Origin of the sequence: Spirosoma sp. 48-14, assembly GCF_001898575.1 — a bacterium.
Classification (GTDB): Bacteria; Bacteroidota; Bacteroidia; order Cytophagales; family Spirosomataceae; genus Spirosoma.
The window spans coordinates 57,672-115,342 of sequence record NZ_MKUD01000020.1 but is presented as its reverse complement, the minus strand read 5'-3'; the positions used below and the strand labels follow the sequence as shown (position 1 = coordinate 115,342).

The window sequence follows — 57,671 nt, the reverse complement described above, 5'->3', positions numbered from 1 at the left end:
ACACTTACGAGTTACCCCTAATTACGACATTATACACACTGCTGCTGGTTTATCTGGAAATCAACTTATTGTTGGCTATAAATGGCTGGGGGACCAAGATTATCATGGAAGTCTGTCAGTTTCCCCGTGCGCATGATGCCCAGTACGAACGTCATTTACAGGCTCTGGCAACAGCGGCTTTCGAGAAATCGCAACCGGGCTTTCTTCGCTTCGGCATTGACCCTTACTTAACCATGCCTCGCTGGGGATTAACCCTTTTTTTCTTGCTCAATATAATTAAGGCGTCTTTAACTGCTCTGATCGTACGGTTTATAGCCCAACCATTTATTGGACAACCGGCTTCAGACCTTATTGGGCTACCAATTTACGCGCTATGGAATGTCTGGTCGTCCAGACAGGTATTACACGAAGCACAGGTACGCGTTATGGCCCCTATCACCATCCGCGAATTTGTACACGAGCTATATGAAGAATGGGGAAAAAATGATCAGTTTCGCCCACTGATTTTGGAAGCGCTACAGTACATGTCCATTCTGGACCGACCTTACAATTATGCCCATTTCCTGCTTACCGAAACACTGAAAGACCGATTCGAACTTCGATCAGAGACAGCCATTGCTGGTATGTTTACCGAACAAGCTCCTAAAGCCCCCGTTGCAGTGCGTCGTAGCCTGGAGCGACTTGTTGTGTTCAGTGCATTGATTGATGGTCGGTTATCACGGCTTGAAAAAAGTCGCCTTCATCGGCTTCGACAGATTGGCTTTATGACCTATTCCGTAAAAGAAGTCCGACAAATGAGTACGGATTACAATCAGGGCCGTGGTTTGTGGGTCTAGCTGTCGTAGACAAAGCCTATGCGCCATACTCTATAAAATTAGGCTATTGTTCCTGAGCAACCACATCGATTTTTCGAACTCGAACTTCGTTGATCCGTTTATCATCGGCCGAAAGCACCTGAAAAACGAATCCATCGTATGTAGTTTCATCACCTGCTTTTGGCAATCGATGAAACAGTTCGAGTAGTAACCCTCCCAGCGACTCACTATCTCCTTGTACGTCTTCAAACGTAGTGGCATCCACATTCAGGATTCGGCATACATCGGTCAAAGGCATCTTACCTTCGAAAACAACCGTCTGCGGATCTTCACGTCGGTAGCCTACGGGCGTTTCCTCATCGAATTCATCGTTGATATCACCAAAGATTTCTTCAATAATATCTTCCAGTGTCACCAGGCCACGGGTACCACCATACTCATCGACAACAATAGCTATGTGAACCCGACGCTTCTGGAAGTCCTGAAGCAGATCATCGACTTTTTTATTTTCGGGAATGAAAAAGGCTGGACGCAACAACGATTGCCATCTAAAGTCGTCCGATTCATGAATATGCGGTAGCAAATCTTTGATATAAAGAATCCCTTCTATTTCATCCAGCGACTCACCATAAACAGGCACTCTGGAGTAACCTGATGCGTTGATTTGCGCCAACAGTTCACCGAATGGCAACTGATCTTTTACAGCCGAAATATCGAGCCGAGTACGCATCACCTGCCGGGCCGTTAGATTGCTGAAATTAACGATTCCCTTAAGTATTTCTTTTTCTTCGACGGTTGCATTCGCCCCGGTCAATTCTACTGCCTGGCTCAGTTCTTCGACGGATAGCTTATACCCACGTCGCTGAATCCGTTTGTCTACCTGGTTACTTAGATTAACCAGCATCATAGCCAACGGACGGAAAACCATCAGGCCAATCTGCGCTAAAGCAGATGTCTGACGAGCCACGCTTAAGTTGTTTTGACTGGCATATACTTTTGGAACGATCTCCCCGAATAAAACAATAGCAATAGTTGTTGTCAGGGTCACCCCAATCAATATCCAATCGGCATTAGCTACCCCCTGCAAAAACTCCCATGTCAGGTAGGTAACAATAACTACAATGGCAATATTGAGGAGATTATTAAAAATAACCAACGAAGCTAACAGACGCTTAGGGCGTTCCAACAGCTGAGCAATTCGTTGATCAGGCGCTTTAGCGCTCTCCCGACACTGAGCACGGTCGTCGGGCGATAGCGAGAAGAAGGCGGCTTCGGACGCTGATACCAGACCGGCCAGCGTGAGCAGCAGTAAAATTAAAGCCGTGTAAGGGGCGTATAAATCAAAATAGGTGCTCCAGCCATCTACGGCTGGGAGCACCTGTCGAGGAAGTGGGTCACCAGGATCCATGTATATCAGTTCTCGTTCAACAATAGAGCGTCTGTGCGATGATTAGAAAGGAAGGTCATCATCACCACTGTTGCTCTCAAAAGGCACAGGCTCCGGCTCTCGTCGGCGGTCTGGTGTTCCGGTGGGCTGCTGACGGGGCGCTGGCGCAGCCTGCGGGCGAGGGGCATTCGTGGACTGAGCTGGTGCGGCCTGTTGACGGGGCGCTTCATAAGGCACTTCATCCGGCCGATCACTATTAGGGCTACCCAGCAACTGCATGGTATTGGCCCGAACACGCAGCGATGTCCGTTCTTTTCCTTCTTTGTCCGTCCAGGCTTCTGTTCGCAGCCGCCCTTCTACATAAACTGAATTTCCTTTCTTTAAATATTTTTCAGCCACTTTGGCCTGTTCATTCCATAATTCAATCCGAAACCACTCTGTCTGCTCTACTTTTTCCCCATTTCGGTTGGTGAATTTCTCGGTAGTGGCGACGTTGAAGGTAGCTACCACGGCTCCGCCATCCAGGTACCGCACTTCAGGATCGGCACCCAGGTTACCGATTATTATCATCTTATTAAGACTGGCCATGCTGTTTGTATTGTTGGTGTTACGAATTAACTTATGTGGCGTTAAAGAAGATTAAAGATACCCAATTATACCGACTTATCCAAACAGATCTTTCAAATAGTTTGTAATCAATACAGGCTTAGGCAGTATACTTACCTGTTCCTCATTAAACCAGTGTAAATCATTGGTTAAAAGGGAAATAGCATCTTCTGGCAAATCAATCAGGTAAAACTGGGCACGTATTCGCTGATGCGACAATAATTGTGTGACCTCACTGGGTGAACCAATCAAAGTTCCTTTCCTTACAGCGGCAAGGATTGGTTCAGGTAACGACAATTGTAACCAGAAAGATTCCAGATCATCCGCTAAAATACTTAGAGAAAGCGATTCGCTGGTTTCGCATAGGTAAAAGTCATAGAGATTCTGCCAAACGTCGCGAGCCGTTCGCTCCCGCATGGCAAGTTGCCCATTGTGCCGAAAAACCAGGTACGAAAAGAATCGTTCCCGCACAGGTGCTTTCTTCGCTTTTACCGGCAACAGATGTTGACGACCTGTCTGATAGGCTATACAGCTCTGCTGGAGCGGACAAAGCAAGCAATCCGGCGCTATGGGGGTACAATGAATAGCACCAAACTCCATAATAGCCTGATTATAAGTAGCCGGATCAGTAGCCGACTGAATCAGTCGGTTAGCCAACGTGGCAAATGTTTTTTTAGCTACCGTTGTTGTAATATCATCGGCAATGCCAAATACACGAGCCAACACCCGATATACATTCCCATCTACCACTGGCACCCGCTCGCCAAACGCAAAGGAGGCTACAGCGGCTGCCGTATAAACGCCTATACCCTTCATTTTCAGAAGCTCGTGATAAGTAGACGGAAACTTTCCATTCAATTGAAGAGTTACATAACGAGCAGTCTGATGCAAGTTGCGGGCACGGGAATAATAACCTAGGCCCTGCCAGAGCCGAAGCAGTTCACGCTCGTCGGCCCGAGCCATATCAGCTATCGTTGGATAAGCTTCTACAAAGCGTTCGTAGTAGGGTTTTCCCTGTGCAACGCGGGTTTGCTGAAGGATTATTTCCGATAACCAGATACGATACGGATCACGGGTGTGCCGCCACGGCAGGTCACGTTTATGAACCTCATACCACCTCTCCAATACGGGCGCGAAGGTGACTTCGGTTTTGTTAATGTCTGATTGCCAATCCAAAATAAAACAGAAAAATAGAACGTTAGGAGGAAAAATGGAAGACCGGACTTTTTAAATTTAGAGGAAAGCCCTACCTTTGTGCTCCCATTTTTGAGACCCGAATTTTCAACAACACAGAAAACGTTAAAGTTTAAGAAGTCGTGACGAAAGCAGATGTAATTGCCGAGATCGCCGATAAGACTGGCATTGATAAGGCAGAAGTAACAAACACATTGGAAACCTTCTTTTCAGTAGTTAAGGACTCATTGGCCGAGGGAGAGAACATTTATGTAAGAGGGTTCGGCAGCTTCATCAATAAGAAGCGCGCTAAGAAGGTAGCCCGGAATATCTCGAAAAATACCGCTATGGTAATTGATGAGCACTTTATTCCTAGCTTCAAACCTGCCAAGGTTTTTGTTGAACAAGTAAAAACCAGCGAGAAAGCTAAAGTAACCGCTGAGTAATCGACGTAGCTCCGACGGCAGAAGGGCTGGCTAAGCCAGTACAGACATTTGCCCGTGACGACCATCCATGATGAATAAATCCGTGCTGCTTGTTATCGTATTGGCTTCGGCCCTCACGGTAGGATTGTACTCCTTACCGAAGGTTGTCGTACGAAATGATAACAAGCAGCTTGGTGGTCGTGCCATGCAGGCTCCTGCTACCAATCCGTCGAAGACCGAATCACGTACGGCATCGGGTAATGGTGCATCTGTACATGAAAAACCATTATCGACCGAGCAGCAAAAACGGCTAACTACGCTGGAGACAGAATTTACCAAAGCTAATTCTACCCAGAAAGAAGCTATTGCCGAAAAACTGATTACCCTTTTGCATGAAGTTACCCGCTACGATAGTGCGGCCTATTATGCTGAAGAACTGGTCAAATCAGTGCCTAATGAGCGTAATCTGCTACGAGCTGGCGATGCGTTTTTCGAAGCCTACAGTTTTGCCGTTGATGAAAAGAAAACAGCGCTTCTGGGGCAGAAAACCCGTGAGTATTACGGGCAGGCACTCGCCAAAAACCCAAATTTACTGTCGGCAAAAGCGAATATGGCTATGACTTATGTCAATACCGACACCCCCATGCAGGGGATTATGCTACTGCGGGAGGTTATCAAACAGGACCCAACGAATGAACTGGCTCTGTTTAATTTAGGTTTACTGGCCATGCGGTCGAATCAGTATGAGCGGGCCATTGAACGGTTCCGACAAATTCTGGCTACAAATCCAGCCAGTCGGAAAGCGCAGTTTTATTTAGGTGTAAGTTTAGCCGAAGCGGGTCAGAAGGCTGAAGCCAGACAAGTTCTGGCGCAAGTGAAGAAGCAGGAGAAAGACCCGCAGATTCTGGCGGCTGTTCAGGAATATGAGGAACGGCTAAAATAAAGAATGTACAATGAACAGTGTAAATGGATCAGGATACATACTCCCGATCAACACATTCTACATTATTCATTTTTCATTATACATTGATTTTAAGGGCTAAACCGAGTGGTTTGGCCGACACGAATTTTCAACCATTAAAAACATTTATCGATTATGCCTTGCGGTAAGAAACGGAAACGGCACAAGATTGCTACTCACAAACGGAAGAAGCGGCTTAGAAAGAATCGGCATAAGAAAAAATAGGTTATAGTTTACGGTTTACGGTTTACAGTCTACGGTTGGCTGACGCTATAATCTATAGTCGCATTGGCCAACCGTAACCGGTAAACCGTAAACATAAAACTTATTTTATAGAAGCCTCGGCCGGTCTGTAAAGCCCGAACGTGGCTTCTATTTTTTTACTCAGCCATTTTCTAACCGTGTATTCATCTTGTGAGTAATGAATTAGTTATCAGTTCTACTCAGAAAGGTGATCGGATTGCGCTCTTGCAAAACAAGAGACTGCTGGAGTATCACGAAGAAGAGTTAGACAGCAGCTTCACCGTTGGCGATCTTTACTTAGGAACAGTCAAGAAATTATCTTCCGGTCTCAACGCGGCCTTTGTCGACGTTGGTCACGAAAAAGATGGTTTCCTGCACTATCAGGATCTGGGGCCGAATGTTAATTCGCTCAACAAACTGGTCAAAGATGTAATCGCCAAGCGCGTCACAACCGGGCGGCTCAGTGGTATGAAGCTTGAGCCACCTATCGAGAAAATTGGGAAAATCGATAAGGTACTGACGAAAAACGCTCCCATCCTGGTTCAGGTAGTTAAAGAACCTATCTCAACCAAAGGTCCACGCCTTTCCTGCGATATCTCAATTGCTGGCCGCTATTTAGTGCTGGTGCCATTCTCAGATGGCGTAAACCTTTCCAAAAAGATTACCGACCGTGCCGAACGGTCGCGGCTGATGCGGCTCATGTCGTCATTAAAACCGCAAAATTTCGGCGTTATTGTTCGAACGGTAGCTCAGGACAAAGACGTAGAGGAACTTGACCGCGACCTACAGAACTCATTAGCCAAGTGGGATCAGGCCATTAAGTCACTGAGCGAAGCTAAACCGCGCGATCGGGTTCTGGGCGAAATGAACCGGGCTTCGTCGATTCTGCGGGATATGCTCAACGAATCGTTCGAAAGTATTACTGTCGATACGCGTGAATCGTACGACGAAATCAGAGACTATATTCACACCATAGCTCCCGAGAAAGAAAAAATCGTTAAGCTCTATACAGGCAAAACGAAAATTTTTGAGGCATTAGGATTGGAAAAACAGCTTAAATCGCTGTTTGGCCGATCGGTGAGCTTGCCAGGTGGTGGCTACCTGATTATTGAGCATACCGAAGCGCTCCACGTGATTGATGTTAACAGCGGCAACAAGTCGAACTCCGAAGAAGACCAGGAGGCCACCGCTATTAGTGTGAATCGGGAGGCAGCCAAGGAAATTGCCCGGCAGCTTCGGCTGCGCGACATGGGTGGCATTATTGTCATTGACTTCATCGACATGAAGAAGGCAGAAAACAAAAAACTTCTGCAGGATATCATGCGCGACGAAATGAAACCCGAGCGCTCGAAGTTTACGATTCTGCCACTTACCAAATTCGGGCTGATGCAGATTACCCGTCAGCGTGTTCGGCCTGAAATGAATATTGTGACGCGGGAAGTGTGCCCAACCTGTGGTGGTACAGGGACCATTCAGGCTAGCGTGTTAGTGACGGATGTAATCGAAAACAATCTCGATTATATTCTGACCAAGCAAAATGAACGGGGCATTTCGATTTCTTTGAACCCACTTTTATATGCTTATTACACTAAGGGTATTTACTCCAAACAAGTGCAATGGTATATGAAATATAAAACATGGGTTAAAGTAATTAAGGACAGTTCGTTAGGAATTGTTAACTTTAAGTTCTTTAACAAGCAGGGAGAAGAAATCGAACTCAGTAATAATGCTTAAAAATGTAGTAAAATTTTACTACGTTTTATCAGAATACCGCCGAGGGATTACCAGACTATCTGGTAATCCCTCGGCGTTTATAGTTGATGGTAGAAGCGACTTAATACAGTACTTCCATTTCCATTAATTCACTAAACATCTCCCGACCTAAGAGTTCCTCAACTGACTCTACCTCAGAAAGATTCAGGAGCAAGTCCCGTAAATCTTCCGTAATCTCATAGGTCTGATACAATCGGCGGTCGAACAGAATAGGGGCCTCTTCCAGATCGCATAGCGTATAGCGGTTTTCATTGAAAGCGACCTGCTTCCGGTAACCCATATACGTCTTCTTCGCTTTTTCTGGTTCTAAAAATAGATGCACATAGTTCCAGCCTTCCCATTGGCCTGGATACTGCTTCAAAAATGGCCAGAACGCATCGTACAATTGTTGCATGGCCTCCTGGCAGTATAGCTCTCGATCACTTTGTGGAATCGGCTTGATCGACTTCAGGCAATGCAGCACATTGGCCATATCGGACCGACGATAGCTGACGACGGGTACGATTGGTACGCCCGCAGCGTGCGACAGGTAACCAACTCCTTTCCGGGTGAGCATCCGACGATGCCCAAAGCGAACAGAAAGAAATTGGGATTCTTCACCGGGTTTAGGACCCGTTTCGGGGCTCCCATCGACGTACACAATCAGCGACCGCCCTGCTTTTAATTCCCGTAGTACCGTAAGCCCAGCCGTAGGACTTCCGGCCTCAACCACCCGAAATACATTGGTAAGGCCATGTTTTTGCCGCAACCCTTCAATGTGCTCGGTCATTCCGTCCCCCTGATTGCGATTCATATTACTGCCAACCAGCAGTACACAATCGACTCCCTTACGAAACAGCACGCTGGTCAGCATCCGGTACGAACCGAGGTGATAGGTGCAGTAAATCCGGGGACTATACTCTTTTTCGAGCAGATGATCTGCTCCACGCAACTTTACCAAATCACCAGCCGTAAGGCACTGCTGATCGAATGAGGTGAACATCTGCTGCAACAGTAGCTCGCGGAACAACGTATCATGTTCCTGACGGGGAATGGCAGGCAGCAGGTTCTCGACATTGGCCGAAAAGGTGGTGTATTTCATCAAATACCCCCGTTCTTTCTCCAGGTCGATCTGCTCGAAGTGGGCGCGACAACGCTCCAACTCCTGCTTGTAAAGTTGACGTGTAGTACGCATTATGGTAAGAAATTAAAGCGAGAAAACGGGCTTGGAAAGGCGGTGGAAATCAAATGTTACGTTTTCGCAGCATCCACCAGCAGCAAGTATTCTATTCGATAATGTGTTAGACTCAGGCTGATTAACAGATTTAACAACAGTTTTGAGGATCTGGACAGGCTTGATTGCGAATTGTTTTTTCATGGCGATTTGTATCTTGTATAATTGATAAGCAGTTGCTTGTTTTTGATGATACAAAGCTACCAGCTCAATCAAAGGGCATCCATCGCTAAAAAGTCACAATTACGAGTTGCAATTAGTTAAATATTACCACTATATTAGTACGAGTTTTGATTAAGGCGACAGCATGAAGGAAATTCGACTGACCCGGAACTTCCTAAGTAAACCGGTAAATAGCCTATTTATAATGCTTAGCATTGTAATAGTTTATGAGGCTGTTTCTTGGTCGATTGGCTATAGAATAAAAATTCAGCATGTCGCTAATGAAGGTGGCGTATTACCTTATATCAGCAAGTTTTTTCGAAGCATCATTATTCCAGAATCAATAACTGTATATATTACGTTCTCTTTAATAAACTTCTATCATCGAGTTAGAAATATCTCTACAATCGAAAATTCATGGCGTTCGATTGGCCGTTACGAATTAAAATTTCTTCCGGTTTTCTTGATAGCTTTTTTATTTTTTAATCCTATTACACAGACTGTTCGATTCTTTTTAGAACAATATCAAGGTTATACCCTCAATGAATATATAAATGGCTACATTTTATATACTTTCACATGGTTGATGTATTTCAAATACCTCTTCCCTGTACTACTTATAGGATACTTAGCGCTAAACATTTCGTTACTTAAAGACTACCTAAATCAACGGAAAGAAGCTCAGGAGAAAGCAGAAGCCGATGCAGCAGAAGCCGCTCAGAAGTACTTGGAGCTATCCGAAACGTTCTTACCAAAACCTACTATACCTTCAAAATACCTAAGCTATCTCAAAGGCAAGAGTAATTTGGGAGAATTCGATTTCCCTGTCAACGAAGCATATTACTTCACGGTGGAAGAACGCGCTTACTATGCCGAAACGATCAAAGAACGGTATATGGTCAATAAGACCATTAATGAATTGGAAGCGGAATTGGATCCTTCCCAGTTTTTCCGTATCAAACGCGATTATATTGTGAACCGACAAGCCGTTTTGCACTACTCCTATTGGGAAAACGGCAAATACATTGTTACACTGAATAACCCAGGCCATCACGAAATCATCGTGCCGCGTGTACGCATGCAGGAGTTCCGTGAGTGGCTGCAAGGCCGGGATTCAGCCGGTAAACCTGAACCTGCAAACGCTTTATAAGGCAGTTTCTCTTCACAATCACCTCTACAACCCAGCCTTTAATTTTGGTATATCGCTTTTGTCATGCCGACGAAGGAAGCATCTTAAATGCGTCTTAACTGATAAGACGAAACTACGTAAGCTTCACTCCTCAAGCCTGACACCAGCCACATCCACCTATCACTGCATATACTACTTCGGCTCCCCTGAACAAAGATTAGTAGTCCGTTTAATAAACAAAATACCTATCGCCTGAAATCACTCATTTCGTGCGCGAAATCAACTATATAGTAAGTATATGTAAGCTTTCCTGGTCAGACACCTGTTTAAGCATCAAAATCTGATTATTTATCCAGACACGAAGCAACTTTAGGGACTCGTCCCCTCTTACTCACCGGTTTTGTATCCTATTCAGCATTAGTTCAGCCTTTCGCGTCTTTTTTTAGTGATTTCGTCCAGTGAAATGGTGATTTTACACATCTCAGGTTTGTTTCTGGGTCAATACATACTACTTTCAACATTCAACACCAATCTCCCTTATTGTATATACGCCTTACTGTAAATTCTGAAGGGACCAACTAGGACTAGCAATACTAATTTTACCTCTCTCATTTCAATACGGTACGATGATTGAGTAAATAAAAGCTCCAAGCCTATTATCGTGCATTAGCCAACAATAAAAAGTATCACCATAGTAGCTAAGGGACAAACACTTAAGTCGCTGAACAATCGCCTTTGTCTTGTTTAAGCGAGATAAAAGCAGAAGCTAAAAAGCCTATTAACTTTAGAAATTGGCATTGGATATTTATAATTGCTATAAGATATAGATCAGTGACAGACATTAAATAGAAACAAAATCCATCATGATCTGGATAATTATCACACAAAACTCAACAGATTCAGATAGGAATTGGGGGTATTGTAGTGGGGACTGATAGCACTTGTAAAACTTAGGCTATTTTCAATCATTGGTTCTCATGTGCAAGTATATAGAAGCAAATAGGTACATTGTAAAAACAATCTATTCAGAGTAATACATCATATTTAGTTATTATGAAGCTGGGATTAGTAATAATTGGTGTAATTGGAATCCTTTACTTTACATATAAGGCAGGTTTTATTGGAAGTACCAATACAACTGACAGGAGAACGTTAATACTAATTAGTATGATAGGGTTATACTTTATGATAAATACGTATTGAGTCATAGAAATGATGATCAGTAAATAAAACCTCCTTACTTCACAATACCCAAAAAATCAAGACATAGTAATTCCACGCACGAGGATGCAGGAGCTTCGTGAGTGGGTGCAGAAAGAAAATAAAGAATTACTTGAAGTAAGCTAACCTATCTAACTCATAGATAGTTCTTTACAGAGATACCATAGCGGGGTAATTCCCGGCAGCTTTTCAGGTTTAGCTTCCGGGCAATATGCGCTTTGTGGTTTACTGCTGTCCGATAGCTAATATTTAATCGTTCAGCAATATCAGCGCAGGTATCCCCACTCGCAATCATACGTAATACTTCCCGTTCTCTATCAGTCAGCCGATTGAGTTCTTCGCGTGTGTCGTCGGAAATGACATTAACGCCGAAATTCCGCAACAAGTCCATAAAACCGTTGCTGTAGTAGCAACCACCATTACTTACCGTCTGGAAGCAGCGATAGAGTTCATCAAGCCCGTCGGAAGCGTAAAGGAAGCCAAAAAAGCCCTTTTGCATAGCATATGCGATGGTACGCAGATCAGGCTTACGGGTGTATAGAATAAATCGGGTCTGCTGATTGGCACTTCGAGTTTGCTCTACGATATCCAGACTGCCCTGTCCTGAAATTTCTGATTCGACAATAACGCATTTAGGGCGTTTGACCCGAATCTGCTGTAGGGTATCTTCCATCTCGACCGCCCGGCCGACGACATTATACCCCTGCTCCCGTAAAAGCTGACTCAATACCTCGCAGTTGAATAACTCCGATTGAGCGACGAGAATCGAAAAGTCTCGCCTGCGAATAGCAAAGTTTTTAGTGCCCTCCTGGACACCAGTTGATTGGTTCATGATCGATTACATATATGGGTGCATGAAGGTAACACCAATTCTTCAATAATGGTAACACCATATAAACTAAATACTCCATTTTCAGACAAAAGTGTCCACTAAAGCTTAATTGTTAACAGTGATTTCACGCATAGCCTACCGTGACTTCAGACGGCTTTAGGCGTTATTTCACGCGAAATCCAGGGTGATTTCGCACTTTATGGGTGATTTCATACTCAAAATGGGTGATTTCACGCATGACCATTTGCTTACAGCAAGGGAACAGACATACTTTTGATTCAGTCAATCGCACAAACAGAAATTCTCAAGCAAGGGTGATGAATCAGGAGGAAGCAACAAAATTTTTCGGCTACGAAGCGTCGGCTGAGGAAATTCAGAAACTGGTTATGGAATGGGCAAGCGCAACGGATGCTTTCCATCGTCGTTATGCTAAGTTGAACCAGGTCATTCATTCATTACAGGCTTCGTCCTCTCGTCAATCGACAGTGAGCCGAACCCGCTTGCGGAAGTTAATCGAACTGCGTGAACAAATGAGCGACGTACTCATGACCCTGTTGTTCGATATGGCTCCCATGTCAAAGTCAGGCCGCTCGGCGCTTCCTTCCAAGCCCGGCCAACTGCATACTCATGCAAATCTTTTGCGTGAATTAAACCGTAAAATCGACGCCGAGCTAGTCGGCGTAATTGGCGCCATGACGGTCGCCCAGGCATAGCGTTCACCCTCTCCTAATGATAAAGGTAAGCCCTGGTTATAACTTTATAGCCAGGGCTTTTTACGTGGTAGTACCGCTTAACCGGAAATTACGGTCCCCAATAGCCCTGAAATTTGCATATCAATGCGCTTGTAGTGCATGAACTCCAGTAGAATCTGATCCGCTTCTTCGGGTGATTTATTACGAGATTCTCGCATTAACTGTTGTAGTTCGCCCATTCGCTTCTCAGCCATCATTTTCTTGATTCGAAGAATATTCCGATAGGCAGCGTCGGCTAGAATGCTTATTTCCTCCTCCGAAGGCACGAAAATCTCATGTTTTAACCACCCCTCACTAATCTCATACCGAGGGGTCGTTAGGTGAATAGCTCGGTTTTGCAAGTCCGTTTCATCCGTTATCTTACGATTAAGGAAATCATTGGCTGTTAAGATCTCGCCCCTGCTATAGGCTTCCCGAAACAGTGCCAGCATGACGTTGTAAGGGGCTGTCTGAAACTCTATTTCGTGCAGTTCATCAAGCACATACTGGCACAGTGAAATGCCAGGCTCCAATTCGCGAGCTCCATAGTTCATCAACAATCGAATACATTCCTCCTCCTGATAGGATATAGGCGTCCTGACAGCTTTTGAAAGATTAGCCGATGATTGCACTGGCGGGGCTGTATCCCCAAAGCCAGCCATTTCTGGAGCTTCTTCACTAAAGCCATCCAGGAGCGCATTGATGTCGTCCAGTGAAGGCTCACCAGCTGTTAAAGTATTACTTGAATTAGCAGAGGTCTTATTAGGAGAACTACGTTGCTGTTGTCGTTCGTAGTCCTTCTTATGCTGATCCTGCTGCTTTCTCAGTAATCGGTTTATTTCGGAAATAACCGATTGTTCACTCACATGAAAGACTTGGGCTACTCGCTGCGAAAGTGTCTGCCGTTTGAGTGGATCCGGAATTTTTGTAATACTTGCACATACATCTGAAATACCTTCGGCTCGTTTCAGCGGATTGTCACCTGCTTCCGTTAGCCAACGACTCGCTTTAAAATCAATAAAATCCTGCGAGTGGGTTTGAATGTATGACTTGAACGCTTCGGCTCCGACTTTATGCACATAGCTATCCGGGTCTTCGCCATCGGGCAATAGCAGGAGTCTGAGATTTAGCCCTTCTTCCAGCACCATATCAAGACCACGCAGAGCCGCTTTGATACCGGCCGCATCTCCATCATACAGAATGGTAACGTTTGGTGTAAAGCGGGAAATCAGCCGGATTTGCTCCGTGGTTAGCGACGTTCCTGAGGAAGCAACTACGTTTTTGATTCCAGCCTGATGCAGCGAAATCACGTCCGTGTACCCTTCGGTCAGGTAACAGACATCCTCCTGCCGGATGGTTTGTTTAGCCTGATAGATCCCATACAAGACCTGACTTTTATGATAAACAGTCGTTTCGGGCGAGTTGAGGTATTTGGGTTGATTCTTATCCGTTTTCAGGATTCGGGCTCCAAACGCAATGACACGCCCTGATACATTATGGATCGGAAACATGACCCTTCCCCGAAAACGGTCAAATATTTTACGGTCTTTACCCTCGGCTCCTTCTTTACTTAAAACAAGACCAGCCTTTTCCAGTAACTCCACACTATATCCTCGTCGCTGGCCTTCCTTCAACAGCACATCCCACTGATCGAGTGTGTAGCCCAACTCAAACGCTTCGATAGTGGGGTTTGAAAAACCGCGCTCACGAAAATAACTGAGCCCTATACTCTTCCCTTCATCGGAGTTGAGCAGTGTTTCCTGAAAAAACGTTTTGGCAAAATTGAGGACGATCAGTAGGCTTTCACGCTCATTCTGGCGCAGTAAGTCCTCGGGCGTTTGCTCCTGCTCTTCGATTTCAACGCCATACTTTTTAGCCAGATAACGAAGGGCCTCACCATAGCCAATATTTTCAATGTCCATTACAAACCGAACCGCATCGCCAGCCTTTCCACAACCAAAGCATTTGTAGATCTGTCGACTGGGGTTCACGTTGAACGACGGCGTTTTCTCATTATGAAAAGGGCAGCAGGCAATATAATTGCTACCGCGCTTCTTCAGCGAAACAAAGTCGTTGATTACTTCCAGAATATCGGCAGACTGGCGAATTCGTTCTACTGTTTCTTCAGGAATGCGCATTGAGTAGGCTTGGTTTAATCAGTATATCAAATGTACAACGAAACTGGAGTTCGTTCACTTTCGACTTCTAAATACTATCCCCTTGATCAGCAGGTAAGTTTGGCAGTGTTTTTGTAAGTGTCCTGATTGACAATTAAATGACTAGTTAATGTAAGGACACCTTTACTCCGTCAATCCCATGAACACAGGTCTCCGTTCGAAACGTTACCACTCTTCAACCCGATCGATCAACCATAGCTACCAAAATATTTTAGCAGTAGTACTGTTAGTCGCTTTATTGCAGGCCTGCCGGAAACAACCTACCGACGACGTACAACCAACAATAGGAGCGGGAAAACCTGCAACCGAATATAAAAACGATGTCGCCACTGCCTGGGCTGCTTTGCAGTTGAAATTAACCAAAACAACGGCTGGCTTTACGCCCCCCGTTGCTTCACGCGCATACGGCTATGCTGGCGTTACCATGTATGAAGCGGTCGTACCGGGTATTGCCAACCGAAAATCGTTGGTAGGCCAACTCCAGGGGTTGACAGCACTACCACAAGTTGAGTCAGGCAAAACCTACAACTGGGCCTTAAGTGCCAATGCGGCCGAAGCGGCCATCCTACGCAGCCTATACCCTACCACAAGTGCCGCCAATAAAGCCTTGATTGATTCCCTGGAAACCGTCAACCTGAATGCCAATAAGGATACAGATGATGCGGTTAATCAACGGTCAATCGAGTTTGGAAAAAAAATTGCCGATGCCATTTTTGACTGGTCGAAAACGGATGGCGGCCATGAAGGATACACACGCAATTTTCCAGCAAGCTATGTAGTGCCGACCGGGCCGGGCCTGTGGCAACCTACCGAAAACGGACAGAAGATACCAATGCAACCCTATTGGGGTCAGGTTCGGACGTTTGTGAAGGCCAACAACGCCTTACCTATGCCCAAACCACTCGCCTACTCGACAGATGTTAAGTCAACTATATTCGGCCAATATCTGGATGTATACAAGAAATCGCAGACCTTAACTCAGACAGAAAAAGAAATAGCTGTCTGGTGGGCCGATAATCCGGCAGAAACCTTTACCCCTCCCGGACATTCGTACAGCATTGCTCGTATCGCTATAACCACGGCGAAAGCAGACTTGGGAAAAGCGGCTGAAACATTTGCCAGAACAGGAATTTCAGTAGCCGATGCTTTTATCTTATGCTGGCGCTGTAAATACACCTATAATAATTTACGGCCCTACACCTACGTACGCCTGACTATCGACCCTAAGTGGGTCCCTTTCTGGCCCGCTCCACCTTTTCCGGGTTATCCATCCGGGCACGCTACGCAATCGTCAGCTTCAGCCACCGTACTGACTGCCCTTTATGGAGATAACTTTGCCTTTACAGATGACTCTCATATAGGCAGAGCGAAAGATGCTCAGCGCAATGTTGAATTTAAAGCCTGATCCTTTAGCTCATTTGTACAAGCTGCTCAAGAGTCTGCCGATTCGCGTTTCTATGGCAATATTCACACGCATCAGGACAACGAAACCGGGCTGACCGAAGGTAAAAAGATTGGTGCCAATGTGAATGCACTGGTTTGGGCTAAGTCCAATAGCTAATAGAAAAAGTTGGGAACAGAAAGGGCTACACTGTTTGTCCTTTCTGTTCCCAACTTTTTATTCGATTTCCTTGTCCTAATAAGCTCTTACCAACTTACCCTCCATAAAGTTAACGAAGGCTTTATTAACAACATTATTTCCACCGGGAGTCGGATAATTACCCGTGAAATACCAATCGCCCGAATGGTTTGGACAGGCTTTGTGCAGGTTTTCAACGGTTTGATACACTACGGCGACCTCGGCTTTTAAATCGTCGGGGGTAACAATCTCCGCCACCTTCTTCGAAATCTCTTCGTGGGTAAACGGATCAAAGATAGCCTTCACATAGTTTTGCTGGGTAGCATTACCCGATTCGATAGCCGCCACACATTGAGCGTATACTTCATCGAGTAAATAGTCCTGACCACGATCCCGGAGGAGTTCAAGCGCTGCCCGGAACGCTATAAATTCCCTAAACTTCGACATATCAATGCCGTAGCAGTCGGGGAACCGAATCTGGGGGGCCGACGACACAATAATGATCTTCTTTGGCCCAAGCCGGTCCAGCATACGCAGAATACTTTTTTCAAGCGTAGTACCACGAACGATCGAGTCATCAACTACAACAACGTTGTCTTTTCCCTTTTTAATAACTTCAAAGGTCGTATCGTACACATGCGCCACCATATCGTCGCGCTGCGAATCGTCGGCAATGAATGTCCGAAGCTTAACATCTTTAGCTACCAGCTTTTCAATTCTTGGCCGGAACGACAGTACCCTGTCTAATTCTTCTTCAAACAGAATACCTTCCATAATCGCTTTTTTACGCTGCTTATAGAGGTATTCTTCCAACCCTTCGACCATGCCAAAGAAGGCGGTTTCGGCCGTATTGGGAATATAGGAGAAGACGGTATTTTCGAGGTCGTAATCGACTTCTTTCAAAATCTGCGGAATCATGAGTTTACCCAGTGCCTTCCGCTCATTGTAGATATCGGGATCAGTAGCTCGCGAGAAATAAATCCGCTCGAAACTGCATGATTTTTTTTCAATAGGCTCTACAAACTGCTGCTCTGCATACTCACCATACTTGTCAATGATGAGTGCATGCCCAGGCTGAACTTCCTTAATGGCATTATAGTCAGCATTAAAAGCCGCTTTGATCGCTGGCTTTTCCGAGGCTACAACAACAATTTCATCGTCGGCGTAATAATAGGCCGGGCGAATACCCGCCGGGTCACGTGCCACAAAAGCAGCCCCGTAGCCAGTCATACCTACCATTGCATAGCCCCCGTCAAAATCACGGCATGACCGATGCAACACACGCTGAAGATCCATATTATCTTCGATAATGTCGGAAAGGTCAGGGTTTTCGTAAATTCCCTTAAACCGATCAAACACGCGCTGGTTCTCTTCATCCAGGAAGTGCCCGATTTTTTCCATTACCGTTACAGTATCGACCTTATCTTTTGGATGCTGGCCCAAGGAAACGAGTTTATCAAATAGCTCGTCTACGTTGGTCATGTTGAAGTTACCCGCTACGACCAGATTCCGGCTCCGCCAGTTGTTTTGACGAAGCATAGGATGGCAGTTCTCGATTTCATTGGCCCCGTGGGTTCCGTAACGCAGGTGCCCCATCCATACCTCACCCGTAAAGGCAATGTTCTCCTGAAGCCATTTGGCATCTTTAGCCTTGTGCTTATTGCCTTTCAGTGCCTTTCTGAACTTTTTGTTCACCTTCTCAAAGATGTCGGTTACAGGGCGCTGATCGACAGAGCGGTATCGGCTGATATAACGGCGACCGGCTGGCACATCAAGTTTGATGTTGGCAATACCGGCTCCATCCTGGCCTCGGTTTACCTGCTTTTCCATTAGCAGATAAAGCTTGTTGGCTGCGTACAGAGGGGTTCCGTACTTGTCGATGTAATATTGATAAGGTTTGCGGAGCCGAATCAGGGCAATTCCGCACTCATGTTTGATGGCGTCGCTCATGAGAGAGAGTGTCGAAGCACGTTGGTTCTCGTCAGTAATGAAGTACTAAAGCAGTAACGGTGCTACATCGACAATGGTTCGACGCAGCACTAAACAAAGGTATATAAAAGCGTTGCTAGTTGCTGTTAAATTTTGATCCTTTCATTACCCATCGGCGCATTAGTAAATAAATAATTACCGATGAAACCGTACCGATTACCGATCCGGCATATACATCTTCAACAAAATGCTGGAATAGATAAACGCGTGAAAAACCGGTCAGAGCGGCTAAAAACAGAAAAAACCAGCCCAATTCCTTGCGAGCGTATAGAAAAGCGAACAGGCTAAACATGGCAAAAGCCGAGATGGTATGTCCCGACGGAAAACTGTTGTAGCTGTGAATATCGAGCCCTTCGATCAGGTGATACTGAAAGGTTGAATGCTCAAAATATTTTAGCGGCCGGGGTGATCCATTAAATACAACTTTCTTTAAAAACTCTGATGTCAGTGACGACAAAAGGAAACTACCGAAAGCCATTGCGCCAAAACGCCAGTTGAAAATAACCAGTAGCACACAAGCAATAACAAAAGTTGCGCCATCGCCTAAGTACGTGATGTACGGAAATACTCGATCGGCCAGCAAGCTATTGCGGATATTCACCCATTGCATGAGCTGTGCCTGCGAATACATCAGTTGCAGCAAACCCACAACAACCAGTAGAACCGCATAGGGCAGAAAGAAAAGCCAGTTTTTACGGATTAAGTGAAGTAGCATTCGTTAACGTTTTGCCAGCTCAGGTAAGAAGGATGGACTGTGCCGCCGACGCTTCCTGCAGTGTAGCGCTTAGTGAGAAGACGGGGGAGTAGCTTTTTCGACGGTAATACCTACGCTCAAGATGTTAAGCAGAGGGTCCTGACGCATATACTGCCGAATCTGCATGGTATATTTTCCGGGTTTCGGAAAGCGGTAGTTGCGTTTCATCAGAAACTTATGGTCGAACAGGTCGCCTAGCCCATCACCATTCGGCTTACCCGTTTTAGGATCCATCAGAATTAATTCATCGAGCCTCGATTCGATTTCCTTGCCATTGGCATCGCGCAGATAACGCGTTAGGTATAAATTATAGTAGCCGTACGACAAGCTGTTGCGCAGGTTGTAATAGATGTTATACGGTATGGCAGCATCAGTGATTTCAAACGTGAACGATGGTGCGTTCTTGATATACCATTTACCCTCATCGATGTCGGTGTATTCTTTATAAACGGCATTCGTGTCGCAGCCAATCATCAACAAGACCATTAGCAGCCCCAAACTTAATTGCTTCATATTTCCAGAAATATTACACAAAACTACGACGGGCGGGCTGGCTTTTCAAATGGCAAAAAACTATTGAAATAGTTTGCAAACGATAAAAATAGTTCTAGCTTTGCTCTATGGAAAAGCTAACAGCCAAAGAAGAAGAAGTGATGCAGGTGCTCTGGAAAATGGAGCAAGCGTATGTAAAAGACATGGTTCCTCAGTTTACGGACCCTCCTCTCCACTACAATACAGTATCAACTATTGTCCGTAATCTGGAAGAAAAAGGCTATGTAGGCCATCGGGCTTACGGAAATACGCATGAATATTACCCAATTATTAGTAAAGAAGCCTATCAGAATAGGTTTGTTCTGAAAAAAGTAGTAGACGAATACTTTGACAACTCGTATAAAAATCTGGTCAGCTACTTTGCTAAAAATGAAAAGATTTCGGCTGATGAGCTACGGGAAATCCTGGCAATGATCGAAAAAAAATAGTCATAAATGGTCATTTGGTGGTCATTCGCTGATCAAGGAAGATAGTAGTCAATGACAATAAAATGACCATCAACACCAACAACTGACGCCTTAACTATGGAAACCCTTCGCTACATCGTGCTAGTCAATGGCCTTTTGGCCGTTGTGAGCGTTGCTTATTACGTTTTGCTCCGGCGCGAAACGTTTTTCGTAGCTAATCGAGTAGCGTTATGGGTTGGGCTGGCAGGTGCGCTGATTCTTCCCCTGCTCGAATTGCCAGACTGGCGTCCGCAGCGCGTACGGACGGTTATGCATAAAACAGCCCAGATCATTGTCCCGAAGGTACTGCCGAGCCAATCAACTACAGAACCTAGCGTGACGATTACTTTTCCGAATCAAAAAACGTATCATGCTTTTCAGAATCTTCCGAGGCCGTTTAGATGGTCCTGGCAGTTATCTCTGATGCTGCTTTACATAGTAGGTGTACTGATTTTAGCGCTCCGATTTAGCTTACAGGTCGTATCGCTCCGAAAGCTTATCCATCAATCGGTTCATGAGCCATACGACCAGTTTACTTTGGTTACGAATGAGCAGGTAACCTCACCCTTTTCCTTTTTCAACTGGGTAGTTCTCAATCCTACTCAGCATACAGACAACGAGCTGGATCAAATTTTACGACATGAGCGGGTGCACGTTCGGGAGCGGCATAGCTTCGACATGATCGGTGCCGAACTAGTTTGCATCGTTTTCTGGTTTAATCCGGCGGCTTACCTATTTCGGCACCTCGTTCATCAAACGCTTGAGTTTAGTGCCGACCGCAGCGTACTGGCAGAAGGAGTCGATGCAAAAGCGTATCAGTATAATCTATTGAAAGTTAGTCTCGCTTCAGGGCAATCAGGGGTCATTAACCACTTTAGCCGATCGGAACTCAAATCCCGTATCCTGATGCTCAACCGACGGCAATCATCCAAAACCAGCTGGCTGAAGTACCCTGTTTTCTTTATTGCGGCCTTGACCATAGCCTCAGCTTTTGCTCGTCCACATCATATTAAAACCTTAAGTCATTACTTACCTAAACCCATTGCAACGTCAATCGTAACAATGGCAACTTCGAATAAAGCAACCGATTCAAGTGATGATAGAGAAATCATTTATCAGGCCGAAACTTATAGACCCAATACTGCATCCCAAAGGCCCCCACAGCAGCTTGAACAACTAGCTGAACTACCAATTCAATCAGAAGAGGTATTAATTGATAAAGATTCTGTTCGTACTAGCCCTTCTCGTTATATCCAGTATCAAGGTAACTGGTTATTCTGGATTATAACTCCTAAAACTACGTTCGATGATCTGATAGTTATGAAGCAGGAATTTGCCAAACATGGGCATAATATGCAGCTGAATGAGATTAAATACGATCCGCTGTATGCTTACATCACCCGGCTTCAGGTATCCGTTAAACGACCCTCAGGAGGTGGAACAAGTTGCGACGAGCTAAATAACGATGATAAACCAATTCCGTCAATTGCAGGATTTGTAGGTATTGGCCTTAAGTCTCATACAGGCGGTACAGGTGGGCTGCGATACTACAAAGATTATGAGATTCCTGAACAGCTTCGCAAAACGGCTACTGAAGATGAAAAATTTATCACAAAGCTTGTGAACGATCAAGCGATGGAAAAGCTAGTTCAAGCTGGTCAACATAAATATGGCCATTTGGGTGTTGGGCCTCGTCGATTTAGTAGAGAAGAAATTATAAGACAGTCTGGAAATAATAGCTATCTGATCGTTCAGCCTGATAGCACCCTTTCAGTAGACGAGACTGCTGACTATGCTAAAGTCTTCATCAATAATGAACCTGCGGATCCCCGAGCGATTCGAATGTGGAAGGTAAATCAGCTTTACACACTACTTGTTCTATACGGGAATTCAGATTCAGGCAAACGCCCCGGTATACGTTATTTACTCTTTTACTTTAACGAAGATAACGGTAACTAATACGAACCATGTATTCCTTTACGAATCGATTTAGTGGTCCATCACTTCGTGAACGTGTGCTTATGATGAATAGTCACCGTTCGGGCTTTGCTGTCTGGTGGCGGTATAGCATTTGGGTGGTATTGATGGTAGTTATGGCATTTGCCTGTCGGCATAAGCAAAGCCGGTCTGAGCAAATCCTTAGTCCAACGACGCTACCTGCCATTAATCCCACTCGCGGGCGGGTAGTTGATCTGGAAGATCAGCAGACGTGGTATCGCCATATGGCCTTGTTTAATGACAAATTTGGTACCGAAGTCGTAGTCGGTAAGCCCGTCGTTCTTCAGCTTAAAGACAAACGGTTTGTCTTGCCCGAGGATTATAAATACTCGTCGGCAGTTTATATCGATGGGAAAGAGACTCCGATCGAAGCGCTTCAAAGCCTATCGCCCGATTTTGTAAGTGAGGTATTTGTGATTCACCAATGGGAGAATTTTGCGGATGCTGATCAGGATGCCAAACCTTATCAGATTATGATTCAAACCAGCCCACAACGCGTTCCAACCAACGACCGACGGGAGCAGTTTTTCAGTTTATTACGGGCGGCAGCAATCTCGCAAAATCCACTGGGCGAGACGCATTCCTTCAACATGAATCAATTACTGGAAGCCACTTTCTTCCATAATAAAAATGCGCTGGTCGAGCGCACTAAGAATGAGCACTTAAGCATCTACGACGAATATGCCAAGTCGGTCGATGTGTTCATTAACAACTTACCTGCCACGCCAGCCGATGTAAAAACTATTCATGTTCGCGAAGTAGCTCGCCTGTATGCAAAAGAACGACCGTACCTGGAGTGGCTGCGCCCTGACAATCCCCTCTCTCGGTTTGTGCTCAATATCCATACATCGCCTAAACGGGCCAAACGCGACAGTACTTATTACGTTTTTAGTCCTTTTTACACTGGAGATTTCTAGAGGCAGCTTATTCCTAAAATCAAGAAACCAGCCTAAAGAGCTGGTTTCTTGATTTTAGGATGCTTTGCCGTTTGGCGCTGGCTTTTGATTATCAGCCCCTTTCGACTTTTTCTTTTTCTTTTTGCCAGATCGGGCTGTGTATTTGGCATCCAGTTTTTGTAAATCGCTATTCAGGGCTGCTGCCGTAACAGGTTCTTTCTCTGTAATGGGCGTCAGCACCTCGAATGACTCAGGGATAATTCCGTTTTTATTCAGCTCAACAATATCGAGCACACGGGCAATAGGAAGGGCATGCCAGGTACTTTCGGCACTATAGCCAAACCACATCAGCTTGCGGAAAATATCGGTTTTCTGCAAGAAAGCCCTCCCCTTTTGGGTTTCTAGCGGCTTTTCTATCGTTGGAATATCCCGCAGAGCATCCATGTAGGTATCCAACTCATAGTTCAGGCAGCACTTCAACCGTCCACACTGACCAGATAACTTAGCGGGGTTCAACGACAGGTTTTGATACCGAGCCGCCGACGTAGCAATGTTTTTGAAATCCGTGAGCCAGGTGGAGCAACACAACTCGCGGCCACAGGAACCAATGCCCCCAAGCCGGCCCGCTTCCTGACGGAGGCTAATCTGCCGCATTTCGATGCGCACTTTGAACTCACTGGCAAGCATTTTAATCAACTCCCGGAAATCGACCCGCTCTTCCGACGAGTAATAGAACGTTGCCTTGGTGTTATCGGACTGGAACTCAACGTCCGATAACTTCATATTCAGTTTTAGCTCCCGAATAATTTCACGGGAACGATACAAAGCGGGCAGATCTCGCAGAATAGCCTGCTCATGACGTTCCATATCCTTCGGCGTGGCAATCCGATGAATAACTTTGGTATCGTCATTAATCTTTATGGCCCGTTTTTTTACCTGCAATCGTACCAGTTCACCTTGCAGCGACACCGCACCGATATGAAACCCCGATTGCATTTCGGCCACGACATAATCGCCCGTAGTCAGGTCGAGCTGATGAACATTCCGATAATATTCTTTCCGCCCACCTTTAAACTTTACTTCTACAACATCGTATCGACTTTTTCCAGGCATGGCTACATCGCTCAGCCAGTCGAACGAATTCAATTTATTGCAGCCCGCAGTGCCACACCCTCCGCTGCCGCATCCTTTGGTGGCTGTTTTCTCACCGTCGGATGCACCACGCTGGGTTCCACACCCGCCGGTTGCACAGGACTTACAAGACATACATTTTCAGTTTATGGTTTTCAGCTTCCAGGGCTTTACCGTCAAGCTCCCATTTTCATCTGGCAGTAGACGCATACACTAAAAGCAGAAAACTCAGTCAGCGTACCGGAGCAGGTCTAACCCTATATCTTTCCGGTACTGTTTTCCTTCAAATTGCACCATCCGGGCCGCTTCCTGCGACTTCCTGACGGCATTTTCGAGCGAGTTTGCCTGGGCTGTAATAGCCAGTACTCGCCCACCGTTCGTTACTACCTGTCCATTTTTTGCCAGTGTTCCAGCATGAAAGGCAGTTACATCCTCCAAACGCTCCAACTCAGAAATAGCTTTACCGGTCTGGTAATCGCCAGGATAGCCACCTGACACCAGTACTGTGGTAACAGCCGTTTGTGGTGACACCTGCACCGATAGTTTATCCAGTTCACCATCCGCCGTTGCGGTCATTAACTGAACAAAATCATTTTGAATCCGTGGCAAAACCACCTCGGTTTCAGGATCGCCCATGCGTGCATTATACTCAATAACAAAAGGCTCGCCGTTCACTTTCATCAGCCCTACGAAAATAAACCCCTGATAGCGAATATTTTCCTGTTGCAGCCCCAATAGCGTTGGCTTAACCACCTTATCTTCAACCTTTTTCAGGAAGGTCTGGTTCGCGAATACGACGGGCGAAACGGCTCCCATGCCACCCGTGTTAGGACCAGTATCTGCTTCACCGATACGCTTGTAATCTTTGGCCTCAGGCAGAATTTTGTAATTCTCGCCATCGGTCAGCACGAATACCGATAGTTCGATACCACGCAAAAACTGCTCAATCACTACCTTACTCCCTGCAGCGCCAAACGTCTGGCCATCGAGCATATCGGTCAGCGTCGATTGAGCCTCAGCTACTGTTTCTGCAATAATCACGCCTTTTCCGGCAGCCAGCCCATCAGCCTTCAAGACAATCGGCAGGCTGTGAGTTTCCAGATACGCTAGCCCTTCCTGCAATGTTTCGGCGGTGAACGATTTTGAGGCAGCCGTTGGGATTCCGTGTCGTAGCATAAACTGCTTGGAAAAATCCTTGCTGCCTTCCAATTGCGCCCCTTCGGCATCGGGTCCTACAATCCGTAAATCTGCCAAATCAGGCTGCTGGCGTAGAAAATCAACGATTCCTTTCACCAGCGGTTCTTCTGGCCCGACAATTAACAGGTCGATTTTCTTATCCCGAACCGTACTAGCGACAGCCGGAAAATCATTATAGCTGATGGGAATATTCGTAGCGATCTGCGTGGTTCCGGCATTTCCGGGCGCTACAAACAAATTATCACATAAGGGACTTTGCGCTAACTTCCAGGCAAAAGCGTGTTCGCGTCCTCCCGACCCTAGTATAAGTATATTCATTCTTAGTTGAGTAGTTAGGAGCGAGAAGTGAGAAGTGAGAATGCTGGCGCAAGCTAAACGCTACCGGAGAGATTCTCACTTCTCGCTCCTAACTCCTGACTCCTTTTTAATTGGCTACTTCCGACAGGAATTTGATACGCATCAGGCGTAGGTCTTGTTCAGTGAAATCATCGCCACCAAACTCACGCATAGCAACAGCAATATTGTCGCTTTCGGCGTTCATAAAGTAGTCGTAGATTTCGTCCTGTCGGTCTTCGTCCATGACTTGATTGATATAGTAATCGAGATTAAGTCGTGTACCTGAATAACAGATATGCTCAATCTCTTCCATCAGATCTTCCATACTTATGGATTTGGATTCGGCAATCTCATCCAAATCAACTTTACGGTCAATCTGCTGAATTATAAAGATTTTGACTTTTGATTTATTAACCGTCGACTTAACGACTACATCCTTAGCAGTCTCTATTTCATTTTCTTCAACGTATTTGGCAATCAGATCGATAAAAGGTCGGCCAAATTTCTGCACTTTACCCATACCAACCCCGTTGATCTGCGCCATTTCTTCGCGCGTGGTGGGGTAAGTCGTTGCCATTTCCTCCATCGATGTTTCCTGGAAGATGACATAGGGAGGCAAGTTCTTTTCTTTGGCAATTTTTTTCCGAAGTGCTTTCAGCAGCCCTAATAATTCTTCATCATAGGCTGCCCCCCCACCGGCAGGTGTCGAATCCCGGTCGTCATCGTCCTTGGTTTCGGTGTTCAACTGCTCGTAATCGTGATCTTTAGCCAGCGTTACCGGATACGGATCCTCGATGTAATTCAGCCCTTTCTGCGTCAGCTTCAGCACTCCGTAGTTATCGACATCCTTTTCCAGATAACCGTAAATGGTAATTTGTTTGATGAGCGAGCACCAGAAATTGCAGTCGTCACTAAAATCACGCCCTTTTCCATATACCGCCAGTTTGTCGTGTTCATAACTGGTCACGTACTGGTTGCTAGTTGCTGTCAGCACATCGGCCAGGTGCGTCACATCGAACCGCTGATCGGTCTGGAGTACCGTTTGCAGCGCTAACACCACTTCGTGCTGCGCTTTAAACTTTTCGGTGGACTTCATGCAGTTATCGCAAAAGCCACAGTCCTTATCCAGAAACTCACCAAAATAGCCCAGCAATTGCCGACGGCGGCACACACCCAGATTGGCATACGACACCATTTCGGTGAGCAAATGCTTGGCATTATCCCGTTCCGTAACGGGTTTATCTTTATTAAACTTCTCCAGTTTAACGATATCGTCGTAGCTGTAGAACATGAGGCAGTTGCCTTCCAGACCATCGCGACCAGCCCGACCTGTCTCCTGATAATACCCTTCGAGCGATTTGGGTGCATCATAGTGAATGACAAACCGTACATCGGGCTTGTCGATACCCATACCAAAGGCAATCGTAGCGCAGACGACATCCACGTCTTCGTTTAGAAACGCATCCTGGTTATTCATCCGGGTCTGCGGATCGAGTCCGGCATGATAAGGCAGTGCCTTTACATCGTTAACATTCAGCAGCTCAGCAATTTCTTCAACCGTCTTACGGCTCAGGCAATACACAATACCCGATTTGCCTTTATTCTGTTTAATGTATTTGATCAGTTGCTTTTTAGCGTCAACTTTTGCGCGGATTTCGTAGTAAAGATTCTTCCGATTGAACGACGTTTTATAGAGGTTGGCATCCTCCATCTGGAGGTTTTTCTGGATATCCTGTTGTACTTTAGGCGTAGCAGTAGCGGTCAGCGCAATAACGGGCAAATTACCGATGTTGTCGACAATACCCCGAATTTTGCGATACTCCGGCCGGAAATCATGTCCCCATTCCGAAATACAGTGTGCTTCATCGATAGCCACAAAGGAAATGTTGGCCTTCTTTAAAAAGTCCAAATTCTCTTCTTTCGTAAGCGACTCAGGCGCAATGTACAGTAACTTAAGAGAGCCATTCAGCGTATCCTTTTTAACCTTATTCATCTCCGCTTTTGACAGCGTTGAATTCAGAAATTGCGCGTTGATCCCAAAGGCATTTAGCTGGTCGACCTGGTTTTTCATCAGGGCAATAAGTGGAGAAATAACCACCGCAGTACCATTGCTAACAATTGCAGGAAGCTGATAACACAGTGATTTACCGGCACCTGTAGGCATAATAACGAAGGTATTACGTCCCGACAGGATACTATAAATAATGGCCTCTTGTTCTCCCCGAAATTGACTATACCCAAATATTTCTTTTAGTCGTTCTTTTAGCGACGTATGAATCGACTCATCAACCTGCATCATTCTACAAATCGTACAAAAGTTACTTTACTCTCTTTGCTTGCTGTATCTTTGTTTTATAAAGTTAGCGAATATACGCAGCAAACATTTCCTGATTGCTAAATCTGACATTGAAAGTAATAAAAAATCCTAACACAATTGCTCGTTCGGTACTGCTGGCCGAAGCCGAAGCCATTCGTAACATCGTCGATTTACTTGACGATCAATTCGATGCTACTGTCGATCTGTTGCTCAATACGACCGGACGTCTGGTTGTAACAGGCGTGGGGAAAAGCGCCCTGATTGGGCAGAAAATAGTAGCAACGCTGAATTCAACAGGTACACCTGCCCTATTTATGCATGCAGCCGATGCTATTCATGGGGACCTGGGAATGATCCAGGATAATGATGTCGTCCTGATAATTTCCAAAAGTGGCAATACAGCTGAGATTAAAGTTTTGTTGCCTTTATTAAAGCGGACCAGTGTTCGGCTGATTGCGATGGTCAGTGATCGGGATTCATATCTGGCTCGTCATGCCCATTATGTTCTTCATGCTTATGTCGAATGCGAAGCAGACCCTCTCAATCTGGCCCCGACAACGAGCACAACCGTTGCCCTGGCTTTAGGCGATGCTCTGGCTGTGAGCCTGTTAGAACTACGCGGCTTTACCCGGCAGGACTTTGCTCGTTACCATCCGGGTGGCTCACTCGGTAAAAAGTTGTATTTAAAAGTAGCGGATATTTTTCCACACAATCAGTGCCCAAGAGTTTTATCAGGCACACCGGTTCGGGAAGTAATCTTTACGATTTCCGCTAATCGTCTGGGAGCCACTGCCGTTGTGGATGAGGCCGGTTCTTTAATCGGTATTGTAACGGATGGCGATATTCGTCGGATGGCTTATGACCATAGTTCCTTCTGGAACCTTTGTGCCTGTGATGTCATGACCAAACAGCCCGTTTGCGTAGCTCCTGACGACTATGCAGTGGCCGCTTTACAACTAATGCAGGAGCGGGATATTACACAACTTATTGTTGCCGAATCTGGACAATTATATGGCTTCATTCATTTGCACGATCTGTTAAAAGAAGGTTTAGTATAGCGGATCGCCTTATTTACTGAACTTGTTCAATCATTTTCCACAAACTTTAAACAAAATCCACACTTCCGTTCCACATAATGGGGGAATTATTCCACACTTGCTACAACAGATTAATGCTAACTCTGTTCACAAAAATAATTTTGCCAAAAATTAAACGTTTGTATTTCAATGAGTTACTATAAAAAATAGCCGTATTCCCCATTCTTCTAACGAGACTGGTTGTTTTTTTGTCTTAAACAGGTCAGATGTGATTCAACAGAAAAACTAAACAGCCATGACAGCTCTCGAATTTACTAACCATATTGGCAAAGTGTCTAAGTCTTTACGCCCATTTGCGTTGCGTTTAACAAAAGATGTTGAAGATGCAAACGATCTGTTGCAAGACACCCTGCTGAAAGCGTTTACCAATCGTGATAAATATACGGATGGTACCAATCTGAAAGCTTGGTTGTATACGATCATGAAAAACACATTCATTACAAACTATCAGCGCATGGTTCGTAAGAACACGTTTATTGATACAACTGACAACCTGCATTATATCAATTCCATGGAGAGCAGCACCGATAACCTGGCCTACTCGTCGTTTGCGCAGGATGATATCAATCGGGCAGTCAACGGACTTGATGATACATATAAAACCCCATTTATGATGCATTTCCGTGGATTTAAATACCACGAGATTGCAGCTAAACTCAATATTCCTATTGGTACGGTAAAAAACCGGATTCATATTGCCCGGAAAGAATTGAAAGATCAGCTAAAAGTTTACGCATATTTTAATTCGTAATGTGATACTTTTTTGCTGACCCTCCGTCTAAGAGATATTGATTGAGTAGTTTTTGGTTAAAAAAGAGGAAGGTTCGAAAAAGTTGGGTGGCATCCGCCCAACTTTTTTTGTTTTTACCCCCTGCCAATCAGACACTTGCAATAGCTAGTACAGCTCCTATATGCTTTCCAAAAGGTTTACGGAAACATACTTCCCTTCTTTCTATTTCTGTAGTAGCCGATATTTATTCATGCCTCTGGCTGCTTTTTCATCATTTTTCGAGTAGGTTCACAAAAAAAAATAGCTTCCTCAGCTGCATAGTGTTGTCTCAATCAACAATTTTCTGACTAATGCCTCAGCGCGTACTTGTTATTGGAGCCGGATTCGCGGGCCTGGCTGCCGCAACCAGCCTTGCCGACAAAGGCTATGATGTTACAGTTCTTGAAAAAAATGAAATGCCAGGTGGCCGGGCACGGGTTTTTCAGGCCAAAGGCTTTACATTCGACATGGGTCCAAGCTGGTACTGGATGCCTGATGTTTTTGACACCTATTTTTCGCGTTTTGGCAAGAAAACTTCTGATTATTATAAGCTTGTTCGGCTCGACCCATCCTATTCAGTCATTTTCAGCTCTACAGAGGTCATTGATCTACCCGCCGGTATCCCAAATCTGGAGAAGCTTTTTGATCAGATCGAGCCAGGCAGTGGGGCGAAACTTCACCAATTTCTAAAGCAGGCTTCCTACAAGTATGAGGTAGGCATGAATAAATTTGTCTGGAAGCCCAGCCGATCTATCACCGAATTTCTGAGCCTGAAACTTCTTTATGATGTTACGCGGCTGGATGTTTTTCAATCCTTCGCTACCCACGCCCGTAAATTCTTCAAGCATCCACGATTGCTCGAGATTATTGAGTTTCCGATCCTTTTTCTGGGTGCCACCCCCGAGAATACACCCGCCATGTATAGTCTTATGAACTATGCCGAAATGGCGTTGGGCACTTGGTATCCTATGGGCGGCATGTACGAAATAGTAAAAGCAATGGTTAGCCTGGCCGAAGAAAAAGGGGTTAAATTATTGCTGAATCAGCCTGTAAAGTCAATTGAGATAGCCACAAAAAATGCAAAGCGGGTAATTACCGAAAATGGAATTTTTGAAACGGATGTTGTTATAGCCGGAGCCGACTATCATCATGTCGATACGCAACTTCTTGAAGAGCCCTATCGGAATTACGACGACGCTTATTGGCAGAAACGTATAATGGCCCCGTCGTCGCTGTTGTTCTATATTGGTGTGAACAAGCGAATTCCCCGTTTACAACACCATAACCTCTTCTTTGACGAGGATTTCAAACTACACGCAAAGGAAATCTATGAAACGCCACGCTGGCCAAGCAAACCGCTGTTTTATGCCTCAGCGCCGTCAAAAACCGATCCTGGTGTAGCACCCGAAGGCTGTGAAAACTTGTTTCTGCTGATCCCCGTAGCCCCCGATCTTACCGATAATACAGAAACGCGCGAGCATTATTTTAACATGATCATGGATCGGCTGGAAGCCTATGTAGGCGAGGAAATTCGCAGTCATATCGTGTTTAAACGGAGCTATGCCCACAGCGATTTCAAAAACGATTACCATGCCTTTAGGGGTAATGCCTATGGCCTGGCCAATACACTCCGACAAACAGCCATTCTAAAGCCTTCGTTAAAGAATAAACAGGTCAATAATCTTTTTTATACGGGTCAACTTACTGTACCAGGGCCGGGGGTTCCACCATCATTAATTTCAGGATTAGTCGTTGCTGATGAAGTTGCTAAAGAATTTGTTTAACTTTATAAGCCAAATAACTAAACAAAATGACATAAAATCGAATTTACTAAGAATGTATAGCCTTTACACTTAGGATTCGTATCTTTTTGGGCATTTACTCATTAAACCCTTCCTGCTATAAACTCTATGATGGCGTTGTTCAATAAAACCGCACTGGAATGTAGTAAGCTGATTACGGAACGTTACAGTACGTCATTTACGCTTGGCATCAAAACCCTCGATCGTAAATTTCATTTTCCGATCTACGCTATCTATGGATTCGTTCGATATGCCGACGAAATTGTGGATACGTTCCACGACTATGATAAAAAGACGCTGCTTGATCGTTTCAAATTCGATACGTATCAGGCCATCAAAGAAGGCATCAGTCTGAATCCAGTACTACAATCGTTCCAGTTGGTGGTCAGACAATACAAAATTGAGCATGAACTGATCGAGTCCTTCCTGAAAAGTATGGAGATGGACCTTTACCATCAGAACTATACATCCGAAGGGTATCAGCAATACATTTATGGCTCGGCAGAAGTCGTTGGCTTAATGTGTCTTCGTGTTTTTTGCGAAGGCGACCCGGCAGAGTTCAATCGTCTGCGCGAACCAGCCTGTAAACTGGGCGCTGCCTTTCAGAAGGTGAATTTTCTGCGGGATATGAAAAGTGACTATGTGGAGCGGGGACGTACGTACTTTCCGGGTATTGACTTCAGCAATTTCGATCTGGATGTTAAACAGTGCATCGAATGCGATATTCAGCGCGACTTCGACGAGGCCTACATCGGGATTATGAACCTGCCTCGTGGTGCACGAATGGGTGTTTATCTGGCATATATGTATTACCAGACCTTATTCAATAAGATTAAACAACTCCCAGCATCCCGGATTCAGAACGAGCGAATCCGAGTGCCTAATCCGCAAAAAATTGCCTTGTTAGCGCAAACGTATCTGAAATATCGACTTAACGTAATCTGATACTGGTAGTCTGGAAAAGCAGTGCTTCCTTACGCCATTTTTTCCACTGTGCCCAATACTGAGCCGATTACAGACAGGTAGGTCTGAACAGCACCAGCCAGCTTAGGGCGTCGTTGCTGTATATTCATATCGACCTCGTTCATAAAATTTTTCCAGTTGGAACCATTCAGGCAGTCGAGCGCAACCGAAATAGTAGGCGTTAACGAACGGGCCGTATGCCACCAGCCACAGGGAATAAACAGGGTTTCGCCAGGGCCAACCACAAATTTTATAGGTGTAGTTTTCGCAAAAAGAGGATACTTTTCCAGATCTGGATTCCAGATATCATCAACCTGCGACACCCACAGATTATCGGGCCGGGGATACACATAGGGTGTCTGATCGGGAGGAATTACCGTAAACTCTTTCTCGCCATATAGCTGCGTAATGTAGGCATGCAGACACATGTAATCGTAATGCACGTAGGGGAACTGAGCACCCGGACTACCAAAAAATATTTCCAGTGTGTTCGCCCCCGACAAAAATCGTTTGGGCAGCAGTTTACTGTTGATTCGATCGGGCAGTGCGTATTTAAAGCGAGGTAAAACGTCGGGCAACAGTTCGGGGTAATCCCGCTCAATCTGAAGTGTACACGGGTAAGGGGCTGGATTCTCCTCTGTACCCGTCAGCATCCAGTCGATGTATTCGCCCAGCGTATAGCTCTTCCCGCTAATCTCTACCTTTCGATCGCTATAATGTTTCTTAAAGAATTCAGGGGTAAACTTATTCTTTGCCGACCAGGCAGCGCAAGCATCACCAATAACGACCGGATAATTGCCGAAAAGATGCTTTTCCGCAAACTCTTCGTAACTTAAATTGTATTTCTTCTCAACAACCAGGGCTCCTTCACGAACCAGTTCAACTGTTTGGGTATCCATCTTATGGGTTGGTCAGTAGACAAAAAAGTCATTTTATACTTTAGACTTTAAGTTTACCGACATGGACAACTCCCCTCCTGCGTATTTATTGTTCGGTGGTTTCGTTTAGTAATTGATACTCTGGCAATCATTACGCCCTCTGTTTGATTTCTAGCTATCTTTGCGTAAAATCATACTATCTACCTATGGTAGCCGAAGCAGCCCTCTCGCCAGATATTCTTTCCCGATACGAAGCGGTTGTCGGACTGGAAGTACACTGCCAGTTGCTTACAGAAAGCAAAATTTTTGCAGCCGATGCCAACTCATTTGGGGCAGAACCCAATACGAACATTAGTGTTATTACGCTGGCGCATCCGGGCACGTTACCCAAACTGAACCGGAAAGCCGTTGAGTACGCTGTTCGAATCGGTATAGCCTGCGGAAGCGAAATCACACGTCGAAATATATTTGCCCGTAAAAATTATTTTTACCCCGACCTTCCTAAAGGCTACCAGCTCTCACAGGATAAAGGTCCCATCTGTGTAGGCGGAGGTATTTTGGTAAAAGCAAAAGATCCTGCAACGGGAGAACCGTATCAAACGACCATCCAGCTTCACCATATTCACCTTGAAGAAGATGCCGGTAAAAGCATCCACGATGGCGATGAATGGGCCACTCAGCTCGATTATAACCGGGCTGGTACACCCCTGATTGAAATGGTGACTGAACCTTGTATCCGTACAGCCGATGAAGCTGGGCAATACCTGACCGAAGTTCGGCGGCTGGTTCGGTATCTGGACATCTGCGATGGAAATATGGAAGAAGGTTCGTTGCGTTGTGATGTGAATGTTTCGATTCGCCCGAAGGGGGCAACAAAACTCGGCACGAAGGTTGAAGTAAAAAATCTGAACTCCATACGGAACGTTATGCGGGCAGTGGATGGCGAGTTCCGGCGACAGGTCGAACTGGTAGAAACGGGTGGAACTATTACTCAGGAAACACGCACCTTCGACGCAGCAACGGGCCTCAGCTACGCCATGCGGGAGAAAGAAACGATGAATGACTATCGTTACTTCCCCGATCCTGATCTGACGCCCGTGGTTATTTCGGACGAGTGGCTGGCCGACATTCAGGCCCGGATGCCTATGCTGCCAGCAGCTTTGTTCCAAAAATTAACCACTACGTATGGTTTACCTGAGTACGATGCAGCTATACTGACCGATGCTAAGGAACTGGCCGACTATTTTGAAGCCGTTTGTCAGCATACTACCCAATATAAAGCCGTATCGAACTGGATTATGGGTCCCGTAAAAGGCCAGCTTACAGAAAAAACATTACGCGAACGTCAGTTTCCGGTTTCGGCTAGTCAATTAGCGGCCTTAATTGAGCTGGTCGCCAACGGAACGGTTAGTCAGACAGCGGCCCAACAAGTATTTGGTCTGTTAGTTGCCCAGCCTGATGCATCGCCGGAAGAATTGGCCCGAGCCAACGGACTGATTCAGAATCGCAATACCGATGCATTACAAACGTTGGTAGAAGAAGTACTGGCTGCCTGGCCCGACAAAGTAGAGCAGTTTCAAAAAGGCAAAAAGAGTTTAATGGGCCTGTTTGTCGGTGAGGTTATGAAAAAATCGAAAGGATCGGCCGACCCCAAATTAGTGAATGAGTTGTTAGCGAAGACCCTACAAAAAAAATGAAACATTTAGTATGCTGCCTGGCGAGCCTTATGGCCCTAAGCCTGACAACCAACGCACAAAACACAAAGCCTTTTACCGTAACTGGAAAAATCGCCAAAGCAACACCGGGCAGTTATGTCTACCTGGAAGCGAACTCCCAACCTACGCGTAAAATCGACTCCACAAAAGTTGGAACCGATAATAGCTTCACCCTCAATGGCAAAGTAGCCGATGGTGGAGAAGTATTCATTCTTAATGTAGGAGGTGGACAAAAAATGGCCCTGTTGGTTGAAGGGGGCGAAACCCTGAAAGTAACGGCCGACGGCTTTCGAATGGATCAAAAAACCGGCCAGATGGGAAAGGCTACCATTATAGGTTCCAAAAACATGGAGTATTACGAGAAGCTGAATACGCTCCGTACCGATATGGAAGCCAAAGTACAGACGTGGAACAAACAGGTTGCGGCTGCTACGGAAAAGAAAGATAATAAGCGGATTGCTCAGATTGAGCAGGAATACCAGGCCGCCGAGCAGGATGTAGTCAACAAAGTAAAAGCCATGCTACCCGAAATGGGCACCTCGCTGGTATCGTTATTTGCGCTGAATTTCATTAATATCGATACCGATTTTGCTGTTTACGACCAACTGGCGCAGAAGTTCGAGAAAGAGAATCCGAATAGTCCTCATGCTAAATCACTAATTGGCCGGGTTGCCCGAATCAAAGGCGTTGCCATCGGTGCCTCTGCTCCTGAAATTGCCCTGAGCGATACCACCGGAAATCCGATACTCCTCTCGTCTTTGCGCGGCAAATACGTACTGATCGACTTTTGGGCATCGTGGTGTGGCCCTTGCCGCGCCGAAAACCCCAATGTGGTCCGAATGTACAATAAGTTTAAAGATCACGGCTTTGCCATTTACAGTGTATCGCTCGACCAGACAAAAGACAAGTGGGTAAAAGCCATTCGCAACGACAACCTGACCTGGACACACGTTTCGGATCTGAAATTCTGGCAATCGGCAGCAGCCCAGCAGTATGGCGTACAAGCGATTCCGGCTACTTTCCTACTCGACAAAGACGGTAAGATCATTGCCAAAAACCTGCGAGGAGAAGCGCTCGAGCAAAAATTAGAAGAAGTGTTACAAGTAAAATAAACGAAAGGATAAAGGAAGAAAGGGACGAAGGGGAGAAAGCTTATCTCACTCTCTTCGTCCCTTTCTTCCTTTATCCATTTCCCCATCCATTATGAAAATCGCTATTGTTGGCTGCGGCAACATGGGTATGGCATTTGCCAAATCGTTTTTACAGTACGATCTGGTAAAAAAAGAAAACCTGCTTTTAATTGAAAAAAGTGCGGATCGCTCAGAAGCGCTGAAGGCCGAAAAGGCCGGTGTTGTGGTAGAAACCATCGGACCGCACGTTGGCGAAACGGATCTGATTATCTTATCTGTCAAACCACAGGATTTCAACAGTGTTCACGAATCTCTCCGGGCCATAATCCAGCCAAATCAGGTGATTTTATCGATTATGGCGGGTATTCCAATCGCGCAGATTCAGGAAAAACTCGGGCATCCGCTGGTTGTGCGGGCGATGCCTAATACCCCCGCTATGCTGGGTATGGGTATTACGGGTTTCACAGCTGCTAAAGAAGTTGATCTAGCCAACCTGCGTCGCGTCGAAAACCTGATCAATGCCACCGGGCGATCCATTTTTCTGGAAGACGAAGCCATGCTCGATGCCGTTACGGCCTTGAGTGGTAGCGGCCCTGCCTATTTCTACTATGTGGTAAAAGCAATGGTTGATGCTGGCAGGCAGATGGGCTTCGATGATGCCGTTTCTGCCTTATTGGTTAAACAGACTATGCTTGGCGCTTATCACCTGATCAATAATGCAGACAAGTCGCTGGATGATCTCATTAAAGCGGTAGCCTCCAAAGGCGGCACAACCGAAGCCGCTCTACGAACGTTTGAAAATGGCGCTTTGGCCGATACGTTAGTTGCTGGTATCAAGGCAGCCCAGATCCGGGCCACCGAACTTTCGAAAGGCTAGTAACGCGGACAGAAGCCCGCTTTTTCTAACTGTACTACACGACAAATGTACGCTTAGAAAAGCGGGCTTCCGCTCACATTACAGTCCTGTATAACTAAACGGTGTAATAGCCCGAAGTTCAGCTTTTACAGCATCGGATACATTCAGCTCATTAATAAATTGCTGAATCACCTGCTCGGTAATTTTCTCGTTTGTACGCGTTAGGGCTTTCAAGGCTTCGTAGGGCTGCGGGTATCCTTCACGGCGGAGCACGGTTTGGATACCTTCGGCAACAACGGCCCAATTATCTTCCAAATCGGCATGAATAGCAGCCTGATTCAACTCTAGCTTATTCAACCCTTTCAGCAACGATTTCAACGCAATAACCGAATGGGCAAACGGAACACCAATACTCCGTAAAACGGTCGAATCGGTCAGGTCGCGCTGTAGCCGGGAAATAGGCAATTTGGCCGATAGGTGCTCAAACAAGGCATTGGCAATACCCAGATTTCCTTCTGAGTTTTCAAAATCAATCGGATTGACCTTATGCGGCATAGCCGATGAGCCAACTTCACCCGCCTTCAATTTCTGTTTGAAGTAGTTCATGGACACATAGGTCCAGATGTCACGGTCCAGATCGATCAGGATTGTGTTCAGGCGTTTGTAGGCATCAAGCGTAGCCGCCAGCATATCGTAATGCTCAATCTGCGTTGTAAACTGGCTACGTACCATACCCAGGCTCTCGACAAAGGTATCGCCAAACTTCTTCCAGTCTTCGTGTGGATAGGCAACAAAATGGGCGTTGAAATTGCCCGTTGCTCCACCGAATTTGGCCGCTACAGGGATATCCGACAGTAAGTGCAACTGCTTCTCAATGCGCTCAATAAAGACCTGGATTTCCTTACCCAACCGGGTTGGCGACGCAGGTTGCCCGTGCGTACGCGCCAGCATAGGTACGTCTTTCCATTGTTCTGCCAGTTCCTGTAACCGAACAAAAATCTGCTGATATAATGGTTTTATTTCAGTTTCGCAGGCATCACTTAATAGCAGCGGGATAGCCGTATTGTTAATATCCTGTGAGGTAAGCCCAAAGTGAACAAATTCAAGATAAGGCTCTACTGGCGAGCCTTTCAGTTTCTCTTTGATAAAATACTCGACAGCCTTTACGTCGTGATTGGTTGTCTTTTCAATTTCCTTAATCCGTAGGGCATCGGCCTCCGAAAAATTCTCATACAACGCTCGCAAAGCCGGGAACTGTACCGAATCAACACCTGACAACTGAGGAATCGGCCATTCACAAAGTGCTATAAAGTATTCGATCTCGATGCGTACCCGGTAATGAATCAGGCCAAGTTCTGAAAAATAAGGAGCCAGTGCCTCAACCTGAGACCGATACCGTCCATCGACTGGTGAAATGGCTGTTAATGCAGATAAACTCATAAAATGATGTATGATATGTGATGTAGGATGTAGGATGTATGCTATAAGGCTTAGTATAATGTCACCTACAGCTTATAACATACATCATATATCCTACATCAGAACGGGTTCAGGTACAGTCCCAGGCCAATCCAGGCTGTTTGTTGATCTTCGTACTGGCTGTACGGCCTGAATCCTGAATACCCCTCCAGAAGAAACGTTAAATTATTTTGTGTACGGCCCAGTTCGAAGCCAATGCCACCATGAATACCTGGCCGAAAGTTGGTCTGCTGCCAGAATTTAACATCTACACCACCTACTAATCGCGTTGCTCTGGTAGATGGCTTTTTGTAAAATGTACCAAATTGAGCGCTCAGGGGCTTCCGTTCCTCGGTTTTACGCAGTACAACCCCTGCTCCACCATAGAGCCGCCAGTTGTTTACCGTTCGGCTATAGGTAAAATCCAGCAATTCGTAGTTTACGGCATTCGGGGAAGGAGCCGTTATTTGATTCCGAAAAATGTAATCATCTCCCAGGTGCGACGATAGATGATAAACCCGAATTCGGTAATTGTTCTCGCCCCGCCGGATATTATAGATGATACTGATTTTGTAATCCGTGTTCATAATCCGCCGACGGGCTTTGTTAGCCACCGCGTCATGGTAGGCTTCAAACTGGGTAAATGAAGCTAAATCCAGTACCCATTCTTCGGCTCGGTCGGGCGCACTTGTATGTCGATAAAAGGGCTTGGCAAAACCAAACGCAAAAGGCACTATACTTCCTTTATATTTTTCACCTTCAGTCCAGTAAGCAGGGAAAACACTACCGTATGTTTGCGCTTCCAGAGGGTCCAGCAAAATAGGCTCGAACAAATGGCCTTTCGGCAAAAACTCCTTATTGGCCCGAACAACCGATGGTGTTGCTGAATTGGCAAGTACTTCGGCTATGGAGTCAGGTTTAACCGGAGCCGCTTTCTTTTCCTTTCTTGGACGCTGCGCCTTTTCGGTTTGTGGTGGAGCTACGGGTTCAGCCGCAACTGGAGCCGGTGCTACTGGGGCTGGTGGCGCAAACGAACGAGGGGACGCCGAACTCGATTCAGCAGCCTTTTTGGCATCACGTTCAGCCTTCTCTTGCGCAGCTTTTGCCGCTTTCGCTTCCCGATCGGCTTTGTCCTGTGCAGCTTTTGCAGCCTTGGCCTCCTGCTCTTCCTGCTTCCGTTTCTCGCGTAGCTCTTTTCGTGATGGCTCAGCCACTGCTGGTGTTGTTTCGGCAGGTTGACTAACAACAGGTGGAACTACTGATGGCGCAGCGGGTGGTGTTACCGCAGCCGGGACCGGCTTGACCGTTTCCGGCTGCGGGTTATCTTTTGCTGCTTTTTTGGCCTGTTTCTGCCGTTCTTTCTCAGCCTGTTTGGCTTCGTACTCACGCTGTTTCTGCAACCATTCTGCCCGAATTTGCCGTTCCCGCTGAATTTCTCGCTCTATTTTTTCTTTCTGACGTTGCTCGGCGGGGGTCAGGACACGAGTCGGCTGCGACGTGGGAGCCTGCTGAGCCAAAGCCCAGTTGGCAGCAATGAAACTTATTGAAAGAGCCAACAGCGTTTTTTTCATATAAGACAAGACAGGATTAGGCTTGAAGGGTTTGCGATGCACAACTGATTACTGCTTCAGGGCTGCGTAATGCTTATAAAAATAAGGAATGGTTTCGATGCCTTTGTAGAAATTAAACAGGCCGTAACTCTCGTTGGGGGAGTGAAGCGCATCGGCATCCAGCCCAAAACCCATCAGAATCGATTTGATACCAAGTTCTTTCTCAAACAACGCCGTAATGGGAATGCTACCGCCCCCTCTGGTTGGAATCGGTTTTTTACCCCAGGCATCTTCAAACGCTTTACTGGCTGCTTCAAATTCGACTGAATCGACCGGTGTAACGTAAGGCATTCCACCATGGTGAGGGGTCACTGTAAGCGTAACTCCCGGAGGAGCAATTGACAGGAAGTGCTTTGTAAACAAGTCTGTGATTTCGTCGGGCGTCTGATTAGGCACTAAACGCATACTGATTTTAGCCGATGCTTTGGACGGCAGAACTGTTTTAGCTCCTTCGCCAATATAGCCCCCCCAGATACCGTTCACATCCAGCGTAGGCCGAATCGATGTACGTTCATTGGTCGAATAGCCTGTTTCGCCCATTACATCCTTGATTCCCAAATCACGTTTATACTCTTCCAGATCAAACGGTGCTTTCGCCAGTTCAGTCCGCTCTTCATCAGTCAGGTCTTCAACCTTATCGTAGAAACCGGGAATCGTGATCCGTCCGTTTTCATCATGAAGCGACGCAATCATTTGGGCCAGCACATTGATCGGATTGGCTACAGCACCTCCATATACACCCGAATGCAGATCTCGGTTGGCACCCGTCACCTGAACTTCTACATACGACAGACCACGTAGGCCCATTTCCAGCGAAGGGGTTTCGTTTGAGATAATGCTGGTATCCGAAATCAGAATCACATCGGCTTTGAGCAGATCTTTATTTTCCGTCACGAACATACCCAGGTGATCGGAACCGACTTCCTCTTCACCTTCGATCATTACTTTCACGTTACAGGGTAAGCCGTCGGTTGCTACCATTGCTTCGACCGCTTTGATGTGCATATAAAACTGCCCTTTATCGTCGCAGGCGCCCCGTGCATACACGCGTTCGTTACGGATGGTTGGTTCAAACGGAGGAGACTCCCAAAGTTCGTAGGGGTCGGCTGGCTGCACATCGTAATGACCATAGACCAAAACCGTTGGCTTTGTAGGGTCAACTATTTTTTCGGCATAGACGATCGGATGGCCTGGAGTCTCATACAAAGTTGCCTTATCAAGGCCGGCAGCCGTTAACTTATCTCTTACAAACTCAGCCGCCCGACGTACATCTGCTTTAAACGCAGAATCAGCCGAAACCGATGGAATGCGCAGTAAATCAAACAATTCGTCCAGGAATCGCTGTTTGTTGGCTTCAAGGTAGGTAGTCATATCTGGATGTATGATGTATGATGTATGATATAGCTCAGCCATTAATACATCAAACTTCCTATATCATATATCATACATCCAAAAAAGTTTGCCCCGAAGTTACGGACTTTTCGCGCAACCACGGGGCAAAACTGAGTGTATAGAAAAAAGGCTTACTGCTTTTTGCGAAAACGGATCAGAACGGTTCGGTTTTCTTCACCCCGAAGCAGGCGACCAATATTTTTGTGATGAGTAAATACGACCAGTAGAAAAATCACAAAACCGAATACAATCAGCAGTGGATTTTCTTTCTGACCGAAAATCTGTAGAAGCAGCAATACAGGGAACGCTAAAGCGGCCATGATAGAGCCAAGCGATACATATTGCGAGGCAATCACTACAAGCAGGAAAATTCCGATACACACCAGCGCCATTTCGGGGTGCGTTGCCAGCACCATACCAAGCAATGTAGCCACGCCTTTACCACCTTTAAAATTGGCAAAAACCGGATACAGGTGCCCAATTACAGCAACCAGCCCAAAAACAATTTTAAACGTAAGTATTTCGGTCTCGGTGATTACATCGGCATACCATAGAAGGGTAGACAAAACAGCCGCTGTGTAGCCTTTCATCACATCAACCAGCATCACAATGGTTCCAGCTCGTTTTCCAAGTACCCGAAACGTATTGGTCGCCCCAGCATTACCACTTCCGAATTTTCGGATATCAATTCCAAAAAATCCCTGCCCATACCAAACTGCGGTTGGGATTGAGCCTAACAAATAAGCTACTACGGTGGTAAGGCAAATTAACAGAACGTTCATCAATTCAACTAAAGTAGGTACTTATTGGATAAAGAAACTGTCCGCCAAAAACAGCAGGTTCTGTAAAGGAATGTAACCCCAAAATTAAGGGATTGTTACTAAACGGCCAATTTTTTTCGATTACAAACCAAGGTCATATAGCGAATAAGTTATAATCAACTCCTATTTACCGCCAACAACTATCTCTTTTAGACTATTTATATCTAAATACTGCCTAGAAGTTTCCATAATATCTTCCGAGGTAACAGATCGAATATGTGAAATATACGTTGTCAGAAAATCGGCAGGCATACCATCCAGTAAAATCACCTTATAGCGGTCGGCAATCTCGAATGGAGTGTTGAGTGAGCCAACAAATTCGCCAGCCATATAATTTTTTACAATGTCAAGTTCGTCGTCTGAAACCAGTTCCGTCTGCAACGTATGAATTTCTTTCTGAATCTCGTCTAAGGTCTGTTGAGTATTTTCTTTGTTGACATCTGTACCGATCATAAAATACCCATCACGTCGGAACGACGGCATATTCGATGAAATACCATACGTAAAGCCTTTCTCTTCCCGAATATTCTTCATTAGTCGCGAACCAAAATAACCTCCCAGTACCTCGTTTGTCACGAGCATCCGAAAAAAATCGGGATGAGAACGTGTAAACAGCCGACGCCCTATCCGTATGGACGATTGTAGGCTATCCGGTTTCTCTGCCAGCACAACCCGCTCATCTGATTCTGACGGCTTATCTGCCAAAGGAAGTAAACTATCTGTTCGGATAAACGACTGGCCCAATACCTGATTGATAAGTATTACTTCGGTTTCGGTAGCCTGCCCAGCCAGTATGATCTGGAACGGTCGGTTTTGAATGACTCGTTCATAGAACGCTACCACCTGATCACGATTTAACTGTTCAATAGCAGCAGGTCGCTGGCTACGTCCGTAGGGGTGATCGGCTCCAAACAGTTTTTCGCGAAGCAGAATACCAGCCAGATACGCATTCTTTTCAAAATTGACTCGCAGATTTTGCAGTGTAATATTCCGTAAATCCTCCAGTTCCTTTTGCGGAAAGGTTGGCTCATTGAGCATTTCTCTCAATAAGTGTAAAACGTTCGGCAGGAACTTGGTAAGGCAGTAAATAACCACACTCGCTCGATCGGGTCCACTATTCAGTTCCAGAAAGGCCCCATATCGATCGATGTATTCACTGATTTGAGCTGATGAGCGCGATGCAGTTCCTTCAGCAAGCATCTTTACGGCAAAAAATGCACTGCCTGGCACTTGCTCATACCAGGTTCCAGCCTCAAAAACGCATTCCAGGCGAAGGACGGGCTGCTGCGCTACCGAAATTAAGTGCAGCGGAACACCATTGTCTAAGCGATGCGATTGAACAGAAGGTAAATGTACTTCGTGAATGGCCTGAAAGGCGGGAGATTGTGTTCTATCGAGAGTCATATAAAAGGAAAGAGTGAAATAGCGAACGAGTGAATGAGTGAAAAATGCTAAAGAAAGCTTATTTCACTCATTCACTCGTTCGCTATTTCACTCTTTAATTTTCGTCGTTTAAGGCTTCGTCGTCACCACCGATACCATTTCCTTTAGCGAAGTTGAAAACCAGCGAAATACGGAACGTATCGGCCAGCGGGCTACCTTGTTTAACCGGAATTAGGTATGAGAAGTCGACGCCAAAGCGCTGTTGAAGCCGAAGGCCAATACCAGTTGTTACGTATTTGCGCCCTCCTTTTTCGTTCGATTCGTTAAAATAGCCGACCCGTGCTGCAAATTGGTCATTATACCAGTATTCAACCCCTGTCGACAAGGTAATCTCTTTCAGTTCTTCGCTAAATCCACCCGGTGCATCAGCAAACGACCCAAAGATCGAATCAAAATAATTTTTGTTGGCATTTACATTAACCAATTGCCCATTGACAGTCTGATAGTTTGGCGTTGGGACCATCAGTTTATTAGCATCCAACACGAAGTTGAATTTATTATACTGGTCGGCAAACAGGGTCAGACAAGTCCCTAAGCGAAGGTTTGTCGGAATGAAATAGCTCTGCGTACCGCCATAGTTCAGTCGACCTCCTAAGTTAGAAATCATACCACCAAAGGCCCAGCCTACACCTTTACCCGTTGCATTATCACGCGCTTCGTCATGATAATACGCACTGATTTCAGCAGCAGCAGTTGAACCTGGTTTCAGCCCTGGACTGCTGCTGCCTGCTGCCAGGTTAGAGTTAAGGTACTTAAAGCTGGCGGCAAGAGAAAACGTTTCGGAAAGCCGTTGAGAAACCGAAGCTGTAATGGCATATTCTCGCGAGTTAAACGTCCCGGCTGCAACCCCATTGGCAGTTGTAAAATCCACGGTTCCGAGATCGAAGTAAAGCAGCGATCCTGATATAGCCGTGTTTTTACCCACTTTTGAGTAACCACTTAGATACGTATAATACATATCGCCGATAAGATTCCGCAACCAGGGTGTATATGAAAGCGCTACCCCCTTACTCTCTTTGGCAAAAACCAGCTTCGATGGATTCCAGAACACCGAGTTAGCGTCTGCATCGCCCAAAGCCACGCCCGCATCACCCAATGCACCCGAACGAGCATCAGGCGTAAAATTCAGAAATGGAACAGATGAAGTTGGAACATTAAGAGGCTGGCCGTTAAGATTATTTTGAGCAGATGCGACGAGTGGGAAGAAACTGCAGACGCCGAGTATAACACGGAAAAAAGTGCGCTTCATACAAAGAGTGTTGGTCAACGACAGCCACTGGTTGTGGTAAGTACGGCAGGGCTGTGCGGTCAAAATTACAATGAATCCTTGGATTAGAAAAAATGAGTGATTTTAAGGCGTTAATTCATCTTGTTATTACAATTCGACTAGTGCCGATGGCCGTTGTTTCGTCTACCGCTGAGCGAATGTCAAGCCGGACGATATATAATCCATTTGGCATTAGCTGACCGGCATCGGTTCGGCCGTTCCATGATCCCACTGCTATAGCGGCATCACAATTCGTACACTGCCCTGTTTTCTGGCTCAATAACCGACTGGATAAGTCATATACACTCAGCACCCAATCCAGTGGCTCACCCGACCGATTCAACTCAGCCGTTAACGTTGCCAGTTCAGTCATTGGGTTCGGGCTTACCCGAAACGCCCGCAAAGCTAATCCAGGACGGTCAGAAACTATTATGGTCAACGTACCCTCACTTGAATTATTGTTAATATCCCAGGCTTTAACCCGTACTGTATATTGACCGGCCGACAAATTTCGGAATGTATACAAGGCTTCACCCTGTCGGCCATCGGCTCCATTGGCCACATAGTTGTCGTTTAAAATAACCGCTGGCTGCGAGGCCAATTGGGCTGTTAGCTCATGTCCTAAACCCGAACGGGCAATGTTTATTCCCCGATTATCTTTAAGCAGTATCCGTAGGGTTACGTCTGGGCCGGCAATCCGTACACTTTCACCTGCCGTTGTTCCACCAACCACAGCCAGCGTCATTGAAGGTGGTTGCGTATCGATACTATCAGTAAATACACTGCCACCAATCCGCAAACTATCATAACTCCCGACCGCATCCAGCAGGCTATCAGCCCGAACGGCGTAGAGATACAACTTTCCGTTCCCGACTGTATAGTCAATATCTTTAGGAATAGTAAAGCGTGCTGTAAACTGCCCTTGTTGAACGGGGATTTGCCCTGTAAAAATTGGATTACTAAATGCCTGATATGTCATCTTGGGAGCCCCGGCTTCAGAGCCAAGCGTGGTGTGGGTAGCCGCTTTATCGTATAATGACAAACGGACGGTGCCTGTAAACGCAGTTATTTGCTGGCCTGCCTGCTGAATTTGTCCTGTTAGGTCAACCGTTTGTAAGGCATGCAGTGTATCTATTCGGTTTGCAGAAATAGTCTTACCATTTACCTGCGTGAGCACAGCCTGGGCCTTTGGATACGCTAATCGCATGGAGGGGTCGCCCAGTAGCGCAAAATTCCGATTGACCGGCCCGGTTAAACTATTGTTCTTTGTCAGCCTCATTACATCGCCAAGCCGGGGCATCTGGCCATTGATAGGCGTAAAAACAGCATTGTAGAAGGCTTCATTCAGGAGCAGATTCGTATTGGCATACACAGGCCGTGTTGTTGTCAGCAACCCAATTCCGCCCCCCGTCCGGCTTAATAGCGTAAGTTCAGCACCCGAGGTAACACTTGGGTCATCGTATCGCCCAAACTGACAGGTAGCCGTAACAAATAACGGCAAACGGCTATTTCGCCACCCAAGAATATCCTGAAGGGTTACGATCTGCTCATCGGCCAAGCCCACAATTCCACCATGGCCGCTATAGTTGATGATCAGCCGGCCGTTCGTAACGGCCTGATCAATAACCTGATTAACTAGCGGAGCTTTCTGTCCACTGGATGTATTTTCCTGCACAAAATCATCCAGAAATATTCGTTCGGGCCGGTAGGCCGGAGAGGTTCTCTCTACGATTTTAGCCATTTGATCGGCATCCTGTTGATGGATATTATAGTCTCCATCGTCGGCGACAAACATTACTTTTGTTTGCCAATCGCCCGTGATAGACGGGTCTGAGCTATACCGAATCAGCTTGTCAACAACCGTTTGAGCTTCATCTACAGATTTCACAGGAAGACGACCGACGCCAATATCCATCCGATAATCCCCCTGATCGTTCTCGGGCCATTCACCCTCATTGACATCCATAAAGCCAAAATAATCGTCGGAGGAATAGCTTAATACCGGATGAAGTGATTCCCGACTTTCATATACTGGCACCATATTGGCCAGTTGCGACGCACTAACCTGTCCGGCTATATTCCGATAGTCGTAGGTAGCATCACCAAAAAGTAATAAGTAGCGGAGTTTCGTAGGCTGCTTCTGGTAGAAGTAGCGGGCCATATCCCGAATGGCCGTAGGATCGGGCAAACCAGACCCAAATTCGTTATACAGTTGCTGTGTTGTTACAACAATCACCGACAACTGATCATGATCGCGTCGAAATTGGGCCAACCGATCAGCCTGCGTTTTCCAGGATGCTGGCGTCACAATGAGCAAATCGGGGGTATCCTGGCTACGTATATTCTGATTGGCAACCACTGTCAGTAAAACAGGCGAAAGCAGTTGAGTATCCGTAAAAAGAAAATAATCACTTCGTTTGGTGGCTCCCCAACCCGCTTCCTGACTAGCCGACAACTCATATGCCTGCGATATAGGAGCTAACGGATTGGTAATATCCCAGATACGCAGACTACTACTGGCCTGCCTGACTTTGTACTGCCCTGCCGGAGACCGACGCACCCACGTTGGCCGATCAACTTGCCGTAGCTCCCGTTGGGTTTGTACACCCAGATAATTCAAATAGCCCTGCGCCGAATACAAGCCATTTTTTCGAAAGGTTACCGCTAACCGAATAGGACTATCGCCCGCGGCAAGTCTGGTCAGAAAGGTGTCGGTTCTTGCGATCCCCTGATAATCATACTCATACCCTGAGACCGGAGCCATTGGCATTGTTCCAATCTGTTGATCGTTTAGTTGCACGCGAAATTGCGTAGCCACTGTAGCCCCAGCCACCACCGAAGCGGTTAGCCGGATAGGTGTGTTGGCCACAAGGCCCGGCACATCAAATGAAACGACCTTTGTTGTATCGGTAGTCAGGTATTCACCTAACCACTCTCGGCCTGAGCGAACGGCTGGCACTTTGGTCAGATCCTGCTCATGAAATTGATAATCGTTGAAGGTAGTTACAGTAGATGCCCCTCCTACCGCTCCTGCTGATCGCTCAGTAATTCGGAGTCCAGCAGAAGTACCAATTGTCAGGAAATAAAAGGTAGTGTCGGAATAGGGATTGATTTGATGCGTAAATCGCTGGCTTACTGAATCGTATCGAACTACATGGGGACTTTGACCAAAAAACAGCACATAATCTTCCGCATCGAACCGACCATCGGCCTCACCAATTACCTGAATTGCATTTTCAGTTAAATCAGTGGATCTGGCTATAGCATTCGACTGCGGTAGAACAGCCCCCCCATTCCCGTACAAGCGCAACTTTCGGGGGTCGGCCGTTGAAAAGGCAGGAGAAATCTTTGTTAATTGAGCCTGGCTAAGTCGATAAACACCCGATTCGGTGACCGCAATCTTTACCCAAATTCCTTCTCGTAATACCGATTGCGAATGGGCTTTATAATGAATAATGGATAATGTTAAATGAGTAACGAGTATGGATAGCCAATATGCCCATCGAAGCTGACGCTGCATAGGTTCATTACTCATTTTACATTGTGCATTGTTCATTATTCATCAATTCACTTCAACCCATGCGTGCGCCAGAATGGCATATGATCTACCGGATGCGATCTCCTTACAAACGACACGAGTGCGTCGTAGCGTACCCCGAACATAGGTCTTTTGTGCCAATCGAAATGAATTTCCTTCTAATACATCCCGAAGCAACACCCGGTTCGCAGACACAACCTCGTTGATTGGTTTATCGAATTGGCGCAAGGCCAGCATGAGATGCTGATTTGTATAGGTGGTAGCACCTGGATTAGACATGTATTGTTTCAGTGGCTCCAGAACGATTGCAGGAAATACGGCTTCTGTAAGTAGCGGATGCATCAATCGCTGAAAAGCCGTTTGCCAGGCCCGCCCATGTGGTTTTACCCGTCTGATTCTTCGCTGCAAACGATATTGATGATGGACATCGGCATGAGCTACTTCATGCACATACGTAATTAGAAACGCATACGGATTTAGATTCGTATTGACCGTGATTTGCGTTTGATTTTGAGGTAGAACCCGAAAATCCCCCAGCCGCGTTCGACGAGGTTTTACTATTCGAAAACCGAATTGGTACGATTGCCTGAGTTGGTCGCAGTACTCGACAGCTGCCGATGGTACATGGGTGGAAAATACGTCTGTCAAAGTCTAAAAAACAAAAAAGCCTTATAAAAATAAGGCTTTTTTGCATGCTGTGGAGAAGAAACTTATTTCTTCGTAGTGTCAGCAGCAGCTGAATCCGTAGCCATCGTAGAAGCCGAATCCGTAGCCATCGTGGTGGTGTCGGTCGACATCGTAGCGGTCGAATCAGTGGTGGTTTCTTCCGTCTTAGGTTTGCTTTGGCAAGCAGCGAAGGTCAGCATGCTGCCAACGAACAATAGAGCGAATACTTTTTTCATTTGACTGAAAATGCTATTTTAGGTTTCCGGTGGCAAATATAGTTTTTTTACAGTAAATCCAATATGTCTCTTAATAATTTTGTGAGAATCTGGACTTTGTATCCAAAAAGTTATATTCGGAATTGAATTTATCAGAGATATCGCTCATAGCTGTTCCTCTTTTTCCTTTGATGATCGCGACCGAATTTTGTCGTACATACCTGTACTTCGGAACGTCAGGAGCTTATGCCCAAAATAATTAGCCAGGAAACTCATACCCATACCTACCACATGTGAGCCCGTTTCACGCCATATTTTTTGGCCAGGATCTGGCAGTAAAGGGGTAGCAACCCAATCTAACACATATTTAGAGACGTATACCTGTACGATAAGCGCCAGTAAGGCAATGGCTAAAAACTTGATTGCCTCCCGTCCTGTATTACCCGTCTTTCCAGCCGAAAATGCATATTTCTTCGTCGGAATAAAGGTCAATACTGTAGCCGTCAGATAGCCGCAGAAAACGCTTACGTCAAAATCAAAGAATTGCCGATAGAAAATCCGACTGATGAAATTAATTGACGCACCCAGCAAAGCCGTCAGAAAGAACGAGAAAAAGTCCTTATATTCTTTAGGTTTTGGCTGTTCGATGCTGCTCACGTTCACAAGTTGACCGGACAAAGTATACTGAATTAGCTAGAATTGACTCGTTATCAAACCCAAAAGTACAAACTCAAATGCAAACGTGTATGTTCTGGCGATAGGTTACTTAGGCTACGGTCATTCAGTAAGTATAAAAATTGTGGCTAGTTCTGAGGCTGTTATAAGCCTTATAGCTTTTTGACGATTAGCGTTTTCTTCAAAAACATTTCGATCACTCCCCCCACCAAACCCAGGGAGCTACGCTTAAAACAGGCCTTCCAGCAAGCCCGGAGCAATACCCAGTCCTAATGTCAGTATAGTAGCTGCCACCAGAACATACCGATAAAAAGGCGCAACCTGAATGGGGTCATTTCCTCCATCCCGGAAATACATAGCGATGATTACCCGGAAATAATAGTATATACCAACGGCCGACATCAACACAGCAACAACTAGTAACCAGATTTGGCCTCGCTCTACAGCCGTTGAAAACATATAGAATTTCCCCCAGAAGCCAGCAGTTAATGGAATTCCGGCCAGCGAAAGCATTGAAACGGTCATGGCTATTCCTAGCAGCGGGTTTTGACGTGCCAACCCATTGAACGAATCAAAATTTTCAGTGACCACCCCTTCGCTGGTGATCGTCTGTGTACTTCTTTGCTGGGCAACCAGAAGCAGTACGCCAAACGCAGCAATGGTTGCAACGGAATAAGCCAGCGAATAAAAGACAATAGCCTGTTTCGTATTCGTCCCTAATGAGGCCAGCCCTATCAGAAGATAACCCGCATGTGAGATGCTGGAGTAAGCCATCATCCGTTTAAAGCTATTCTGATAAACGGCGGTGATGTTGCCAGCAACCAGCGTAATGGCCGTGATAATGGCCAGGATCGTCCACCAGAAGGTATAGACTCCACCAAATGAAAATGATAACAGCCGAAACAGTGCCGCAAAACCCGCTGTTTTTACCACCGTCGACATGAAAGCGGTGAAAATGGTAGGGGCTCCGTCATACACATCGGGAGTCCAGAAATGGAAAGGAGCCGCCGACACTTTGAATAATAGCCCAATCAGGAGCATCAACAAGCCAACATATAGCAATAGTGAAAGGCCCACCTGCGGATGAGCAGCATACGACGCAATGCCTGCAATGGTAAATGAACCAGTAGCGCCATACAGCAACGCCATCCCGAACAACATAATACCAGTAGCAAAGGAACCCATCAGAAAATACTTCATGGCTGCTTCGTTCGAGCGCAGGTTCCGTTTATCGCTCCCGGTTAGAACGTACATGGATATGGACAGGATTTCGACCCCAACAAAAAGCATGATCAGGTTCTCAAAGCCCACCATCATGATGGCGCCTACCAGCGAAAATAAGATAATAGCATAATATTCAGCGGGTTGTGCTGACTCGTCGTTCAGAAAATTGCTCGACAACGCTACTACCATAAAGGCCGAAAGAAGTATGATGGCTGTAAAAACCATCGCCAGGTTATTGGTGCGCAGCATGTCATTAAAATACAGATAGGACTTATTCCAGTCTATGAAATTAACGGCTAGTGCAACAACCAGAAACAATAAGGTGGCAGGCAGTAGTATAGCTCTCGACTTCATAAAGCCCAGAAACAACAACCCAATACCAAAAACCGATAACAAAACGATGGGAAGCATACCTTCAGTAATTAGTCGATAATCAATGGTTGTTAGCAGGAAGGCTAGCCACTCTATGGCTACTCCTACCAACAGACCGCTTTATTTCATAGATACCGCTGTTGTACCAATGTATTTCATCAGATTAGCAACGGCAGGTTCGGTTAATTTCAAAAATGTGTTAGGATAAACACCAATCCAGAATACCATAACAACCAGCGGAATAAATACCCAACTTTCGGAACTGGTCAGGTCCGCAAAGGTGTCGGTGCGGGATGTGGTCGGGCCAAACATACTTTTCTGGAATAAGCGCAGCATGTATACCGCCCCAAAAATGATGGTGAAACCAGCCGCCAAACCCAGATAATGATTATACGTAAAGACGCCATGTAGCAGCAGGAACTCGCCTACGAAACCGTTGGTCAGCGGAAGCGCTACGCTGCCCAGCAGCATAATCATGAAAAAGACAGTCAGTTTAGGCGTCGATTGTGTGATACCACCGAGCTGATCGAGCTGACGCGTATTGGTACGTGAGAAAATTACGTCGGCCACGAAGAACATACCGACCACGTTGATACCGTGAGCAAGCATTTGTACCAAGGCTCCCTGCATACCTGTTTCGGTTTGCGAAAATACACCAGCCGCCATCAAACCAACGTGCGAAAACGATGAGTAAGCAATCAATCGTTTCATATCGCGCTGGCGAATAGCAATAATTGATCCGTAAACAATGCCAATCACCGACAGAATGATAGCCGTTTTGCCCCACGCTTCAACACCCAATGGAACAATCGGTAAAATAAACCGGATAAGGCCATAAACGCCCATTTTGAGCATGATACCTGCCAGCAGCATGGTAGCTGGTGTGGGCGATTCGACGTATGTGTCAGGTTGCCAGGTATGGAATGGGAACACCGGCATCTTGATAGCAAAAGCAATAAAAAACGCCCAGAACAGCCAGTTTTGGGCTTCGGGAGTCAGCTTTAGCTTGTAAAAATCAGCGATAGCCGCCGAATGGGGGGCCGTTAAGGTAGCAGGTGTCTGGTAGTATAGATAAACTAGTGCAACCAGCATGAACAGGCTTCCGAAGATGGTATAAACAAAAAACTTGAAGGTAACCGGAATCCGATTTTCTCCGCCCCACATAGCTGCGAGGAAATAGATGGGAATCAGCGCTGCCTCAAAAAACAGATAGAACAAAAATCCGTCACGGGCTGTAAAGACACCCATCAGCGCAGCCTGCATGTACAGCATCAGCGCATAAAAAGTAGCGGGTTGCTTATAGGACCGATTGAAGGTAGAAAGGATAATGAATGGAACCAGCAAGCCGGTCAGCAATACCAGCAGGATACTAATACCGTCGATCCCCCCACTGAAACGAATGCCCAACGAACCAATCCAGGCATAGTCGAAACCAAATTGCGAGGTTGCATCGGGCTTAAAGCTAACTAAAGCCGTCCCGGCAATGGCTAACTCAATCAATGCAGCGACCAGGGCTACCTGTTTTATCCGCTCTCCCCCGATCATCAGAATCAGCGTAGCCGCTACAACGGGGTAAAAAATCAGGAATAATGTAAGCATATACTGATTTACAATGTACGATTGGCGAACTATTCCACCGTACTAGTTAAAGTCGAATGAAAAAGCGAAAGGCGAAGATGAGCACTATGCTGACAACCATAGCCAACACATAGAATCCGATGGAGCCATTCTGCAATAACCGCAATTGAGCGGCCCCCTGCCGGACCAACCAGGCCACTCCATTCACGACGCCATCGACCAACCCTTCACCAAAGCTGTATAGAGCATCGCCAAGCCCACGAATAGGCCGTACGATGATTGTTTCGTATAGCTCGTCGACATAGTATTTGTTATACACCACCTGCTCAGGTAAAGAACGCTCAGCTGAATCAGGTGCCGGAACCGCCCCCCGGCTGATGTACATAACATAAGCGATAATAAGCGACAGGATAGCAACAGCCGACGAGATGGCCATCAGCATATATTCGGTACTGTGATCGATGGCTCCTTCGGCAAACGCTTCAGGATTGACCTGACGAGACCCTGCGAACAATGGCTCCATGAAATGACTCAGCCAACCGCCACCAGGTAAGTTGAGCGCTCCACCAACAACTGACAAAACAGCTAGAATCATCAGCGGTAGGGTCATGGTAAGTGGGGATTCGTGCAGGTGATGCTTTTGCTCTTCCGTGCCCCGGAATTCACCAAAGAATGTCAGGAACAGTAGCCGGAACATGTAAAACGACGTAAGACCAGAGCCCAGAACGCCTAATCCCCACAGTAGTTTACTATGCTCGTACACATGGGCCAGAATTTCATCTTTCGAGAAGAAACCCGCCAGTGGTGGTATACCCGAAATAGCCCAGGTACCCAGCAAAAAGGTAATAAACGTAATGGGTAATGCTTTCCGCAGACCCCCCATTTTCCGAATGTCCTGTTCATCCGACATAGCGTGAATAACGCTACCCGCACCAAGGAACAAAAGGGCTTTAAAGAAGGCGTGGGTAATCACATGGAACATCCCCGCCGTATACGCCGTTGCACTCAGCCCCAGGAACATATAGCCCAACTGCGAGACCGTTGAATAGGCCAGCACTTTCTTAATATCGTTCTGCAACAGGCCAATCGATGCCGCCAGCAGTGCCGTTGCCACAGCAATACCACCAATAATTTCGAGTGTTAATGGAGACAACGTATACAGCACATTCGACCGAACAACCATATAGATACCAGCCGTCACCATCGTCGCTGCGTGAATCAGGGCGGATACGGGCGTAGGGCCCGCCATAGCGTCGGGTAGCCAGGTGTAGAGCGGAATCTGTGCCGACTTACCCATAGCTCCAACAAACAGAAGCAGCGTAATGGCCAGAATGGTTTTATCGCCCATTCCGAGGCTGGTTGCCTGTTTGAAAATATCCAGGTATTCGACCGTGCCGAAGGTATTAATGATTAAGAATATGCCCAGCAGAAAGCCCAGATCGCCAATGCGGTTCATGACGAAAGCTTTGCGGGCAGCATTGTTATAATTAATGTTCTTGTTCCAGAAACCGATGAGCAGGTACGAACACAAGCCTACACCTTCCCAACCGATAAACATGATAACGTAGTTGGAGCCCATCACCAGCAACAACATGAAGAAAATGAACAGGTTCAGGAACGCCATGAACTTGCCAAACCCTTCATCGTGGTGCATGTAGCCAATGCTGTACAGGTGAATCAGCGAACCAACGCCCGTTACCACCAATAGCATCAGCAACGATAACTGATCAATCTGGAAAGAGAAATTAATATGCAGGTCTCCCACACTAATCCAGTCGAAGAGCGTAGCGATTTGCGGACCAGCGTCGGCCTGGAAGCCAAGAAATAACGAAACGGAAATAAAAAAAGACGCCAGTACAGCGGCAGTAGCAATGACTCCGACCAGGCCCGTTGGCACTCGGCGAAAGCCAAGTCCATTAATCAGAAAGCCAATAAGCGGAAAGAGCGGAATTAACGCACAGAGTAATTCTATTTTCATTAGTCGATAGTCGATAATCGTCAGTCAATAGTTACGGTCTGCTAAAGCAATCAGTCAATAGATTAAAATAGCGTTAACAGCAATGGCCTACCAACTGACAACTCTTTTTTACCATTTCAATTTATTAAGCAAGCCCACGTCAATAGAGCGGGTATTGCGGTAAATCATGACAATAATAGCCAGCCCTACCGATACTTCAGCAGCCGCAACGGCCATAATGAAAAAGACAAATACCTGCCCGGCCGAATCGGATCGATAGGACGAAAAGGCAATAAGGAGCAAATTGACCGCATTGAGCATCAACTCAATGGACATAAAGATAATGATCGCGTTACGCCGGGTCAGTACGCCAATGATGCCGATCACAAAGAGGGCGGTACTGAGAATCAGATAATACGTAAGCGGTATTTGCTGAATGACTTCCGGAATGAGGACGTCCTGCGTGGGTTGCATGGCTTGCCGGTTAATAGAAAGTACCGCAAATGTAAAGATTATTCGTTTATGTAGTGCAGTGGCCGAAATAAGTCAACGTAGGGAAGCCGGGTAACGTAGCTATACCTTTTACTGACTCCATCCCTACACGTAGTTCATTAGGCTTCACCTTTTGCCATTTACATGGCTGAACATGCGCAGTCTGATTTCGGTCAATCGTCGTTTGGTATCCAGCGGAAATTCGCCCTTCAGTATCCAGTCGTAGAACGAGGGTTCTTTTTTCAAAACCTCTATAACCGGCAATCCTTTGTGCTTACCAAAGTTGAAAACCTCCTCGCCTTTCTCATTAAAAACCATCCGGCCGGCCAGATCAACATTGGTATTGGCCGTCAGGCTGTGGAGCATGTCTATATCATTGTCGAACACAACGTCCTGTCCACCATCGGTCCGGGCAACCATCCCATGATAGCGTTGCACTTGTGCATTTAAGACTTCCAGACTCGCCAGCGTATCGGCTTCGGCTCCGTGTGCGCCAATAAGCTCTTTATCACAATAGAACTTGTACGCTGCCGACAGATTCCGTGGCTCCATCAAATGAAAAATACGCTGCGCGTCAACAAGTCGGCGATTTTTCACATCGAAGTCAACATTTGCCCGTAAAAACTCTTCGACCAACAGTGGCACATCAAAGCGATTGCTATTAAAACCAGCCAGATCACAACCTTCCAGAAACTGAGCCAGTGTTCGGGCTACAGTTTTAAAAGGGGGAGCGTCTTTTACATCGTCGTCATAAATCCCGTGAATCATACTTGACTCAATCGGAATAGGCATGCCCGGATGAACCCGTTGGGTTTTACTAACCACTTCACCACCTGGCATCGCTTTCATGATACAGATGTCAATAATGCGATCCTTGGCGATGTTTATGCCAGTAGTTTCAAGATCGAAAAAGGCGAGGGGCTTTTTGAGAATAAGTTGATGCGTCATAACCAAACCGGAATTTAACCCGGTTTGGCTGCAAAGGTAAACAGGTTTCGGTGGAATCAGGCTTTTTTCAATGTCTTAACCCAATCAATACCTTGCCGAACATCATCGACTGATGGCATCCGGCCGGCCTCCATCAACTCACGAATGGCAATAATATCCTGATCACGCTGAAGTCCAACAGCGGCTGTGATCTGATTTTTCTGAATATACAATGCCAAAAAGGAATCGTCCTTTTCGGGATCGCCATCGTAAAGTATGTCGTCAATAGCTGTTGTATGACCGACGTAAGCAAGCTGATGTCCCTGCTGATCGGTCCAGAAAAAAGGGGCTGACAGGTAAGGCGTTTGTTGACCGGCCATATTCAACCCGGCTACATGCCCTTGCTGACAGGCTACCCGCCAGTGTTCAATCCGTTGCGAACCGTCGGCCGTTGGATAGTGAACAATATCCCCAGCAGCGTACAGGCCTTCCAGGCTATTCAAATTCCCATCCGTACTGATTCCGCCATCAGCTTCGAGCGGTACACCGACTAAAAAGTCGGTTCGAGGTTTGACGCCTAATCCGAGTAAAACCACATCAGCAGGCAAACGTTCACCATTATCCAGTACAACAGCCTGAACCGTATCGTCTCCTTCCAGATGGGCGACCTTGCGACCCAGATGAAACCGTACTCCGGCTTCTTCGTGCCATCCCTGAACAACCCGACCAATTTTTTCGCCCAGAATTTTGCGGAATGGTACAGGCTCTGGCCCAACTACATCG

At 46.1% G+C, this 57,671-nt stretch carries 46 protein-coding genes (2 of these 46 cut by a window edge); 17 read left to right on the top strand and 29 right to left on the bottom strand.

Annotation, left to right across the window (positions count from 1 at the left end):
• Positions 1 to 836, top strand: partial view of a hypothetical protein gene (locus BGO59_RS12680; protein ID WP_293683990.1) — the 3' portion only. The gene continues 262 nt to the left of window position 1, outside the view; only the last 836 of its 1,098 coding nucleotides appear in the window; its start codon lies off the left edge, out of view; its stop codon occupies positions 834 to 836.
• Positions 837 to 879: 43 nt separating this feature from the next.
• Here the strand turns inward: BGO59_RS12680 and gldE are convergent, their stop codons facing one another.
• The 3 genes from gldE to mutY form a co-directional block, all read right to left on the bottom strand.
• Positions 880 to 2,223 carry a gliding motility-associated protein GldE gene (gene gldE / locus BGO59_RS12675; RefSeq protein WP_293683989.1) on the bottom strand — a complete coding sequence of 448 codons (1,344 nt, stop codon included), beginning with the start codon at positions 2,221 to 2,223 and terminating at the stop codon, positions 880 to 882.
• Positions 2,224 to 2,265: 42 nt separating this feature from the next.
• Positions 2,266 to 2,790 carry a single-stranded DNA-binding protein gene (locus tag BGO59_RS12670; RefSeq protein WP_293683988.1) on the bottom strand — a complete coding sequence of 175 codons (525 nt, stop codon included), beginning with the start codon at positions 2,788 to 2,790 and terminating at the stop codon, positions 2,266 to 2,268.
• 75 nt (positions 2,791 to 2,865) lie between these two features.
• Positions 2,866 to 3,984 carry an A/G-specific adenine glycosylase gene (gene mutY, locus BGO59_RS12665; protein WP_293683987.1) on the bottom strand — a complete coding sequence of 373 codons (1,119 nt, stop codon included), beginning with the start codon at positions 3,982 to 3,984 and terminating at the stop codon, positions 2,866 to 2,868.
• A gap of 140 nt (positions 3,985 to 4,124) precedes the next feature.
• On the opposite strand from mutY, the gene BGO59_RS12660 reads away from it, so the two are divergent.
• From BGO59_RS12660 to BGO59_RS12650, 3 genes are all read left to right on the top strand, one after another.
• A complete protein-coding gene (locus BGO59_RS12660; RefSeq protein WP_080059271.1) occupies positions 4,125 to 4,427 on the top strand; it encodes an HU family DNA-binding protein in 303 nt (100 codons plus the stop codon).
• 70 nt (positions 4,428 to 4,497) lie between these two features.
• Positions 4,498 to 5,349 carry a tetratricopeptide repeat protein gene (locus tag BGO59_RS12655; protein WP_293684018.1) on the top strand — a complete coding sequence of 284 codons (852 nt, stop codon included), beginning with the start codon at positions 4,498 to 4,500 and terminating at the stop codon, positions 5,347 to 5,349.
• Between the two features lie 432 nt (positions 5,350 to 5,781).
• Entirely contained in the window at positions 5,782 to 7,344 is a 1,563-nt protein-coding gene (locus BGO59_RS12650; protein WP_293683986.1) for an Rne/Rng family ribonuclease, read from the top strand.
• 100 nt (positions 7,345 to 7,444) lie between these two features.
• Here the strand turns inward: BGO59_RS12650 and BGO59_RS12645 are convergent, their stop codons facing one another.
• Positions 7,445 to 8,557 (bottom strand): hypothetical protein, encoded by a 1,113-nt coding sequence (locus tag BGO59_RS12645; RefSeq protein WP_293683985.1) that lies wholly within the window; start codon positions 8,555 to 8,557, stop codon positions 7,445 to 7,447.
• 346 nt (positions 8,558 to 8,903) lie between these two features.
• On the opposite strand from BGO59_RS12645, the gene BGO59_RS12640 reads away from it, so the two are divergent.
• Positions 8,904 to 9,908 carry a LytTR family DNA-binding domain-containing protein gene (locus tag BGO59_RS12640; RefSeq protein WP_293683984.1) on the top strand — a complete coding sequence of 335 codons (1,005 nt, stop codon included), beginning with the start codon at positions 8,904 to 8,906 and terminating at the stop codon, positions 9,906 to 9,908.
• Between the two features lie 1,336 nt (positions 9,909 to 11,244).
• On the opposite strand, the gene BGO59_RS12635 is transcribed toward BGO59_RS12640, so the two are convergent.
• Positions 11,245 to 11,940: a response regulator transcription factor gene (locus tag BGO59_RS12635; protein ID WP_293683983.1), complete on the bottom strand. Its 696-nt coding sequence runs from the start codon at positions 11,938 to 11,940 to the stop codon at positions 11,245 to 11,247.
• Between the two features lie 317 nt (positions 11,941 to 12,257).
• Here BGO59_RS12635 and BGO59_RS12630 point away from each other — a divergent pair, with 317 nt between their 5' ends.
• The gene (locus BGO59_RS12630) at positions 12,258 to 12,653 is read left to right on the top strand and encodes a hypothetical protein (RefSeq protein WP_293683982.1); all 396 of its coding nucleotides are present in this window, start codon (positions 12,258 to 12,260) and stop codon (positions 12,651 to 12,653) included.
• 77 nt (positions 12,654 to 12,730) lie between these two features.
• On the opposite strand, the gene dnaG is transcribed toward BGO59_RS12630, so the two are convergent.
• Positions 12,731 to 14,809: a DNA primase gene (gene dnaG, locus BGO59_RS12625; RefSeq protein WP_293683981.1), complete on the bottom strand. Its 2,079-nt coding sequence runs from the start codon at positions 14,807 to 14,809 to the stop codon at positions 12,731 to 12,733.
• Positions 14,810 to 14,987: 178 nt separating this feature from the next.
• Between dnaG and BGO59_RS12620 the strand changes: the two genes are divergently transcribed.
• The gene (locus BGO59_RS12620) at positions 14,988 to 16,253 is read left to right on the top strand and encodes a vanadium-dependent haloperoxidase (protein WP_365981705.1); all 1,266 of its coding nucleotides are present in this window, start codon (positions 14,988 to 14,990) and stop codon (positions 16,251 to 16,253) included.
• A 231-nt stretch (positions 16,254 to 16,484) separates the two neighbouring features.
• Here BGO59_RS12620 and BGO59_RS12615 read toward each other — a convergent pair whose 3' ends face one another.
• The 3 genes from BGO59_RS12615 to BGO59_RS12605 form a co-directional block, all read right to left on the bottom strand.
• Positions 16,485 to 18,377 (bottom strand): amidophosphoribosyltransferase, encoded by a 1,893-nt coding sequence (locus BGO59_RS12615; protein ID WP_293683980.1) that lies wholly within the window; start codon positions 18,375 to 18,377, stop codon positions 16,485 to 16,487.
• 115 nt (positions 18,378 to 18,492) lie between these two features.
• Positions 18,493 to 19,131, bottom strand: a complete 639-nt coding sequence (locus BGO59_RS12610) for a phosphatase PAP2 family protein (RefSeq protein WP_293683979.1) — start codon at positions 19,129 to 19,131, stop codon at positions 18,493 to 18,495.
• Positions 19,132 to 19,200: 69 nt separating this feature from the next.
• Positions 19,201 to 19,683: a gliding motility lipoprotein GldH gene (locus BGO59_RS12605; protein ID WP_293683978.1), complete on the bottom strand. Its 483-nt coding sequence runs from the start codon at positions 19,681 to 19,683 to the stop codon at positions 19,201 to 19,203.
• Between the two features lie 107 nt (positions 19,684 to 19,790).
• Between BGO59_RS12605 and BGO59_RS12600 the strand changes: the two genes are divergently transcribed.
• From BGO59_RS12600 to BGO59_RS12590, 3 genes are all read left to right on the top strand, one after another.
• Complete coding sequence (locus tag BGO59_RS12600) at positions 19,791 to 20,150, top strand: BlaI/MecI/CopY family transcriptional regulator (RefSeq protein WP_020597440.1); 360 nt, start codon at positions 19,791 to 19,793, stop codon at positions 20,148 to 20,150.
• Positions 20,151 to 20,246: 96 nt separating this feature from the next.
• Positions 20,247 to 22,127 carry a M56 family metallopeptidase gene (locus BGO59_RS12595; RefSeq protein WP_293683977.1) on the top strand — a complete coding sequence of 627 codons (1,881 nt, stop codon included), beginning with the start codon at positions 20,247 to 20,249 and terminating at the stop codon, positions 22,125 to 22,127.
• Positions 22,128 to 22,135: 8 nt separating this feature from the next.
• Entirely contained in the window at positions 22,136 to 23,083 is a 948-nt protein-coding gene (locus BGO59_RS12590) for a hypothetical protein (protein WP_293683976.1), read from the top strand.
• 54 nt (positions 23,084 to 23,137) lie between these two features.
• Here BGO59_RS12590 and BGO59_RS12585 read toward each other — a convergent pair whose 3' ends face one another.
• The 3 genes from BGO59_RS12585 to recQ form a co-directional block, all read right to left on the bottom strand.
• Complete coding sequence (locus tag BGO59_RS12585; protein ID WP_293683975.1) at positions 23,138 to 24,328, bottom strand: regulatory iron-sulfur-containing complex subunit RicT; 1,191 nt, start codon at positions 24,326 to 24,328, stop codon at positions 23,138 to 23,140.
• A 93-nt stretch (positions 24,329 to 24,421) separates the two neighbouring features.
• The gene (gene purD, locus BGO59_RS12580; protein ID WP_293683974.1) at positions 24,422 to 25,708 is read right to left on the bottom strand and encodes a phosphoribosylamine--glycine ligase; all 1,287 of its coding nucleotides are present in this window, start codon (positions 25,706 to 25,708) and stop codon (positions 24,422 to 24,424) included.
• Between the two features lie 106 nt (positions 25,709 to 25,814).
• Positions 25,815 to 28,025 carry a DNA helicase RecQ gene (recQ, locus tag BGO59_RS12575; RefSeq protein WP_293683973.1) on the bottom strand — a complete coding sequence of 737 codons (2,211 nt, stop codon included), beginning with the start codon at positions 28,023 to 28,025 and terminating at the stop codon, positions 25,815 to 25,817.
• Between the two features lie 107 nt (positions 28,026 to 28,132).
• Between recQ and BGO59_RS12570 the strand changes: the two genes are divergently transcribed.
• From BGO59_RS12570 to BGO59_RS12555, 4 genes are all read left to right on the top strand, one after another.
• On the top strand, positions 28,133 to 29,101 hold the full coding sequence (locus tag BGO59_RS12570; RefSeq protein ID WP_293683972.1) for a KpsF/GutQ family sugar-phosphate isomerase: 969 nt from the start codon (positions 28,133 to 28,135) through the stop codon (positions 29,099 to 29,101).
• A 274-nt stretch (positions 29,102 to 29,375) separates the two neighbouring features.
• A complete protein-coding gene (locus tag BGO59_RS12565; protein WP_080059286.1) occupies positions 29,376 to 29,891 on the top strand; it encodes an RNA polymerase sigma factor in 516 nt (171 codons plus the stop codon).
• A gap of 329 nt (positions 29,892 to 30,220) precedes the next feature.
• Positions 30,221 to 31,693 (top strand): NAD(P)/FAD-dependent oxidoreductase, encoded by a 1,473-nt coding sequence (locus BGO59_RS12560; RefSeq protein WP_293683971.1) that lies wholly within the window; start codon positions 30,221 to 30,223, stop codon positions 31,691 to 31,693.
• Between the two features lie 126 nt (positions 31,694 to 31,819).
• Complete coding sequence (locus tag BGO59_RS12555; protein WP_293683970.1) at positions 31,820 to 32,656, top strand: phytoene/squalene synthase family protein; 837 nt, start codon at positions 31,820 to 31,822, stop codon at positions 32,654 to 32,656.
• Positions 32,657 to 32,685: 29 nt separating this feature from the next.
• On the opposite strand, the gene BGO59_RS12550 is transcribed toward BGO59_RS12555, so the two are convergent.
• Positions 32,686 to 33,573 (bottom strand): cupin-like domain-containing protein, encoded by an 888-nt coding sequence (locus BGO59_RS12550; RefSeq protein ID WP_293683969.1) that lies wholly within the window; start codon positions 33,571 to 33,573, stop codon positions 32,686 to 32,688.
• A 185-nt stretch (positions 33,574 to 33,758) separates the two neighbouring features.
• Here BGO59_RS12550 and gatB point away from each other — a divergent pair, with 185 nt between their 5' ends.
• From gatB to proC, 3 genes are all read left to right on the top strand, one after another.
• Positions 33,759 to 35,249 (top strand): Asp-tRNA(Asn)/Glu-tRNA(Gln) amidotransferase subunit GatB, encoded by a 1,491-nt coding sequence (gene gatB / locus BGO59_RS12545; RefSeq protein WP_293683968.1) that lies wholly within the window; start codon positions 33,759 to 33,761, stop codon positions 35,247 to 35,249.
• Positions 35,246 to 36,379, top strand: coding sequence for a TlpA disulfide reductase family protein (locus tag BGO59_RS12540; RefSeq protein ID WP_293683967.1), 1,134 nt, complete (start codon positions 35,246 to 35,248; stop codon positions 36,377 to 36,379). Before gatB ends, BGO59_RS12540 begins: the two co-directional genes overlap by 4 nt.
• Before the next feature lie 91 nt (positions 36,380 to 36,470).
• Positions 36,471 to 37,274 (top strand): pyrroline-5-carboxylate reductase, encoded by an 804-nt coding sequence (proC, locus tag BGO59_RS12535; protein WP_293683966.1) that lies wholly within the window; start codon positions 36,471 to 36,473, stop codon positions 37,272 to 37,274.
• A gap of 78 nt (positions 37,275 to 37,352) precedes the next feature.
• Here proC and purB read toward each other — a convergent pair whose 3' ends face one another.
• The 16 genes from purB to BGO59_RS12455 all read right to left on the bottom strand — a co-directional run.
• The gene (gene purB, locus BGO59_RS12530; protein ID WP_293683965.1) at positions 37,353 to 38,693 is read right to left on the bottom strand and encodes an adenylosuccinate lyase; all 1,341 of its coding nucleotides are present in this window, start codon (positions 38,691 to 38,693) and stop codon (positions 37,353 to 37,355) included.
• 98 nt (positions 38,694 to 38,791) lie between these two features.
• The gene (locus BGO59_RS12525; RefSeq protein WP_293683964.1) at positions 38,792 to 40,282 is read right to left on the bottom strand and encodes a DUF1207 domain-containing protein; all 1,491 of its coding nucleotides are present in this window, start codon (positions 40,280 to 40,282) and stop codon (positions 38,792 to 38,794) included.
• A 48-nt stretch (positions 40,283 to 40,330) separates the two neighbouring features.
• The gene (locus BGO59_RS12520) at positions 40,331 to 41,692 is read right to left on the bottom strand and encodes a dipeptidase (RefSeq protein ID WP_293683963.1); all 1,362 of its coding nucleotides are present in this window, start codon (positions 41,690 to 41,692) and stop codon (positions 40,331 to 40,333) included.
• A gap of 152 nt (positions 41,693 to 41,844) precedes the next feature.
• Positions 41,845 to 42,495 (bottom strand): glycerol-3-phosphate 1-O-acyltransferase PlsY, encoded by a 651-nt coding sequence (gene plsY / locus BGO59_RS12515; RefSeq protein WP_293683962.1) that lies wholly within the window; start codon positions 42,493 to 42,495, stop codon positions 41,845 to 41,847.
• A 162-nt stretch (positions 42,496 to 42,657) separates the two neighbouring features.
• Positions 42,658 to 43,938: a pitrilysin family protein gene (locus BGO59_RS12510; protein ID WP_293683961.1), complete on the bottom strand. Its 1,281-nt coding sequence runs from the start codon at positions 43,936 to 43,938 to the stop codon at positions 42,658 to 42,660.
• 94 nt (positions 43,939 to 44,032) lie between these two features.
• Positions 44,033 to 45,226 carry a type IX secretion system outer membrane channel protein PorV gene (porV, locus tag BGO59_RS12505; protein ID WP_293683960.1) on the bottom strand — a complete coding sequence of 398 codons (1,194 nt, stop codon included), beginning with the start codon at positions 45,224 to 45,226 and terminating at the stop codon, positions 44,033 to 44,035.
• A 115-nt stretch (positions 45,227 to 45,341) separates the two neighbouring features.
• On the bottom strand, positions 45,342 to 48,779 hold the full coding sequence (gene porU / locus BGO59_RS12500) for a type IX secretion system sortase PorU (RefSeq protein ID WP_293683959.1): 3,438 nt from the start codon (positions 48,777 to 48,779) through the stop codon (positions 45,342 to 45,344).
• A 27-nt stretch (positions 48,780 to 48,806) separates the two neighbouring features.
• The gene (locus BGO59_RS12495; protein WP_293683958.1) at positions 48,807 to 49,430 is read right to left on the bottom strand and encodes a sprT domain-containing protein; all 624 of its coding nucleotides are present in this window, start codon (positions 49,428 to 49,430) and stop codon (positions 48,807 to 48,809) included.
• A 62-nt stretch (positions 49,431 to 49,492) separates the two neighbouring features.
• Complete coding sequence (locus BGO59_RS12490) at positions 49,493 to 49,684, bottom strand: hypothetical protein (protein ID WP_020597416.1); 192 nt, start codon at positions 49,682 to 49,684, stop codon at positions 49,493 to 49,495.
• 144 nt (positions 49,685 to 49,828) lie between these two features.
• Positions 49,829 to 50,341 carry a GtrA family protein gene (locus tag BGO59_RS12485; RefSeq protein ID WP_293683957.1) on the bottom strand — a complete coding sequence of 171 codons (513 nt, stop codon included), beginning with the start codon at positions 50,339 to 50,341 and terminating at the stop codon, positions 49,829 to 49,831.
• Positions 50,342 to 50,566: 225 nt separating this feature from the next.
• The gene (locus tag BGO59_RS12480; protein ID WP_293683956.1) at positions 50,567 to 51,973 is read right to left on the bottom strand and encodes an NADH-quinone oxidoreductase subunit N; all 1,407 of its coding nucleotides are present in this window, start codon (positions 51,971 to 51,973) and stop codon (positions 50,567 to 50,569) included.
• Positions 51,974 to 52,054: 81 nt separating this feature from the next.
• Positions 52,055 to 53,533, bottom strand: a complete 1,479-nt coding sequence (locus BGO59_RS12475) for a NuoM family protein (protein ID WP_293683955.1) — start codon at positions 53,531 to 53,533, stop codon at positions 52,055 to 52,057.
• A gap of 46 nt (positions 53,534 to 53,579) precedes the next feature.
• Positions 53,580 to 55,490, bottom strand: coding sequence for an NADH-quinone oxidoreductase subunit L (gene nuoL, locus BGO59_RS12470; protein WP_293683954.1), 1,911 nt, complete (start codon positions 55,488 to 55,490; stop codon positions 53,580 to 53,582).
• 108 nt (positions 55,491 to 55,598) lie between these two features.
• A complete protein-coding gene (nuoK, locus tag BGO59_RS12465; protein ID WP_020597411.1) occupies positions 55,599 to 55,943 on the bottom strand; it encodes an NADH-quinone oxidoreductase subunit NuoK in 345 nt (114 codons plus the stop codon).
• 144 nt (positions 55,944 to 56,087) lie between these two features.
• Positions 56,088 to 56,909: a 3'-5' exonuclease gene (locus BGO59_RS12460; RefSeq protein ID WP_293683953.1), complete on the bottom strand. Its 822-nt coding sequence runs from the start codon at positions 56,907 to 56,909 to the stop codon at positions 56,088 to 56,090.
• Positions 56,910 to 56,965: 56 nt separating this feature from the next.
• On the bottom strand, positions 56,966 to 57,671 hold the final stretch of the coding sequence (locus BGO59_RS12455; RefSeq protein WP_293683952.1) for an FAD-dependent oxidoreductase. 875 nt of this gene lie beyond the right edge of the window; 706 of the gene's 1,581 nt are visible here — the last part of the coding sequence; its start codon lies off the right edge, out of view; it ends in the stop codon at positions 56,966 to 56,968.

Excerpts from the sequence above, each read along its gene's own strand:
- BGO59_RS12555 (WP_293683970.1), top strand. The coding sequence starts at position 31,820 with ATGATGGCGTTGTTCAATAAAACCGCACTGGAATGTAGTAAGCTGATT.
- porV (WP_293683960.1), bottom strand. The coding sequence starts at position 45,226 with ATGAAGCGCACTTTTTTCCGTGTTATACTCGGCGTCTGCAGTTTCTTC.
- BGO59_RS12635 (WP_293683983.1), bottom strand. The coding sequence starts at position 11,940 with ATGAACCAATCAACTGGTGTCCAGGAGGGCACTAAAAACTTTGCTATT.
- BGO59_RS12640 (WP_293683984.1), top strand. The coding sequence starts at position 8,904 with ATGAAGGAAATTCGACTGACCCGGAACTTCCTAAGTAAACCGGTAAAT.
- BGO59_RS12670 (WP_293683988.1), bottom strand. The coding sequence starts at position 2,790 with ATGGCCAGTCTTAATAAGATGATAATAATCGGTAACCTGGGTGCCGAT.
- purD (WP_293683974.1), bottom strand. The coding sequence starts at position 25,708 with ATGAATATACTTATACTAGGGTCGGGAGGACGCGAACACGCTTTTGCC.
- BGO59_RS12610 (WP_293683979.1), bottom strand. The coding sequence starts at position 19,131 with ATGCTACTTCACTTAATCCGTAAAAACTGGCTTTTCTTTCTGCCCTAT.
- plsY (WP_293683962.1), bottom strand. The coding sequence starts at position 42,495 with ATGAACGTTCTGTTAATTTGCCTTACCACCGTAGTAGCTTATTTGTTA.
- gldE (WP_293683989.1), bottom strand. The coding sequence starts at position 2,223 with ATGGATCCTGGTGACCCACTTCCTCGACAGGTGCTCCCAGCCGTAGAT.
- BGO59_RS12630 (WP_293683982.1), top strand. The coding sequence starts at position 12,258 with ATGAATCAGGAGGAAGCAACAAAATTTTTCGGCTACGAAGCGTCGGCT.
- BGO59_RS12595 (WP_293683977.1), top strand. The coding sequence starts at position 20,247 with ATGGAAACCCTTCGCTACATCGTGCTAGTCAATGGCCTTTTGGCCGTT.
- BGO59_RS12615 (WP_293683980.1), bottom strand. The coding sequence starts at position 18,377 with ATGAGCGACGCCATCAAACATGAGTGCGGAATTGCCCTGATTCGGCTC.
- nuoL (WP_293683954.1), bottom strand. The coding sequence starts at position 55,490 with ATGAAAATAGAATTACTCTGTGCGTTAATTCCGCTCTTTCCGCTTATT.
- BGO59_RS12490 (WP_020597416.1), bottom strand. The coding sequence starts at position 49,684 with ATGAAAAAAGTATTCGCTCTATTGTTCGTTGGCAGCATGCTGACCTTC.
- BGO59_RS12560 (WP_293683971.1), top strand. The coding sequence starts at position 30,221 with ATGCCTCAGCGCGTACTTGTTATTGGAGCCGGATTCGCGGGCCTGGCT.
- BGO59_RS12585 (WP_293683975.1), bottom strand. The coding sequence starts at position 24,328 with ATGTCTTGTAAGTCCTGTGCAACCGGCGGGTGTGGAACCCAGCGTGGT.
- nuoK (WP_020597411.1), bottom strand. The coding sequence starts at position 55,943 with ATGCAACCCACGCAGGACGTCCTCATTCCGGAAGTCATTCAGCAAATA.
- BGO59_RS12540 (WP_293683967.1), top strand. The coding sequence starts at position 35,246 with ATGAAACATTTAGTATGCTGCCTGGCGAGCCTTATGGCCCTAAGCCTG.
- BGO59_RS12590 (WP_293683976.1), top strand. The coding sequence starts at position 22,136 with ATGTATTCCTTTACGAATCGATTTAGTGGTCCATCACTTCGTGAACGT.
- dnaG (WP_293683981.1), bottom strand. The coding sequence starts at position 14,809 with ATGCGCATTCCTGAAGAAACAGTAGAACGAATTCGCCAGTCTGCCGAT.
- BGO59_RS12460 (WP_293683953.1), bottom strand. The coding sequence starts at position 56,909 with ATGACGCATCAACTTATTCTCAAAAAGCCCCTCGCCTTTTTCGATCTT.
- BGO59_RS12645 (WP_293683985.1), bottom strand. The coding sequence starts at position 8,557 with ATGCGTACTACACGTCAACTTTACAAGCAGGAGTTGGAGCGTTGTCGC.
- purB (WP_293683965.1), bottom strand. The coding sequence starts at position 38,693 with ATGAGTTTATCTGCATTAACAGCCATTTCACCAGTCGATGGACGGTAT.
- proC (WP_293683966.1), top strand. The coding sequence starts at position 36,471 with ATGAAAATCGCTATTGTTGGCTGCGGCAACATGGGTATGGCATTTGCC.
- BGO59_RS12655 (WP_293684018.1), top strand. The coding sequence starts at position 4,498 with ATGAATAAATCCGTGCTGCTTGTTATCGTATTGGCTTCGGCCCTCACG.
- BGO59_RS12520 (WP_293683963.1), bottom strand. The coding sequence starts at position 41,692 with ATGACTACCTACCTTGAAGCCAACAAACAGCGATTCCTGGACGAATTG.
- BGO59_RS12480 (WP_293683956.1), bottom strand. The coding sequence starts at position 51,973 with ATGCTTCCCATCGTTTTGTTATCGGTTTTTGGTATTGGGTTGTTGTTT.
- BGO59_RS12565 (WP_080059286.1), top strand. The coding sequence starts at position 29,376 with ATGACAGCTCTCGAATTTACTAACCATATTGGCAAAGTGTCTAAGTCT.
- BGO59_RS12605 (WP_293683978.1), bottom strand. The coding sequence starts at position 19,683 with ATGAAGCAATTAAGTTTGGGGCTGCTAATGGTCTTGTTGATGATTGGC.
- porU (WP_293683959.1), bottom strand. The coding sequence starts at position 48,779 with ATGAGTAATGAACCTATGCAGCGTCAGCTTCGATGGGCATATTGGCTA.
- BGO59_RS12550 (WP_293683969.1), bottom strand. The coding sequence starts at position 33,573 with ATGGATACCCAAACAGTTGAACTGGTTCGTGAAGGAGCCCTGGTTGTT.
- BGO59_RS12600 (WP_020597440.1), top strand. The coding sequence starts at position 19,791 with ATGGAAAAGCTAACAGCCAAAGAAGAAGAAGTGATGCAGGTGCTCTGG.
- gatB (WP_293683968.1), top strand. The coding sequence starts at position 33,759 with ATGGTAGCCGAAGCAGCCCTCTCGCCAGATATTCTTTCCCGATACGAA.
- BGO59_RS12510 (WP_293683961.1), bottom strand. The coding sequence starts at position 43,938 with ATGACTCTCGATAGAACACAATCTCCCGCCTTTCAGGCCATTCACGAA.
- recQ (WP_293683973.1), bottom strand. The coding sequence starts at position 28,025 with ATGATGCAGGTTGATGAGTCGATTCATACGTCGCTAAAAGAACGACTA.
- BGO59_RS12475 (WP_293683955.1), bottom strand. The coding sequence starts at position 53,533 with ATGCTTACATTATTCCTGATTTTTTACCCCGTTGTAGCGGCTACGCTG.
- BGO59_RS12525 (WP_293683964.1), bottom strand. The coding sequence starts at position 40,282 with ATGAAAAAAACGCTGTTGGCTCTTTCAATAAGTTTCATTGCTGCCAAC.
- BGO59_RS12620 (WP_365981705.1), top strand. The coding sequence starts at position 14,988 with ATGAACACAGGTCTCCGTTCGAAACGTTACCACTCTTCAACCCGATCG.